Origin of the sequence: Tistlia consotensis USBA 355 (genome assembly GCF_900177295.1) — a bacterium.
GTDB classification, from domain to species: Bacteria; Pseudomonadota; Alphaproteobacteria; order Kiloniellales; family DSM-21159; genus Tistlia; species Tistlia consotensis.
Window position 1 is genome coordinate 55591 of the sequence record NZ_FWZX01000024.1, and the last position, 55647, is coordinate 111237.

Genomic DNA, 55647 nt, shown 5'->3' on the forward strand with positions numbered 1-55647 from the left:
CGGCTGGATCGCCGGTCGCCTCGCCCAGCTGCCGCCGCGCGTGCCCTTCGCCGACGGCGCAGTCCTGCCGATCCTCGGCGCCGACCACCAGATCCGCCATGCGCCCTGGGCGCGGGCCGCGGTCTGGCAGGACGGCGGCCTGCTCTGGGTATCGGGCGCCGCCGAGCACCTGCCGCGGCGCGTCACCGACTGGCTGAAGTCCGAGGCGCGTCGCCAGGTGGCGCGCCGTGCGCGGGAGAAGGCGGCCGGGCTGCCGGCGCTCGCCGAGACCCGCCGGATCCGGCAGCTCGGCCGGATCGCGGTGCGCGAGACCACCAGCCGCTGGGGCAGCTGCACGGCACGCGGCGACCTCTCGTTCTGCTGGCGCCTGGTGCTGGCGCCCGAGGCCGTGCTCGACTACGTCGTCGCCCACGAGGTCGCACATCTGGCGCATCTCGACCACTCGCCCGCCTTCTGGCGGCTGTGCCGGCAGCTGACCGGCGAGGCCGACCGCTCCCGCGACTGGCTGCGCCACCACGGCATGCGGCTGCAGCGGTTCGGCTGAGGCGCCGCCGGTCTTCCGGAAGACACGGGGTTGCACTGCCCGGGTGGGTTTGCGCGCCTAAAGGGTAGTACCAGAAATTTTGTAATACTACCACACTTGGCAGTCGCGATGGCGTAACAATAGCGCGTCGGTCGGGTTACGTCTTCGGAGGAATCCCCTTGTCCGCTGTCGCTATCGAAACCTGGCGCCACGCCTTCCAGGAAGAGCTGCCGCTATACCAGCTTTCTGATTATCCGCTGCTCGACGCCTGCTATCGTCACTGGCGGGACAGCTGTCCGGAGAACGGCCTTCCGGCGCGCCTCGACCCGGTCGAGCTGCCGCGCCCGATCCTGTCCGGCGTGCTGCTGTTCGACCTCGAGCGCGCGCCGCTCCAGCTCCGCGTCCGCCTCGCCGGCACGGCGGTCTGCGACAAGCACGGCGGCGAGCTGCGCGGCAGGACGCCGGAGGAGTTCCTGGAGCCGGACGATGCCTGTCTGCTGCACGAGACCGCGCTGGCGATCGCCCGCAGCCGGCGGCCGAGCCTGGTGAAGCGCTCCTACGTGGCGATCGGCGAGTGGCTCTGGAACTACACCCGGCTGATCCTGCCCCTTGCGCGCAAGGACGGCGTCACGGTCGACTCCTTCTTCCTCGCCGTCGACCCGAGCACGCTGCGCCGCAACCCCTGACCCGCCGCACCGGAGTCGGTCTCTCCGGGAGCGACGGCCGCCAGGCCCTCGCCAGGACGCTGCCGGCAGCTTGCCGGCGATCGCAGCACGAGCCGACCGGACCGTCGATGCCCCCCCTGACACGCTGGCGCGCCAGCCGACACGAAGAGCTGCCGCTCGACCGGCTGGCCGGCTTTCCGCTTCTCGAGGCCTGCTACCGGGTCTGGCTCGACGCCTCCGGCGGGGCCGCCCTGCCGAAGCGGCTCGATCCGCTGGATCTGCCGCGCGAGGCCCTGCCGACGGTCATGCTGCTCGATCTCGAAGGCCAGCCGGCGCCAGGCCGCCTGAGGGTGCGGCTGGCCGGCACCGAGGTCTGCACGAAGCACGGCGGCGAGCTGAAGGGCAGGGCCACCCACGACTTCTTCGAGGCCGAGGACGCGGCCGTGGTGGTCGGGTCTGCGCTGCAGGTCGCCCGCTCGCGCGAGCCGAGCCTGGCCCGCCGCGCCTATGTCTCGCTGAACGGCCGGATGTGGGGCTACACGCGGCTGATCGTGCCGCTGTCGCGCGGCGGCGAGGTGGTCGACTCCTTCTTCAAGGTCGCCGATCCGCGGACCCTGGGCCGTCTCGACGACTGATTCCGCGCCCGGCGCGGCAGACTGTCCCTTTCCCCCGCGCCTCGATGGCCTAGAGTGGCCCGCCAAGTGGCCCGCCAGCCGCCCCGCGGCGGCGAACCGACCCGCGCGCTCAGAGAGGACGCCCGCCCGCCAGCCGATGAGCAGGACCAAGACCGCCCTCAGGCCCGAGGCCACGACGCTGGTGCGCCGCTTCCTGCCGATCCGCCCGGCTCGCCCGGCTGGGCACGTGCGGCTGCGCACGCTGATCTTCATCCGCTGGGTCGCGATCCTCGGGCAGCTCGCCGCCCTGGTCGTCGTCACCGGCGGCCTCAAGTTCGATCTGCCGCTGATCGAGGCCGCCGGGGTCATCGCCGTCGCCGGACTGGTCAACCTGTCGGTCGGCCTGATGCAGCGCGGCACGGTCTGGCTGCGCGACCCGGCGGCGACCGCCTCGCTGGGCTTCGACCTGGTGCAGCTGCTGGCCCTGCTGGCGCTGACCGGCGGACTCGACAACCCCTTCGCGATCCTGGTGCTGGCGCCGGTCGTGGTCTCCGCGGCGACGCTGTCGCGGCGCAGCACCCTGCTGCTCTCGAGCATCGCGGTCGTCGGCATCACGCTGCTCGGCCTCTGGCACCTGCCGCTGCCGTGGGAGGAGGCCGGCCTGGACCTGCCGCCGGTCTACCTGCTCGGCGTCTGGGCCGCGCTGGCCCTGTCCGTCGTCTTCACCGCGGCCTACGTCTCGTCGCTGGCCAGCGAGTCGCGACGCATGGCCGACGCCCTGGCGGCGACCCAGCTGGCCCTGGAGCGCGAGCAGCGCCTGGCCGCCCTCGGCGGCCTGGCGGCGGCGGCGGCGCACGAGCTCGGCAGCCCGCTCGCCACGATCGCGGTGGTCGCCCGCGAGCTGGAGCACGAGATCCCGCCCGACCTGCCGGAGGACAGCCCGGTGCGCCAGGACCTGGCGCTGCTGCGCGGCGAGACCGAGCGCTGCCGCCAGATCCTGGCCGAGCTGGGCGAGCGCCCGGAGGGCGATCGCGACAGCGACGGCGACGGCGAGGACACGCCGTTCCACCGCCTGCCGCTGGCGGCCCTGGTCGAGATCGCCGCAGCCCCCTTCGAGGGCGAGGGCAAGGCCCTGGACATCGTCTATGCGCCGGGCCTGCAGCCGGCCGACCAGCCGACTCTGGTGCGCCGTGCGGACCTGGTGCACGGCCTCGGCAGCCTGCTGCAGAACGCCCTGCAGTTCGCCACGTCCCGCGTCGAGGTCGAGCTGGCCTGGGACGACGAGACGATCGAGGTCTCGATCCGCGACGACGGGCCCGGCTTCGCGCCGCAGATCCTGAGCGATCTCGGCGACCCCTACGTCTCGACCGGGCGCGCCGACGCGCGCGGCGGACGCGACCAGCGCGGCAAGGACCACATGGGCCTGGGCGTGTTCATCGCCCAGACCCTGCTGGCCCGCAGCGGCGCCTCCCTGACCTTCGCCAATCGTCCCTCTGGTGGCGCGGAGGTTGCTATTTCCTGGCAGAGGGACCATGTCGTTGCCACAAAGGCAGGATGGCTATGACGACACTGCAAATGGACTCCCAAACCCGAATCACCCCCCAGGACGAGCGGCGGCTGCTGGTCGTCGACGACGACGAGCGGTTCTGCTCGCGGCTCGCGCGTGCCATGGAGCAGCGCGGCTTCGCGGTGGAGCAGGCGACCTCGGTCGCCGACGCCGTGGCCGCGGCGAGACGCGACCCGCCCGAGTACGCGGTCGTCGACCTGCGGCTGCAGGACGGCAGCGGCCTGGACGTGGTCCAGGCGCTGCGCGAGGCGGACGAGAACACCCGCATCGTGATCCTGACCGGCTACGGCAACATCGCGACGGCGGTCGCCGCCGTGAAGGTCGGTGCGACCGACTATCTGCCCAAGCCGGCCGACGCCGACCAGATCGCCGCCGCGCTGACCGTCGAGGACGGCGACCTGCCGCCGCCGCCGGAGAATCCCATGTCGGCCGACCGGGTCCGCTGGGAGCACATCCAGCGGGTCTACGAGCAGTGCGACCGCAACGTCTCGGAGACCGCCCGGCGCCTGCGCATGCACCGCCGCACGCTGCAGCGCATCCTGGCGAAGTACGCGCCGCGCGACTGAGCCGCCCCTGCGACCCGAAGCGGCGCCGCGGAGCGGATCCGCGGGGCCGCTGCGGGGCGCTGGACCCGGCGCGCCGTTGCGGCATACTGCGCCCGCGATGACCGCGACTGCGCTTAAGCTCTCCGAGCGTTACCGACTGTCGGCCGGCGGCCTGCCGCCGGACGCCGGCGTCGCCCTGTCGGCCGAGCTGCCGGACGCTGTCGCGGCGCTGATCTCCGCCTGCCTGCCCGGCTGGTCGCTGGCCGCCGAGCGTCCCGCTCCGGACGCCCCCGACCTCGCCGTATCCGCCGTGCCGGGCGGCTTCGAGGTCCGCCACGACCTGCTGCCCGGCGGCTGCTTCGAGGCCGGCTCGCCGCTGGAGGCCGCCAACGCGGTCGCCGGCGCCGCGACCGGTGCCTGGATCCGGGCCCAGCCCGGCTGGGTGCAGCTGCATGCCGCCGGCGTCGAGCTGGCCGGCCGCCTGACCCTGCTGCTCGGCGCCAGCGGCGCCGGCAAGTCGACCCTGGCTCTCGAGTTCGCCGCGGCCGGTCGGCGCCTGTTCGGCGACGACCGGCTGGCCGTCGTGCTGCCGCCCGCCGGGACCGCGGACCGCGCGCCCGAGGCCGTTGCCCTCGGGGTCGGCCCCAAGCTGCGCCGGCCCCTGCCCGCCGCCGCCTCCGCGGCGCTCCGCCGGCTCGCCGAGGCGCATACCGCCCGGGCCAGCGAGACGGTCGCCCTGGTCGCGCTGCCGGCGGCGCTGCTCGCGCGCCCCGGCGAGCGGCTCCCGGTCGCCCGCCTCGTGCTGCTGGAGCGCAGGGGCGGCGAGGGCGGCGAGGTGCCGCCCGGCCTGGCGCCGGCCGAGGCCCCGGCCGTGCTGCGCGCCCTGCTGCCGAACGCCCTGGCGCCCTGCCTCGGGCCGGTCGAGCTGCTGGCCTGGGCGCAGCGCCTGGTCGGCCTGCTGCCCTGCCTGCGGCTCGGCTACCGCGAGGGCAGCGAGGCGATGGCCCTGCTCGAGGACGCGCCGTGAGCGGCCTCAGGCGCAATCCGGCGGTGACCACCACCGAGATCGAGGGCGAGTTCTTCCTGGTCGAGCCGGCGAGCGGCGAGATCTTCTACCTGGACGCCGTGACCAGCGGCATCTGGCGACTGGTCGAGCAGCCCTGCGACGAGGCGGAGATCCTGTCGACCCTCGCGGCGGCCTTCCCGGAGACCGCCGCCGAGCGGCTGCGGGGCGACGTCGGCCGGCTGCTCGCCGAGATGCGCCAGGCGCGCCTGCTGCTGCCGGCCTGAGCATCGTCTCCTGCCGGGCGGCGGCGCGGCCTCTCAATGCTCGCGCAGCGCCTCGGAGGCGGTCTGGCGCAGGCGGTCGGTCAGGAACGCGAAGATCGTGCGCCGGCCGATCTTGAAGTCGACCTGGGTCTGCATGCCGGGCAGCACCCGCAGCGGCCGGCCGCCGGGGCCGGTCAGCGAGGTCGTGCGGGTTCGGACCTCGACCTCGTAGTAGAGGGCGCCGCTCTTCTGGTCGGCCATCGCGTCGGCCGAGATCCGCTCGACCTCGCCCTTCAGCAGGCCGTACTTGATGTAGTTGTAGGTCTCGACCTTGACCTGGGCCGGCATGCCGACCTGGATGAAGCCGATGTCGGCGTTGCGCACCTTGGCCTCGACGATCAGGCTGTCGCCGACCGGCACGACCTTCAGGATCGGCTGGTTCGCGCCGACGGACTGGCCGGCGCTGGTCACCGCCAGGTCCTGGACGACGCCGTCGACCGGCGCGCGCAGCACCAAGTTGCGCAGCGCCGTCGACTGCTGGGCCAGCCGGGTCTTGGCCTTCTCGCGGTCCGACATGGCCGTGGCCAGCTCGTCGAGCACCTTGCTCTGCCAGTCGCGCCGCTGCGAATCGAGGTTGTTCTCGGCCTCCTTCAGCGCCGCCCTGGCGGTCGCGAGGTCGCTCTCGGCCTGGGCCCGCTGGCCGTCCGCCTCGACGACCTGGCGCTGGATCGACTGATAGCGGATTGCCGGGAAGTAGCCCTTGTCGACCAGCGCCTTGATGGACTTGGCCTGGTCGCGCAGGATCGCCAGGCTCTGCGTCAGCGGGCCGATCCGCTGTTCCTGGCCGGCGACCGCCTGCTGGCGCTGGGCGACCACCTCGCGGGCCGTGGCGAGCTTCGATTCGATGGCGTTGCGCCGCGCGTTGAACAGGTTGATCTGGGCCTGCACCGCCTCCGGCCGGCGATCGATCAGGGCCTGCGGGAACTGCAGCTCGCCGTCGGTGGCCTCGGCCTCGAGGCGCAGCGTCTGGGCGTCGAGGTCGTCGAGGTTGGTCTGCAGCTGGCCGACCTCCTGGCGGGTCAGCTCCGGGTCGAGCTCGACCAGCGGGGCGCCCTGGTTCACCAGGTCGCCGTCGCGCACGTAGAGCTTGCTGATCCGGCCGCCGACCGGGTGGTTGATGACCTTGACCTCGCCGAACGGCCGGACCACGCCCTGGCCGGTCGCGACCTGGTCGACCTTGGCGACCGAGATGTAGGCCAGGAACAGCAGGAACAGCCCGGACAGGACGAACAGCAGGATGCGGGCGACCGGCGAGTGCTCGCGCTCGACCACCGCCTGGGCGTCGGGCAGGAAGTCGACGTAGCGCGCACGCAGGCCCTTCTCGCTCCAGAGCGCCGGCAGCCGCTGCCCGCGCGGCTTCGCCGGCAGCTGGCTGTCCCGCCGCACCGGCAGACCGAACGTCGGCTCCTTGCGCTCCGGATCGCTCATCCGCCCGTCAGTCCCCCGCGCTTCTCAAGCCGTCGTGTCGGCATCGGCCGCTTCGGCCATGCGCGCCCTGGCGAAGGCGATGACCTCGGCGGGCGGGCCGACCCGTTCGATCCGGCCGTTCATCAGCAGCGCCACCCGGTCGGCGATGGCAAAGGGACTGAGCCGGTGCGAGATCAGCACCACCGTCCGGCCCTTGGAGGCCCGCTGCAGGTGCCGCAGCAGCCGTTCCTCGGCGACCGGGTCCAGGTCGCTGGTCGCCTCGTCCAGGATCAGCACGCGCGGGTTCCGGATCAAGGCCCGGGCGATGCACAGCAGCTGGCGCTGGCCGGCCGAGAGGCCGGAACCGCGCTCGCCGAGCGGCGTCTCGTAGGCACGCGGCAGGCGCTGGATGAAGTCGTGGGCTCCGACGAACTTGCAGACCGCGACGACCCGCTCGGGGTCCTTGATGTCGGAGCCGAACAGCACGTTCTCGCGGATCGTCCCGGCGAACAGCTGCGTCTCCTGCGGCACGACGCCGAGCTGGTGGCGCAGGCTGGCCGCGCTGATGTGCGCCAGGTCGTGGCCGTCGTAGAGCACGCGGCCCTGGGTCGGCTGGTAGAGGCCCTGGAGCAGGCGCACCAGGGTCGTCTTGCCGGAGCCGGAGGGCCCGATGATGCCGAGCACGGTGCCCTGGGGCACCGTCAGGTCGAGGTCGCGCAGGACCGGCGGCTGGCCCGGCTCGAAGCCGTAGGCCAGGCCCTCGACGACGATCCGTCCGGCCAGGCGCGGCGCCGCCGCGCTGTCGGTCGGCGTCCGCTCGCCCGGCTCGCTCATGATCGAGTCGATCCGCTCGAAGGCGGCCCGCACCTCCTGCAGCTGGATCCAGGCGACGACGATCATGCGCAGCGGCGCGAGGGTCCGCGTCGCCAGGATGTTGCCGGCGATCAGCGCGCCGATCGTCGTCTCGCCGGCGATCACCAGCTGCGCGCCGACGTAGAGGATGGTCAGCTGGGTCAGCATCTGCAGGCCCTGCCCGCAGGCCGCGACGACGTTGTTCAGGTTGCTCGCCCGGAAGCTGGTCCAGGCCGACAGCGCCAGGCGCTGCTCCCAGCGCCGCTCGATCTCCGGCTCCAGGCCCAGCGCCTTGATCGAGAGGGCGTTCTGCATGGTCTCGACCAGATGCGAGGACTTCGCCGCCTGGGCCCGGAACGACTGCTCGACCAGGGTCCGCTGGCGGCGGTGGAACAGCAGCGACAGGCCGATGAACAGCGGCATCGCGGCCAGGGTGATGCAGGCCAGCACCGGGTGGATGAAGAACAGGGCGGCCAGGAACACGACGACGAAGGTCATGTCGACCAGGGTCATCGGCATCTGGCCGGTGAAGAAGCTGCGGATCGTGTCGAGCTGGCGGACCCGCTCGGCGATCAGGCCGCTCGGCGTCTGCTCGAAGTGGCGGAACGGCAGGTTCATCAGGTGGTGCATCACCTCGCCGCCGATCAGTGCGTCCAGCCGGCCACCGGTGTGGCTCGAGATGTAGCCCCGCACGATGCGCAGCACGACATCGAAGCCGTAGACCACGACCATGCCGAGGGCCAGGACGTTCAGGGTCGAGAGCGACTGCTGGCCGATCACCTTGTTGTAGAGCGTCATGGTGAACAGCGGCGTCGCCAGGGCCAGCATGTTGAGCACCAGCGAGGCGAGGACCAGCTCGCCGAGCACGCCGCGCAGCCGCTTGGCCATCTTGGCGCGCCAGTCGGGTTCCTCGCGCAGCGCGCCGGCCTGGGGGCGGACCAGGACCGCCTCGGTCGCGCCCAGGCCGTGGGCCGCGACGGCCGGCGGCACGATCTCGCTCGAGTCATCGAGCGGGTTGAAGAGGGTCAGGCCGTCGGGCCCGGCCGCCTCGACCAGATGCGCGCCCGGGCTGCCGTCCTCGGCCGGCCGGCCGAGCAGCAGGTAGGGCGCCGGGATGGCGGTCAGCGCCCGGCCGTCGGGCGGCATGCCGGTCAGCGGCACGCGGCGCACGCGATAGCCGAGCCGGACGGCGGCGCGGCAGAACTGGTCCAGGGTCATGCCGCCCGGGGCGATCGGCGTCGCGGCGCGCAGCTCGCCGGCGCCGACCGGCCGACCGAAGGCCCCGGTCACGCGCATCAGGCAGGTCGCCAGCACGTCGGGGCGGAACAGCTGGACGGCGCCGGACGGGCCGGCGTCGCCCGGGTCCTTCTGTCGCGGCCCGGGACCCGGCGGCGGATCGCCCCCGCCGCTGCCCGACGCCTCCGGCTCATCGAACGCCGCGTCGCCGGCGGTTTCACTACCGCCAGTCGTGTTGCCTGGGGCAGAACGAGGGTCGGCTTCGGTCGCGCCCGATCCCGTCTGTGATGTGTCCGGCTCCAGGGAAGTGCTGCTCAAATCCGCATCCCGTCTCGCTCTGCGGCCGGCCAACGGGAGTATGTTGCTGAACGCACCAGACTCTCGTTTCTCGTCCATGGCGATTTCCGCAGACTTTGAGGTTGGCGGTGGCCGTTCACTTCTTGTCGCCTAGGGCGAGAACGTGTATAGAATCAACGAGGTTCTGTCAGGTCTTCTTTAAGGTCCGCGATGTCCGATCGACAGCTCCAAATCGCCTGAGGCGACGATTTGGAGCTGTTGCCGCTGGTGTTGCCGCAAGCTTGCTGGTAAACCGTCCGTAAATGAGTGTTAGGTTTTTGTAAACGATAGCCGGTGCATTCTCGGGGGAAGGGGTCGGCGGAACGGGTCGTCTGCTGGAGGACGAGGCTGATGGGCAGGGCATTGCGTGGTTTCCTGATGGCGAGCGCGGTCGCTCTTGCCGTGCCGTTGCTGCCCGCCCTGGCCATCGCCCAGGGCACGACGCCGACGGCGCCCGGCAACGGCCAGGCGGCGCCGGGCACCAATCCGGCCGCCAACGGCGCGCCCGGCAGCAACGACCCGCAGATCCAGGCGCTGATCCAGGAAGCGGAGCGGACGCGGCCGGTGCCGACCGAGCTGCTGAACGCCCTGGCCATGGGCAAGGGCGACGCCAAGCAGATGATCGACAACTTCCTGGCCGACGGCAATCCGCTGCCGCACACCGTCGCGGTGCGCGCCGTCGCGCTGTCGCTTGCCGTCGGCCGCGACCCGCGCCTGAAGGATTCGGACAAGCGCTTTGCGCTGAACCAGACGATCAGCGACGGCATGTCGAAGTCGCTGGGCGCGCCGCGCATCCTCAACGTCAAGGTCGACGCCGGCTTCGTGCCGCCCAAGGGCACCTTCGCCTGGGCCCTCGGCGGCCTCGAGGACCAGCCGCCCGAGGGCTTCCAGAAGCTGACCCAGTTCAGCCCCGAGGTCGGCGGCCTGGGCATGCAGAGCGTGAATAATGCCGGCGAGGGCGGCGTGGTCAAGGAGGCCATCGAGAACCTGCAGTCGGTCTCGCTCAAGGTGCCGAACGGCCAGTACCGCGTGATCCTGCTGACCGGCGAGCAGCTCGCGGCGCGGGCCGCCAGCCCGTTCGGCGAGACCTTCAAGGTCAACGGAGTCGAGTACACGCTCGGCCAGACCAGCTCGGGCGAATGGTTCGACACCGCCCACCTGCGCGGCTCCGGCGGCAACGTGGTCAGCAACGTGAGCTACGGCGCCGCCGGGCTCAGCGTCGTGGTCCAGGTCGGCAACGGCACGCTGAACCTCGAGTTCAAGGGCGGCAAGGGCAGCCTCGGCAGCGCGCTCAGCGGCATCCTCATGGAGCCGGTCGAGGTGCCCAGCCATCTCGACATGAGCGGCGTGCGCGGCCATCGCAACGAGGTTGCCCAGACGCAGGATGGCCAGGACCAGCAGGGCGGCCAGCAGGTCGCCCAGACGCAGCAGGTCTCCGAGCAGCTTCAGCAGGCCGGCCAGCAGCAGCTCCAGGCCAGCCAGCAGGCGGCGCAGTCGCTGGCGGGCGGCACCTCCCTGGCGCAGCAGCTGAGCCTGAACAACGTGGTCGAGCTGGAATTCCAGACCCAGGCGGCGATCGCCGCGGTCTCCGGGGTCAGCCCGGGCGCCGGCGGGCAGAACCAGGGCAACTCGCCGCAGGCGGCGCCGGTGCCGGCGCCGCAGATACCCACCCCGCCGCCCTCGGTCAGTCCGGCCGGCTGAGGTTGCATGGCGGGTTACGCTCCTCCGAGCCGGCTGGGCCGCGACGCCCACGGCCGCCGCGCTCCCTGGCGCCGGCGGCGTGGTGCTGCCGCATTGCTGGCGATGCTGGCCGCTCTCGGCGGCGGCGTCCTGCTGGCCGGAGTGGCCGCGCCTGCGGCGCGGGCGCAGAGCGCGAGCCAGGAGGCGGTGATGACCCGGGCGCGGCCCGACTTCGATCCGATCGGCATCGAGGTCTTCTTCGACGAGAAGAAGCCGAGCGCCCCGATCACGGTCTTCCCGAAGCTCGACCTGCACAGCGGCTACGACAGCAACGTCTTCCGCGAGAGCAGCAACGGCAAGGCCGACATGTTCTCGGACATCAGCCCGAGCCTGCGGGTCACCAACACCGAGCAGGACCTCGGCCTCGAGGCGGGCCTGAGCGCGACGGTCCGGCGCAACCTGCAGTACCAGAGCAACGACTTCGAGGACTACGACGCCTACGCGCAGGCCTCCTACTTCTTCATGGAGGATGCCAGCCTGACCGGCCAGATCGGCTATTCGCGCGCCCACGAGGACCGCAGCGATCCGAACAGCACGGGCCCCGGCGAGAACATCGTCCAGTACGACCGCTACCGGGCGATCCTCAACTCGCGCAATCGCTTCGGCGACTTCGAGGTCAACCCGCAGGCCTCGTACTACTACTACAACTACATGAGCCAGGCCGGCTCGAACCAGGACGGGCGCGACCACTGGGAAGGCGAGTTCCGGGTGCGCGGCGGCTACGAGTTCCTGCCCGGCTACACGGCCTTCGTCGAGCCGGGCTACAACATGCGGCGCTACGACCTGAAGGTCGACAGCCAGGGCGTCACGCGCGATTCCTGGGGCTGGGACCTGCACGCCGGCCTCAGCTACGACGTCAGCGCGGTGACCACGGCCGAGGTCTTCGTCGGCTACTTCCAGCAGAAGTACGAGGATCCGACCCTGGCCGACGCCGGCGGCCTGACCTTCGGCGCCAAGATGACCTGGAACCCCCTCGACGAGATGACGGTCAACGCCGACGTCAGCCGGTCGGTGCAGGAATCGACCCTGTCGGGCGTCTCCAGCACGGTCGCGACGAGCTACTCGCTGGGCGTCGACTACGAGCTGACGGACAGCGTGATGCTGACCTCGACCGCCGGCATCTCGACCAGCGCCTTCCAAGGCTCGTCGCGCAGCGACAAGTCGTACACCTTCGGTGGCGGCATGGTCTATCTGATGAACGAGTTCGCCCGGGCCCGGCTCAACGGGACCTACGAGACGCGCGATTCGAACGAGGTTGCCAACAACTACGACGATCTGGTCGTGGAAGGTACGCTGACGCTCCAGTATTGACCGGGTCCCCGGGCGGTTGCGGGCCGTCCCGGCGTGCGGGCATCGGGGCGCCGCCTGGTGGTTGAGTAGCAAGCGAGGGAAGCGAATGGGCGTTCTGCGGACGATTGCGGCGGGACTGGTCTGTGCCGCGATCCTGGCTGCCTGCGGTGGTGGCGGCGGCGGCGGCAAGGCGCTCGAGACCGCGCCCCAGGCGGTCGACATCAACCAGACCTACAAGCTGGACAGCGGCGATCGCCTGCGCATCAACGTCTTCGGCCAGCCGGACGTGTCCGGCGAGTTCGAGATCGATTCCTCAGGGGCCATCAACTATCCGCTGCTCGGGCCGGTCCAGGCCAAGGGCGAGACGGTCGAGGGCCTGACCAAGATCATTCACGACAAGCTGGACGCCAACTTCATCGCCGACCCGCGGGTCAACGTCGAGGTCGTCAACTTCCGGCCCTTCTTCATCCTCGGCGAGGTCAACCAGCCCGGCCAGTATCCCTACACCGCCGGCCTGACGGTCCGCCAGGCGGTCGCCCTGGCCGGCGGCTACACGCGCCGGGCCAGCAGCTCGGGCATCGACCTGATCCGTCAGACCGAAAAGGGGCCGGTGACCTACGACGTCAACGAAGATTCCGTGTTGCTGCCGGGCGACACGGTCGAGGTGCCGCGCCGCTTCTTCTGAGGAGCCATCGTAAAGGTGTCTAAAGGATTGTCCGCTATTCTCACAACGCCTGAAAAAGCAGGTCGCGAAGCCTGCTTTTGGGGCGATTGCGGGCGATTTTCTTGGCGCCGCACCGGCGTTGGACATAGAAGTGAAGCGGAAGAGTGCAGGTCCGGCGAGCTGAAGCACTGGCGTCTGATGATCGCGGTCGCGCTCTCGCCGGCGGCCGTGACGAGGACTCGCGGGTGGAGCGCAGGCCGGTGAGCGCGGAGCCGTACAACGTGACGCCGGAGCACGAACCGGCCAGCCGGCTGCCGCCCGCGGCGCCGGGGGGCCTGCAGCAGGCGCCGCGGCCCCAGGGCGGCGGCGGCTTCGACCTGCGCTCGCTGCTCGGCATCGTCCGGCGGCGCAAGTTCATGATCCTCGGCATCTGCCTGATCGCGAGCGCTCTTTCGCTGGTTTTCGTCAATCGCCTCACGCCGCTCTACCGGACCGGCGCGACGATCCTCATCGAAGGCAAGACGACCAACTTCACCAACCAGCCGCAGGCCGTGGAGAGCATCGCCCGCGACTACTACACGGTGCAGGCCGAGGCCGTCGTGCTGACCTCGCTGCCGCTCGCCGAGAAGGCGGTCCTGGCGCTCAAGCTGCAGACGAACCCGCTGTTCAACCGGGCCCTGTCGCCGCCGCGCAAGAGCCTGTTCGCCGACCTGAAGACGAAGCTCCAGGCGTTCCTCGCCGAGCACGGGCTGATGGAGGCGCCGACGGAGCCCGTCTTCACGCCGCCCGAGACGATTCCCGACCCGGCGGACGATCCGGCCTATCTGCGCCAGCTGGCCAACGCCTTCCGGGGCGCGCTGCGCGCCCAGCCGGACACCAACACCGGCACGATCACCCTGAGCTACGTCTCGACCGACCCGGTCTTCGCGGCGAAGGCGGTCAACACCGTCGCCTCGCTCTACGTCGACAGCCTGGAGTCCGAGCGCGCCGGCAAGCTGGGCCAGGGCATCGAGTTCTTCCAGGAGCAGGTCGCCGAGGCCGAGGACAGGGTGCGCAAGGCCCGCACCGCGCTCGAGGACTTCAACCGCGACAACAACATCCAGGAGCTCGACGGCCGCTCGCTCGACATGCGCCGCCTCGACTCGCTGGCCGGCGACCTGCGCGAAGCCGAGACCCGGATGAACCAGCTGCAGCAGGACTACGGCCAGGTCCAGCGTGCGCTGAAGGGCCCGGACCTCGTCGATTCCTCGGCTGGCCTCAGCAATCCGACGGTCAGCAACGTCCGCCTGTCGATCATCAACGCCGAACGCCAGCTGGCCGAGCTGCTGAACCAGTACCGCGAGGGCCATCCGAAGGTTCAGGCGCTGCGCGCCGAGATCGACCGCCTGCGCACCAGCCTGCGCAACCAGCTGACCGGCATCGCCAGCGACCTCGGCGGCCAGCTCGCCGTCGCCCGCCAGGACGTCGCGGGCATGAAGGAAGAGCGCAGCAAGCTCGAGGACCGGCTGCAGACCGTCTCGCGCCTGAAGGTCGCGCGCGATACCCTCCAGAACGCGCTCGACGACGCCGAGCAGCTGCTGCGCGAGCGCCGCCGCCGGCTCGACGAGGTCGCCCTGCAGCGTCAGGCGCCGACCGACAAGCAGGCCAGCGTGCTGGAGCCGGCGAACGTGCCGGGCGGACCCTTCTACCCGAACAAGAACATGATCGTCGGCGTCGCCTTCATGGCCTCGCTGATGGTCGGCTTCGGCCTGTCGCTGCTGCTCGAGTTCCTCGACTCCGGCTTCCGCAGCCTCAGCCAGGTCGAGCAGCAGACCGGCCTGCCGACGCTCGGCATGCTGCCCCTGGTCGGCGGCGGCAAGCGCGACCAGCCGCCGCATCTCCAGGCCACCGACCGACAGGGATCGCTGTTCGCGGAATCGGTGCGGACGCTGCGCACCGGCCTGATGCTGTCCAGCTCGGCGGTGGCGCCGAAGGTGATCCTGGTGACCTCCTCGGTGCCCAGCGAGGGCAAGACCTCCACCGTGCTGTCGATCGGCTGCCAGTCGACCCAGGCGGGCCGGCGCTGCATCGTCATCGACTGCGACATGCGCCATCCCAGCGTCGACGCGACGCTCGGCTACGCGCCGCACATCGGCCTCGGCGACTATCTCGCCGGCGAGGCCGAGATCGAGGACGTGATCGCGCTCGACGAGGCGACCGGCCTGCACTTCATCGGCGCCGGCACCGGCGCCGTGCGCCCGGTCGAGCTGCTGGCCTCGCCGCGCATGGAGAAGCTGCTCAACAGCCTGTGCCGGCGCTACCACATGGTCGTGCTGGACACGCCGCCGGTGCTCGCCGTCTCCGACGCGCTGCCGGTGATGCGGCTGGCCGACGCCACGCTGTTCCTGATCCGCTGGGAACGGACCAATCGCGAGACCGCCAAGGCCGCCCTCAAGCAGGTGCTGGAGACCGGCGCGCGCTTCGCCGGCATCGCCCTGACCTACGTCGATGTCCGGAAGCACGCCCAGTACGACTATGCCGACTCAGGCTACTACTACCATAAGTCCTACCGGAAATATTACCGGCCGTAGGCTGCCCCGGCGGGCGGCGCTGCGTCACCCCTGGCCGGCTCTGCTGGCGCTGGCGGTCGGCGTGCCGCTCGTCGTCGCGGCCGTGCCGCGCTTCGTCGCCGGCCTGCTGATCGACCGCCACGAGCTGGTCTTCTACGACCTGGAGCTCGGCCGCAACCTCGAGTCCTACGACCGCATGTGGTCGGCGATCGCCGGCTACGAATCGGCGCTCCGCTGGAGCGACGACGCGCAGCTGCACCAGCGTCTGGCAGGGCTCTACCTGGCGGTCGCCCGCGACCCGTCGCTGGGCCCGGCCCAGCGACGGGCCCTGCTGACCCGCTCGATCGAGCAGCAGCGCATCGCGCTCGGCCGCGCCCCCGCGGATGCGCCGTCCTGGCTGCAGCTGGCCTATGCGCTCTACGGCACCGAGGGCATCTCGCCGGCCTTCCAGCGCGCCTATCGCCGCTCGATCGAGCTCGCCCCCTACGCGCCGGCGCTGGCCGCGACCCGCGCGCTGCTCGGGCTGCGGTCCTGGCCCTGGCTCGATGCGCAGAGCCGCGCGCTCGTCCCCGACCAGGTCGCCCTGGCGGTCGAGGTCGACGCGGACAAGCTGGTCCGGCAGATGGTCACCCAGGGCGAGCGGCGACTCGCGCTGTTCCTGCTGGCCGGGCGGCCGGAGCCGCTAGCGAGCCTCGAAGCGGCGCTCGACCGGACCTGAGGCGCGCGGCAGATCGATCACCGTCGCCTGGCCGCCGTGCTGGGTGTGCCCGGCGAAGTCGACGATCGGCTCGCCGGCCACGGTGTAGGAGACGCGGCTGCTGGCCCGGTGGCGCCAGGACTGCGCCATCCCGACGCCGAGCAGCAGGCACCAGGTCATGGTGATCGCCGGGATCTGCAGGCTGAAGTCGACCAGGGAATGGACCGCGACCACGGTCGTGCCGGCCAGGGCCGCGACCGAGTAGACGATGTCCTCATGGCGCTCGAACAGGCCGGCGAGGCAGCGCCAGACCGCGATGCCGAGCGCCGTCAGCAGCAGCAGCGCCGCCGGCACGCCGGCCTCGATGGCGAGTTCCAGGTAGGAGTTGTGGGCCCGGCGCAGCGAGCCGATGCCGGTCCCGAACGAGGGGTCCCGGTAGTGCATGAAGACGTCCGGGAAGCTGCCCAGTCCGAAGCCGGCGAGCGGCCGGTCCTCGACGGCCCGGCTGCCGACCTCGAGTGCCAGCAGGCGCTGGCTGTGCTCGCTCTGCTGCGCCGAGACGCCGTCGAGCCGGCCGATCAGCAGGTCGCCGGCGCCGAGCAGCATGACGATCGCACCGCCCCAGACCAGCCCGGCGAACAGCAGGTTGCGGCCGCGCCGGTGGCCGGCCGGGCCGGATCGCGAGCCGCGCCAGGCGAAGGTCAGCACGAGCAGGCCGAACAGGGCCGACAGGGCGCCGCCCCGCGAGGTGCTGAGCAGCAGCGCGCCGCTGCAGACGATCAGCGTGAAGACCGACAGCCAGAAGCCGCCGTCCAGGTCGTCGATGAAGCGTACCAGGGCGACGCGGCGCGGCAGGCCGCGCGGCAGGCCGTCTGCCAGCTTCTCCTGCAGCAGCGCGGCGGCGACCACCAGGCCGAGCGCCGCGTAGGTCGCGAAGGAGTTGCGGTTGACGAAGGTCGAGGTCAGCGAGTCGCGGTAGACCCACTTGTCGTACCAGGCGATCGACAGGTTGCCGGCGACGTAGACGACCAGGCCGTAGGTCGCGTAGGCCGCGGTCGCGCCGACCACGCACCACAGGGCCGCGCGCGCGCGCGATGGCCGGCGGCCGAGGTAGAGCGCCAGCCAGAACACGCCGGCGTAGGTCGACAGGCGGATCAGGTAGTCGATCGCGCGGTCCGGCTGCAGCCCGATCGCGCCCTGCAGCGGCGTGCCGAGCGCCTGGCCGGCCGCGGCCCAGCTCGGTGCCTGCAGCATGACCGGCACCGGCAGCAGCGACTGCACGGCCAGCCACAGCATCACGCCGAGGAACAGCAGGGCCATCGGCAGGCTGCGCCGGCCCGCGATCGCCAGGCGGCGCCGGTCGAGCAGCATCGCCGTCGCCCAGAGCACGAGCAGCAGGCCGACGGCGATCGCCATCAGGTTCCAGCCGAGCGGCCGGTTGCTGCCGAGGGGCAGGGGCGACAGCGCGACGACGCCGAGAAGAGCCCAGAAGACCAGATGGTGCACGTGCGGCAAACCCCTGACGGAACAGGCAGTCAGATGTCAGTAGGCATTTTTGTCGATCAGGGCAACGAAGGGGGTCAGGAACAGGATCCTGAGATCGAGCCAGATCGACCAGTTCTCGATGTAGAAGAGGTCGGCCTGGACGCGCCGGCGCATCTTTTCGGGGGTCTCGGTCTCGCCGCGCAGGCCGTTGATCTGCGCCCAGCCGGTGATGCCCGGCTTCATGCGCTGCCGGGCCAGGTAGTCGGCGATCAGCTGCGAGTACTGGGTCTCGTGGGCGATCGCGTGCGGCCGCGGGCCGACCAGGGACATCTCGCCGCGCAGCACGTTGATGAGCTGCGGCAGCTCGTCGACCGAGCTGCGCCTCAGCAGGGCGCCGACCCGGGTGACCCGCGGGTCGTTCCGTCGTGCCTGGTCGACGCGGGTCTCGCTGTCGGTGCAATGGGTCATGCTGCGGAACTTCAGCAGCACGAAGACCCGGTTGTTGAGGCCGGCGCGGCGCTGCCGGAACAGGATCGGGCCCGGGCTGTCGAGCCGGATCGCGATCGCGGCGAGCAGCATCAGCGGCGACAGGAGGACCAGCAGGACCGCTGCCAGCAGGCGGTCCTCGAGCGCCTTCAGCAGCAGCTGCCAGGGCGACAGCGGCCGGCGCCAGAGATGCAGCGTCGGCACGCCGGCGATGCGGTCGAAGCCGTAGATCGGCAGCTCCAGGTCAGGCAGCTCCGGCACCAGACGGACGTCGATCGGCAGGCCGCGCACCGCGGCCATGACCTCGGCGAGCACGCCGACCTCGCTGCGCGGTGCGGCGACGACGACCTCCTCGATCTGGCGCTCGCGCAGCAGCGCCTCGAGGTCCGAAAGCTCGCCCAGCACCGCCTGCTGCTGCGGTCCCGGCCGGGTCGCGATCAGGCCGACGATGTCGTAGTCGCCGGTGTCGCGCATCTGCCGCGCCACGGTTTCGGCACGCGGCCCGGTGCCGACCACGGCCATCCGCTTCAGGGTCAGGCCCTGCGCCCGCCAGCGCGTGATCTGTCTCGAGGCCAGGGTCCGGACCGCGACCAGGCCGACGAGGCCGAACAGCGCCCAGAGGATGAACCAGACGCGCGAGTAGATCGGGGTGGTCTGGGTCAGGGCCGAGAACAGCAGCAGCGTGCCGAGCACGATGCTCCAGGCGACGGCGCTGCGTGCCACCTGCTGGACCGGCTGGCGCAGCCGCTCCGGCCGGTAGATGCCCGACATGTGCATCACGTTGAGCGTCAGGAAGCCGGCGGCGAGCAGCGCGATCAGGTAGGCCGACGGCAGGTTGGCCGGCTCGTCGAACTGCTGGCCGCGCAACAGGTAGGCGAGGTAGCCCGTCACCATGACGACGAGCACGTCGAGCAGCCGGAGCAGACCGCCGAGCAACGCTTCAGGATCGCTGAGACTGCCGGTCCTGCCCCAGGCCATCGTGTTCCTTCCACTGACAGCTATAGGTAGCCGCAGCACAGGGTCCCCGACAAGGCTCGAATTACCGGATGGGTGGTCGAGATCAAAGCTTATGCAACCACCACGCCTCCTCATTCACGGAATATACCGGCCTATAGTGGCGAATCCGGTCGGCGCGCATCACCGAGGGGCTCTGGTTGTCGAGGACGTAGGCCTCGCCGCCCAGCGAAACGACCAGGATGGCGTGCTGGACGCGCAGGTTCAGGTCGTTGACGACGACGATGCGCAGGGCGTCGTCCGGCCAGCCGAGCGCGCGCAGCGACATGAACTTGGCGATCGCATAGTCCTCGCAGTCCCCGTCCTTGTGCAGGAACTGCAGCGGCGTCGCCCAGTAGTCGTCGACCCCCCAGTTGACCGGGTCGATGATGTAGCGGTGCTCGTTCATGTAGCGGTTGACGGCGTCGAGCTGGCGCATCGGCTCGCGCCCCTTCTCGCCGTCCAGGAACTCCTGCCAGTCGGCCAGGTCGCAGCGGCTGAACAGGCCCGGCGTGCAGCTGTCGGCGACCTGGCCCTCGGCGAAGTAGCGGGACAGCATGCCCTCCCACTTCGGGAATAGCTTCAGATTGCCGTTGCGGAAGGTCTTCGATCCGAAGACGTGGTCGAGCGGCTGGTCGCCGCCGGCAGCGGCGCGCGCCGGCGCGCCGGCATCGGTGGCCAGCAGCGCGAAGGCGGCGGCGGCCAGGATCATGGCCGCGCGGCGGGCGATGCCATGCCTGCGCTTGGCCATGGCCGGGACTGCTCCTCGTCGCAAGCGGCGGACCTGCCTGTCCGCCCGTCGCGCAGTCTCGCCCGGTTCCACTTAACGCTAACTTAAGCGCGGTGGCCTAGCCTCGGAGGCCTCCGACATCCAGCCGCCGAGCATCCGGAAAAGCCTGCCATGGGCACCGTCGCGCCGACCCCCGCTCCCGAGCCCGCCGAGCCGACCCGGATCGCCGAGGCGGTCCCGCCCGAAGCCGAGGAGGTCGTCGAGGCGAGCGGCGGCGACTGGCGGCCCTGGGCGGTCGGCGCGCTGCTCGTGCTGGCGGCGGTCGCCGGGGTGCTCTGGGTGTTCCGTTTCGTCGACGGCGAGCGTCAGCAGGAGCTCCGGGTCTGGCAGGACCGCCTCGCCCTGGTCGCGGAGAGCCGCGCGGCGGCGACCGACGAGTGGCTGCAGGGCCAGCGCTCCGAGATCGCGGCGCTGGCCGACAACACCTCGCTGCGCCTGCTGCTGAGCGAGCTGGCCCTGGCCGGCGGCGACCTCCACAAGGTGACCGATGCCGACGGCCAGGTCGGCTATGCCGACAACCTGCTGGAGGCGACGGCCGAGCGCAGCGGCTACGTCGACCCGGACGCCCGTCCCAGGGTCGGCGCCAACCTGCCCTACGAGGCCCACGCCGGCATCGCCGTGCTCGACGGCAAGGGCCGGCCGGTGATCGCGACCTCCGCCTTCGACAGCGGCGACGTCGCGCGAGCGGGGGCACCGGGCGAGGTCGCCCTGTCGCTGGCCGTCGATCCCAAGTCCGGCCCGCTGCTGCAGCTCGCGGCCCCGGTCTATGCCCTGCAGAGCGATCCGGCACCCGGCCAGGAGGTCGGCTGGGTGATCGCCCAGCGGCCGGCGGACGCGCCGCTGCGCCGCCTGCTGACCCAGCCGGGCCTGCCGCCGGCCGGCATCGAGATCTGGCTGCTCCGGCGCGAGGGCGCTGCGGTCGACTATCTGGTCGAGGCCGGCGGCGGCGCCGGCGGCCTGCTCGCCGCCGACACGCCGGACCTGGCCGGCGCCGCGGCGCTCGCCCAGCCCGGCGGCTTCGGCATCCACGGCGACCGCGACGGCAAGCCGGTGCTGGCGCTCTCGCGGCGGCTCGCGCAGGCGCCGCTGACCCTGATGGTCACCGCCGACAAGGCGGCAGCGCTGGCCGAGAGCGAGGCCCGCCTCGGCCGCCTGATGGTCCTGCTGCTGCTGGCGATCGGCCTGATCGGCGCCGGCATGGCGGTGATCTGGCGCCACGGCGCCTCCCGCCGCGCGCGCTTCGCGGCACGCGCCTACCGGCAGGCCGCGCGTGCCCTGGCCGAGCAGCGCGACCTGCTGCGCCTGGTCACCGACAACCAGCCGACCGCGATCACCATCCTCGACTCCGAGGGGCGCTACCGCTTCGCCAACCGCACCGCGGGCACGCGGGCCGGCATGGCGAGCGCCGACATGCTCGGCAAGGAGATGTCGGCGGTGCGCGGCGCCGCCGCGGCGCGCCGCACCCTGGCCCTGGCCGAGCAGGCCCGCGGCAGCGGCGAGCCGGTCAGCGACACGCTGCGCATCGAGCCCGCCGGTCCCGGCGGCGACGAGACCGACCGCCAGGTCTTCGCGACCGACCACATCCCGGTGCCCCGCAACGCGACGCTCGGCGACGCGGTCCTGGTCGTGGAGCGCGACCTGACCACGGAGTTCCGCGAGCGGGCGCGCCGCGAGCGCGCCCTGGGCGACCTGGTCGAGGCGCTGGTGCGCCTCGTCGACAAGCGCGATCCCTTCGCCGCCGATCACTCCCAGCGGGTCGGCAGGCTGGCCCAGAGCCTGGCCCGCGAGATGGGCCTGTCGGAGCGCGAGCGCGAGACCGCGCGCGTCGCCGGCCTGCTGATGAACGTCGGCAAGATCGCCGTGCCGGAGACGCTGCTGACCCGCAAGGGCGAGCTGTCCGACGAGGAACGGCGGCTGGTGCGCGACTCGATGAGCGCCAGCGCCGACCTGCTGCAGGGCATCGAGCTCGACGGACCGGTCGTCGAGACGCTGCGCCAGGCGCAGGACGCCGGGCGCCCGGGCGCGGGCCAGCCGCCGCTGGCGCCGGCGCGCATCCTGGCGGTCGCCAACGCCTTCGTCGGCATGGTCAGCGACCGGGCCTGGCGCAGCCGGCTCAGCGTCGACGAGGCGATCGCCGAGATCATGGCCGGCATCGGCACGCGCTACGACCGCGGCGTCGTCGCCGCGCTGATCGGCTATCTCGACAACAAGGGCGGCCGGGCCGACTGGGACGCCGCCGCGAGCCGGCCCTCGACCGAGGCCTGAGGCGCCGGCCCGGCCGAGCCTGGACCGACGCGACGAGGAGGCCCTACCCTTCGACGATCCCGATGCCTATCTAGGGCTGAGGAGGTCTTGAGGTGGCATTGTTGGGCAGACTGCAAGGTGGCGCGGCCCGCCACGGCGAAGTGCTGGGCGCCCGCCCTTGCGTGCCGCCCGGGCTGCGTGTCTATGCGATCGGCGACATCCACGGCCGCCTCGACCTGCTCGAAGCCCTCCACGACAGCATCCGCGCCGACGCCGAGGCCCACGCCAGCGAGCGCCGCGAGCTCGTCTACCTCGGCGACTACGTCGACCGCGGCAGCGCCTCGAAGCAGGTCATCGACACGCTGATCGAGCAGCCGCTCGACGGCTTCGAGGCGGTGCATCTGATGGGCAACCACGAGTTCTTCCTGCACCGCTTCCTCGACGATCCGGAGATCGGCGACGTCTGGCTGATGAACGGCGGCGAGACCACCCTGCAGAGCTACGGCATCGAGCCCTGGGACGATCCCCCGCACGGCAGGGAGCGGCTCGACTGGCTGTCCGAGCGTTTCAACGAGGTGCTGCCGGAGTCGCACCGGCGCTTCCTCGACGACCTCAGGCTCAGCTACGAGCTCGGCGACTATCTCTTCGTGCACGCTGGCGTGCGGCCCGGCGTGCCGCTCGACCAGCAGGACCCCGACGACCTGATCTGGATCCGCGAGCCGTTCCTGCGGTCCGAGGGGGGCTTCGGCAAGCTGGTCGTCCACGGCCACACGCCGGACGTCAATCCCGTCCAGCGGAGCAACCGGATCTGCGTCGACACCGGCGCCTGCTACGGCGGTCGCCTGACCGCCCTGGTGCTGCAGGCCGATGGGCGCGACTTCCTCCAGGCTTGACCCGGCGGCCAGGGCCGCCGGCCTGGCGGTCTGGCGGCGCATCGCGACCGGCCGGGACGGGGCGCCGCTGGCGCCCGGAGCGGGGGAGCGGCTGGCCGCCTTCACCGGCGCGGCGGCGGCCGGCTGGCTGCTCGGCCCGGCCGGCGGCCTGGATGCCGGGGCGGTCGAGCGCAGCCGGCTGTTCAACCGCTTCGCCCGCGCCCGGCGCGAGGCCTGCCTGGCGACGATCCTGGCGGCCGGCATCCCGGTGGTCGCGCTGAAGGGCTTCGCCTCGGCCTTCCAGCTCTATCCCGACCCCGACCTCCGGGTGATGGGCGACCTCGACCTGCTGGTCCGCCCGGCCGAGCGGGACCGGCTGATCGCGCTGCTGGCGGCCGAGGGCTTCGCCTTCCAGGTCACGCCGACCGGCCCCTGGGGCTTCACCTCGACCTCCAGCTACCAGCCCTTCGTCTCGGCCGACGGCTCGGTCAACCTGGACATCCACGTCGCGCCCGACTGCGCGCCGGTGCCGGCGTCGCTGTCGGTCGAGGCGGTCTTCGCAGAGGCCCGCCCGCTGCCGGGCTGCCGGCTCGCCGTGCCGGGACCTTCACCGACCCACGCCTTCCTGCTGTTCGCCAGCAACGCCGCCAAGGACAAGTTCGGCCGCTGGTCGGTCAAGAAGGCGGTCGACGCCCTGCTGCTGCTGCGCCGGGAGCGCGCCGGCGAGCTGGCCGTCGACTGGCCCTGGCTCGCCGAGACGGCCCGACGGGGGCGCTACCTGAAGCCGCTCCGGGTCTTCCTGGCGCTGCTCGCCCGCTGCGGCGCCGACGTCTCGGCGCTGCCGCCCGAGCTGAGCAGGCCGCCTGCCGGCCTGGCCGGCCGCGAGCTGGAGCGGGTGGTCGACGACTGGGCGGACTTCTTCGAGCGTGGCGAGAGCTTCGGCGACTACCTGCGCCGGGAGCTGCTGCTGACCGCGGAGCCTTCGGTGATGCTGGCCAACAACTGGGCGCGCCTCAAGGGCCTGGTCCGGCCGCGCAGCGGCCTGCCCGAGGGCTACCGGGCGGGTTGACGCACCGCGCCGCGGCGCGGCCGGCAGTCGCCACTGCCCTCTTGCCTCCGGCCGTGCTATGGCCAGGGTGCACTGCGGCGAGGGAAGGCGGGGGCAGGGGCATGCTGAGACGGAAGGTTCTGGTCACCGGCGGAGCCGGGTTCCTTGGCTCGCACCTCTGCGAGCGCCTGTTGCAGGACGGCTGCGACGTGATCTGCGTCGACAACTTCTTCACCGGCCGCAAGGAGAACATCGCCCACCTGATGGGCAATCCCTACTTCGAGATGCTGCGTCACGACGTGACCTTCCCGCTCTATCTCGAGGTCGAGGAGATCTACAACCTGGCCTGCCCGGCCTCGCCGGTGCACTACCAGTTCGATCCCGTGCAGACGACCAAGACCTCGGTGCACGGCGCGATCAACATGCTGGGCCTGGCGCGCCGCACCAAGGCGAAGATCTTCCAGGCCTCGACCTCGGAGGTCTACGGCGACCCGGAGATCCATCCGCAGACCGAGGACTACCGCGGCAACGTCAATCCGATCGGGCCGCGCGCCTGCTACGACGAGGGCAAGCGCTGCGCCGAGACGCTGTTCTTCGACTATTACCGCCAGCACCGCCTCAATATCCGCGTCGCCCGGATCTTCAACACCTACGGCCCGCGCATGCATCCCAACGACGGGCGGGTGGTCTCGAACTTCATCGTCCAGGCGCTCAAGGGCGAGCCGATCACGATCTACGGCGACGGCAGCCAGACCCGCTCCTTCTGCTACGTCGACGACCTGATCGAGGCCTTCCTCAGGCTGATGGCCGCGCCCGACGAGGTCACCGGCCCGATCAACCTCGGCAATCCCGCCGAGTTCACGATCCGCGAGCTGGCCGAGAAGGTCATCGCCATGACCGGCGGTGGCTCCCAGCTGATCTTCAAGCCGCTGCCCGAGGACGATCCCAAGCAGCGCCAGCCGAACATCGCCCAGGCCCGCGACCGCCTCGGCTGGGCGCCCTCCGTGCCGCTCGACGAGGGCCTGGAGCGGACCATCGCCTATTTCCGCAGGTTGCTCGACTCCTGAGGCCCGCCGCCGCCGCGCGTCAGCGCGGGCGGTGCTGGGACGGTCGCAGCGGGCCCTGATCGCGCAGCAGCACCGGCTGGCGGCGCAGCGAGGCCAGGAAGGGGTGCTGCGGGGCGCCCTGCGGGGCTGCCGCCGACGCGGTCAGGTAGGGCAGCTTGAGCAGCAGGCCGGCGAAGACCCAGAAGTAGACGTTGACCGGGTCGAGATCGAGCGCCCAGGACTTGCCGCCGGTGACGCCGACCAGCGTCAGGAACCCCAGCATCGCCGCGGCGCCCGAGCGCGTCGGCTGGCCGGCGCACAGGCGGAAGCGGCGGAAGCAGGCGACCAGCAGGGTCGCGAACATGACCAGCATGACCATCAGGCCGGGCACGCCGAACTCGATGATCGTCTTGGCGAAGTAGTTCTCCGAGACCGGCAGCTGCACCGATTCCGGCACGACGTGGCGTGCCGGGATCGAGGCCATGCCGGTGCCGAGGCCGAGCGGATACTTGCCGGCCATGGTGAAGATATCGGCGACCGCGACGTTCTCGCCGTAGACGCCGGCGAGGTGGCTGACGCCGCTGAACAGCTTGAGCAGGTCCAGGCCGGCCATGTCGAGCACGAAGAGCGCCAGCGGCGGGGCGAACAGCAGGCCGGCCATCAGGCCGGACAGGCGGCCGTCGAGCAGCAGGATCAGCATGACCAGCAGCGGCAGGAAGACGAACATCGAGCGCGAGCCGGACAGCAGCGAGGCGGCGATCACGGTGTAGAAGCCGACCTTGCCGAGCAGGCGCCAGAAGCGCGCGGGATCGCTGAAGGCGACCGCGTAGCTCGGCACGATCATCGACAGGGTGAACCAGCCGTACTGCGCCGGGAAGGTGAAGGTCGAGTTGATCCGGTAGAAGGTGCCGCCGTAGTCGAAGCGCGCGAAGCCCTGGGTCGCCGGCTCGGCGGCGGCGCCGTAGATGGCCTTCATCGTGGTGACGTAACCGAACACGCCGCTCAGGCCCCAGCACAGCAGGCCGAAGGCGCAGGCCGGCACCCCGACCAGCAGCATGATGCGCATCAGGCGGACGTGGTCGCGGTAGTCGTCGCTGAAGCCCGCCGCCACGAACATCAGCGGGATGTACATCAGCGTCACCTTGATGCCGATGATCGCCACCGGCAGCGAGTAGAGGCCCGGATTGGCCGACTGGGCGACGACGATGAAGGCGAAGAGAGCGATCGCCAGGGTCACCGGCGGCGGCACCGGCGCCCGGTCGAGCGCGGCCCGGCCCTGCAGGAAGAAGGCGAGCATGCAGGGAATCGCGAAGAACAGATCCTTGAACAGCAGCGGGTAGGCCGCCGGGTAGAGCTGCAGCGACACCATGCCGGCGTAGGGCACGTAGACCAGCAGGCCCGTGAAGCCCCAACGCCAGCGCAGGGCGCAGAACAGCACCAGCGGCAGGGCCAGCAGGCCGGCGAGCAGGAGCAGCGGTTGCATGGCTTCGGGTGATGCCTAGGACGGAGCCAACCTAGAGCAGTTCTTCCGGCGTGGGAATCACCTGGGGCTTTTCCTGCCCCGGTTCCATGGCCCGTTTCGACGCGCGCAGGGCCCGCCGGGCTCAGCGGCCGGTCAGGTCGAGCGGCTCCGCGCCGGCGGGCAGCGCCCCGGCGAGCAGCTCGCGATAGAGCCAGCCGAGGCGGCGGGCGTGGTCTGCCCAGCCGAAGGCCTCGGCGCGCCGCCGGGCCGCCGGCCGCAGCGCGGCGAGCCCGGCGCGGTCGGCGGCCAGCGCGCGCAGGGCCGCGGCCAGCGCGTCGGGATCGCCGGACGGCACCACGCGGCCCTCGAGCCCGTCGCGCACCACCGAGCGGCAGCCCTCCGTCAGCAGGCAGGGCAGGCCGCAGGCCAGGGCCTCGAGCACGGCCATCGGGCCGCCCTCGATCGGCGAGCTCAGGACGAAGAGGTCGGCGCCGCCGAGCAGCCCGGTCAGGCGGTCGTGGCCGAGCACGCCGAGCGCCGTCACGCCCGGCGGCGCGTCCGCCAGCAGGCGCTCGGCGAGCGGATCGCCGGTCGGGCCGACCAGCAGCAGCTCGCCGTCCGGCAACGCGGCCCGGCGCCAGGCCTCGAGCAGCAGCGGCGTGCCCTTGTCGAGGCTCGGGCGTCCGACCGAGACGACGCGCAGGCCGGCCCCGCCCGCCGTTCCGGCTCCACCCGCGCCGGTCGCCGGGCGGAAGCGCTCCAGGTCGACGCCGAGCGGCAGCAGCACCATGCGTCCGCGCGGCACGCCGTGGGCGGCCAGGAATTCGACGACCTGCGGCGCCTGCACGACGATGCGGTCGGCGAGCTCGAGCTCGGCACGCATGCGCGAGGAGGGCTCGGCCGGGCGCGCCGGCTGGCCGAGCCGCTCCGCTTCGGCCGCCAGCAGCGCCTCGCGCCAGGGCGGCGCCGTGACCTCCAGCAGGGTCGCCGCACCCCGTTTCCGGGCGACCGCGAGGGAATCGCGGCAGGAATTGACCGCGCCGTGGAACAGCGCGCCGGCCGGCAGGTGCCGGGCCAGCCAGCGCGCCGCCAGGCGGTCGTGCAGCGCGTCGCCGAGCAGCGGCGAGCCCTGCAGCCGGTACGCCAGCTCCGGCAGCGGGCCCGAGACCGAGACCACGACGCGGTCGTCGAGGCCGGGCTGGCGCCGCCGCGCCAGCGTCGCGGCGAGCCCGGGCCGGCGCGCCAGCCAGCGCCAGGGCCAGCGGTCCGGCCGGTAGTAGAGGCCGGTCAGGAAGCGCGTCTCCAGCCCGGCCAGCTGGGCCGCCAGCGGCAGGCGGTAGACGAAGCCCTGGCGTGCCGGATGGCTGACGACGACCTGCGGCGCGGTCATCGCGGGATCGCTCCGGCCCGCCCGCGTCCGGCGAGGGCGGCGGCGAAGATCGCCTCGTAGCGGTCGGTCACGGCGGCGGCGGTGAACCGGGCGAGATGGCCGGGCGCCGCCGCCCGCAGGGCCTCCTGGCGAGCCGGATCGGCGAGCAGGCCGGCCAAGGTCGCGGCCAGGGCGGCGCCGTCGTTGTTCGGGAAGGTCAGGCCCGCCGATCCGATCGCCTCGGCCAGCCCGCCGGCGGCCGAGCCGACGACGACGCAGCCGCAGGCCAGCCCCTCCAGGGCAACGATGCCGAAGGGCTCGGCCCAGCGTGACGGCACGACCAGGATTCGGCAGCGGTTGAGCTGCTCGACCAGGGCCGCGTCGCGGTGGGCGCCGGCGAAGACGACGCGCCCGGCCAGGCCGAGCGCCTCGATGCGGACCCGCAGCGCCGGTTCCTCCGGCCCGCTGCCGACGACCAGGAGGCGCGGGCTGCCGGGCAGCCCGGCCAGGGCCTCGATCAGCAGGTCGCAGCCCTTGTCGGAGACCAGCCGGCCGGCGAAGCCCAGCTCGAACTCCCGCGTCGCGCCGGGCAGCGGCCGGAACAGCGAGTCGCGGTAGGGGTTGGGCACGACGACCGAGGCGACCGGCAGGTCGGCGGCGACCGGCCGGCTGATCGCGATGTTGGTGGCGTGGCGGACCGCCAGCAGCTTCAGCCACTTGGCCGGGCGTGGCGGCGCCGCCTTGGGATAGAGCTCGCCCTGGTGGGTGATGACCCAGGGCCGTCGCAGCGCCAGCAGCGGCCAGCCGTAGCGCAGGGAGATGTTGTTGTGCCAGACCAGCTCGGCCCGGCGCACCAGTGCGACCAGCTCGGCGGCGCCCGGCCGGCGCACCACCGGATAGGCGAAGCGCCGGGCGTCGTCGCAGTCCGGCCCGGGCGCCGTGCCGGTGAGCAGCGTGATCTCGTGGCCGCGCGCCGCCAGCTCGCCGGCGATCGTTTGGCTGGCGACCTCGAGGCCGCCGATCGAGGGGTGGAAGTGGAAGGAGCTGACCAGGATCCTCACGGTGCGGCTCCCTCGCCGGCGGCCGCGGGACGCGCCAGCGCGCGCGCGGCTTCCGCGACCGTCCCGACCGCGAGATCGTCGAGGCAGGGCGGCGTCTCGCCTCGCCGCTCCGGCGGCAGCAGCCGGCAGACGGAGGCGAAGCAGGGCACGCAGGGCAGGTCGGTTCTGAGCACGCGGTTGCGGCGCCCGGCGTCGCCGGCGTAGCCGAAGGCCCACCAGGCGGTCGGCCCGAACAGCCCGAGGGTCGCCTGGCCCAGGGCCGCCGCGGCGTGCAGCAGGCCGGTGTCGTTGCCGACGACGAGGGCCGCCTGCGACAGGACGGCCAGCGAGCGGCGCAGCGTCAGCTCGCCGGCGGCGAAGCGCAGCGGCGCCGACGCGAAGGCTGGTGCCAGCGTCCGCTCGGCCGGCCCGCCGAGCACCACGACCGGGCGGCCGTCCTCGGCCAGCGCCTCGGCCAGCTCGGCATAGCGGCCGGCCGGCCAGAGCTTGATCGGATCGGTGCCGCAGGGCAGCAGCACCGCCGGTCCGGCGGCCACGACCGGCGCGCTCAGCCAGGCCTCGGCCTCGGCCCGCTCGGCGTCGGTGACGCGCAGCAGCGGCGGCTCGGCCGGCAACGCCGGCTGGCCGAGGAAGCCGCGCAGCAGGTCGTGGAACAGCTCGTTGAGGTGGCGCCCGACGTTGCGGCCGGCCAGGGGATGGTCGCCGACGTAGAGCGGCACCGGGTGGCTCAGCCGGAAGCCGAAGCCGCGGCCGTTGACGTCGTGGCCGGCGCGCCAGCGCGCCGGCACGCCGCCGGCCAGCAGCAGGGTCGGCAGGTCGTTGTGCAGGAACAGCAGCAGGTCGACGCCGGGGGCCGTCGCCTCGGCCAGCTGCCGCCGGCAGGCCCGGAAGGCGGCGAGGTCGCGGCCGAAGGGCCGGGGCTCGACGACCGCCAGCCTGTCGATCGCCGGATGGTGCGCCAGCAGCGGCGCTGCCGCGGCGCCGGTGACGAAGACGATCTCCGCCTCGGGCCAGCGGCGCCGGACGCTCTGCGCCAGCCCGGTCGCGACGACGACGTCGCCGAGGCCGCCGAAGCGGACGATGGCGACGCGCCGGGGCGTCGCCTGCGGCTGCGGGCCCGGCCGGCGGACGCGCAACAGCGCCAGCAGCGCCAGCACCAGGCCGCTGAGCCGGCGCCTCACGACGCCTCTCCCCGCGGCCCGAGGCCGAGGGCGGCCCGCAGGCCGGCGACGTCGGCCTCGAAGTCCCAGGCCGAGACGCGTGCGAGGGCCTGGCGGCCCAGCGCGGCGGCCCGCTCCGGGTCGGCCAGCACCTGCTCCAGCGCGCCGCGCAGCGCGGCGATGTCGCCGACCGGGAAGACGACGCCCGTCTCGGGCCGGCCGCGGCGGGGCGAGATCAGGTCGTGGGCGGCCGCGACCTGGTCGCTGGCGATCACCGCCGTGCCGGCGTTCATCGCCTCGTTGACGACCAGGCCCCAGGGCTCGTGCTCGCTCGGCAGCACGAAGACCTCGGCCAGCTCGTAGAAGGCCGGCAGCTCGGCCTGGTTGCGGAAGCCGAGGAAGCGCACCGACCCGGCGGCGCCCGCTTCGGCGACCCGTGCCTCCAGCGTCGCGCGCAGCTCGCCGTCGCCGACGATCAGCAGCAGCGGCCGCCGCGCCGCCGCCGCCCCGCCGAGCCCGAGGAAGGCCTCCAGCAGGTCGCCGGCGCGCTTGCGCGCCATCAGCTTCGAGGCATAGAGCACGACCGGCCGGTCGGGCGGCAGCCCGAGCTCCTGCCGGAACGCGTCGCGCCGTGCCGCCGCGGCCCCGGCCAGCGCCTGGAAGCGGGCATTGTCGACCGCGTAGGGCATGTCGAAGATCCGCTCCTCGGCGACGCCGAGCGCGCGCCAGTAGGCGCGGTTCAGGCTGCCGATCGCCAGGTAGCGGTCGACCAGCGGCCTGAGGCCGGCGAAGAAGCCGGCGCGCAGCAGCCGCTTGGCGCCGCCGCGCCGGGTCGAGATCGCCGTCGCCTCGTCACGCAGCAGGGTGGTCAGGCCGAGCGCCCGGGCGGCGAGCAGCGACCAGACGTGGAACGGCCGGGCGTAGCCGTGCACCCAGAGCGCCTGGAAGCCGCCCCGCCTGAGCCGTCGCGCCAGGCCATGGCTCCAGGGCCGCAGGATGCCGAGGTCGCGGCGCTCGCCCAGGCAGGGCAGGAACTCGTGGCGATAGCCCTCGAGCAGCGGCACGTCCCACGTCACCTCGCGGCCGAAGCCGGGGTCCCGGAACGCGCCGAGCGACAGCTCGCTGGCGAAGAAGGCGGTCAGCTCGATGTCGGGCTCACAGGCGATGCGGGCCAGCAGCGGCGCCTGGTACTGGATCGGGTGGGTGACCAGGTAGGCGAGCCTCACGGCCGAGGGTGTCGCGTCGGGTGATCTCACGGCAGGCGATTTCACGGCAGGCGATCTCACGGCAGGCGATCTCACCGGGCGGCCCGGGCCTTGTCGGCGACGGCCAGCAGGTTCTGCGAGAAGACGGCCTGCCGGCCGCTGTCGCCCGTCTCGGCGGCGAGCGCGAGGCGCAGGGCGCCGCGCACCAGCCGCCAGACCAGGGCGCGCAGCGCGCTCTTCAGCCCGTGCACCGCCGGCCGGTCCTCGAAGACCGCGCTGCGCGCGAAGCCGGCGAGGCTGAGCAGCTGCGCGATCGAGCGGGGCGTGAAGGCGGTCTCGTGGGTCAGGTCGTCGTAGCGGATGCGGGCGCCGAACAGCGCCTCGGCGTTCGGCACGTGGATCACGATGCGGCCGCCCGGCGCGAGCGCCCGGGCGGCCTGCTCGAGCAGCGCCAGCCCCTGGTCGAGCGGGAAATGCTCCAGCACGTCGAACAGCACGACGAGGTCGAGCGCGCCGGGCGCCGCCGCCGCCAGGCTCTCCGCCAGGTCGCCCCGGCGGACCCCGGCGATGCCCAGCCGCTCGGCCAGGGCGACCTGCTCGGCCGAGTGGTCGACGCCGGCGAGGTTGCGGTAGCCGGCCTGCCGGGCGACCGCCAGCAGGGCGCCGGCGCCGCAGCCGAGGTCGAGGATCCGGGCCTCGCGGTCGGCCGGGAAGTGCCGGCGCACCAGGCGCTGCAGATAGGCGGCGCGCGGCCCGATCACGGCCGCGCGGTCGGCGGCGCTGCGATCGGTCCGGCCGCCGTCTGCCGAGCTGAGGTAGCTGTCGTAGACCCGACGCTTGAAGCTCTCGCTGGTCACCCGGGCCCCATTCCCGTCACCGCCTGCGCCGTCGTACCCATCGCCTACCTTTCGCAGGCGGTCCGGACGCTGCCAAGCCTAAAGCGATTCGTGGCGGGCGAGATCATCGACCAGATCGCGCACGCGCCCGGCGAAGGCCGGATAGCTGAAGACCTCCAGGCCGTCCGGCCGCTCCTTGGGACGCGCCAGCGCCGTCTCGACCGCAGCGGTGAGGCTGTCGGGATCGTCCGGGTCGGCGAGCAGGCCCAGGCGGCCGTCCGCGACCGCCTCGCGGCTGCCGTCGCGCAGGCTCGCGACCACCGGCACGCCGCAGGCCATCGCCTCCAGCAGCACGATGCCGAAGCCCTCGCCGTGACCGCACAGCACGAAGGCGTCGGCGAGGCGGTAGAGCGACGCCTTGTCGGCCTCGGCGACGAAGCCGGCGAAGACCACGGCCTCGGCGAGCCCGAGGTCTCCGGCCTTCGCCTCCAGGCGCGCGCGGTCCGGTCCGTCGCCGGCGACCAGATAGACGAGATCCGGATGGCGCAGGCGCAGGCGCGGCAGGATCGCCAGCAACTCGTCGACGCCCTTGTAGCGCTCGCCGGCGGCGAGCCGGCCGAGCGTCATGACCACGCGTTTGCCTGCCAGGCCGTAGCGGGCGGCCAGCGCGGCATCCGGCGGCCCCGGGGTGAAGCGCCCGAGGTCGATGCAGTTCGGCAGCAGCCGGCCGCGGTCGCCCGGCAGACCGCTCCAGGCCGAGAGGCGCTCGAGTGTCAGGCGGCTGACCGAGAAGACCGCGTCGAGCCGCGCGACCAGCGCGTTGCTCAGGCTGCGGCCGGTCGGCTGCCAGGCGTCGATGCCGTGGACCACGGCCGCGAGCGGAGCGCGGAAGCGCAGGCGCGCCAGCCAGGCCAGGGGCAGCAGGTGGAGATGCCCGCAGAGGATCGCATCGAAGCGCGGGCAGCAGAGCAGGCAGCGCAGCACCGCGAGCCCGAGCCGGAGCTTCGAGCCGCCGGCGACCATCTCGATGCGCGCCGGCAGCGCCGTCCCGGGCGGCAGCGGATCGCGCTGCAGCACGATCAGCCGCCCGACCGCCGGCCAGTCGGCCAGCGCGGTCAGCAGGTCCCGGTTGAACTTCGCGATGCCGCCGTTGGCGCCGAAGCTCTCGTGCAGGATGACCAGCAGGCGCATGGGGGCGATGCCGCTTTCCCGGTGATCGGCGGCGAATGAGTCGCGCCTCTAATCTTTTGAAATGTATTATATTTCTTGATCGTGATCGAGGGGTGTCGGGCGTTCCCGATCAGTGGAAGTGCGAGTGGACGAAGCGGGCCCAGCCGCGCAGGCCGCGGGCCCGGGCCAGCTTCGCGGCCTCGTCGCCGCCGGCACCGGCCAGCAGCCAGTCGCGGATCGGCACCACGAAGCCGCTCTTCGGGCGTTCGAACAGCTCGGGCGGCAGGGCCCGCGGCGCCCGGCGGGCCAGGCTGCGCTTGTCCGGCGGATCGGGCCGGGTCAGCAGCGGCGCCAGCGCCTGGAGCAGCGGCACGTCGACGAAGGGCACGCGGATCTCGACGGAATGGGCCATGCCCGCCCAGTCGGCATCGCGCAGCAGCTGGCCCTGCATGTACCAGGCGGTCTCCAGCGCACAGACCCGGTGGTGGTCGTTGTCGAGGCCGGCGACCGTGGCCTCCAGCCGCGATTCCAGGGCGAGCGCCCGCCAGCCTTCGCGGACCAGGTCCGGATCGAGGAACTCCGGCAGTTCCCAGGGCATGTAGAGTCCGCGGCGCAGCAGGTAGGCGCCGCCCCAGCTGCCGCCGTACTCCAGCAGGCCGGCCCACTTCGGCGAGGTCAGGTGGCGCAGCAGCGGGGCGCTGACCCGTCGCAGAAGACGTCCGAACGGATGCAGCGGCGCCAGCGGCCTGATCAGCCGTGCCAGGGCGGGCAGCTGCCGGAAGCTGGGATAGCCGCCGAGCAGCTCGTCGCCGCCCAGGCCGGAGAGCGCGACCTTGATGCCGGCGGTATGCGCCGCCTCGGCGACCAGGAAGGTGTTGGCGCCGTCGATCGACGGCTGGTCCATGGCGGCGAGTAGCGCCGGCAGGGTCGCGGTGAAATGGCTGTGCGGCACGACGCGGCTGCGGTGCCGGCAACCGAAGGCCGTGGCGGCGCGCTCGGCGAGCGGCCTCTCGTCCTCCGGACCGCCGGCCAGCTCCTCGAAGCCCAGCGTCACGCTGTAGAGCGCACCGCCGGCGGCCGCGGCGTGGCTGGCCAGGGTCGTCGAGTCGAGGCCGGCCGACAGGAAGACGGCGACCGGCACGTCGGCGACGAGATGGGCGCGCACCGAGTCGTCGAGTGCCGCGGAGGCCTCGATCTCCGGCTTCCGGTGGGCCGACTCGGCGAGCATCCGGCCGAGCGAGAAGAAGGCCTGCGGCGGCCGCACGCCGCCCTCGTCGACCCAGAGGCTGTGACCGGGCTCCAGGGCCTCGACGCCGCGCTGGACGGTGTGCGGGTCGGGCACGTAGCCGAGCAGGAAGAAGCCGACGGTCGCCGCCGGGTTCTCCTCCCGCGGCAGCGCGCCGCCGGCCAGCAGCGCCTTGACCTGGGAGGCGCAGCGGAAGGTGCCGCCCCGGTCCGACCAGTAGAGCGGCTTGATGCCCAGGGGATCGCGTGCCAGCAGCAGGCCGCGGCGCTCGGCATCCCACAGCGCGAAGGCGAACATGCCGCGCAACCGCGGCAGCATCGCGATGCCCTCGCGCCGGTAGAGCGCCAGCAGCACCTCGGTGTCGCTGTCCGAGCGGAAGCGCTCGCCGGCCTGTTCCAGCTCGCGGCGCAGGGCCCTGAAATTGTAGATCTCGCCGTTGAAGACGATGACGTTGCCGTTCGCCGGGTCGTGCATCGGCTGAGCGCCGGCCGCGCTGAGGTCGAGGACCGCGAGGCGACGGTGAGCGAGGGCGAGGCGCCGGTCGGGATCCTGCCACAGCCCCTCGCCGTCGGGTCCGCGCTGCACCATGGCCTCGCGGATCGCCATGGCCTCGGTCCGCTCGGCGGGTGCCGCGCGCTGGTCATGGGCGTAGATCGCGACGATGCCGCACATGCGTCCTTGGGGGGTTCGAGCCTCTGGGTTGCCGCACCGAGCCGGAGCGGTGGCGCAAGCGGTCGGTGCGAAGCTTGCCGGCAAAACTGGCGAAGGTCGAGGCCCGCGAAGCGTATCGTCTGCTGGATCATAGGGGCGAATCGTCCCGGACGAGAAAGCCGCCTGGGCGATTCCATCGGGCCGCCATCTCCTCTAGGCTCGCGGCGGCGGGAAAGTCGGCGGCGAGGCGGGCGAGGGCGGTGAAGAGCGTCGAGGACAGGTTCTATCCTGAACGGGCGGCCGGCGGCTTCAGCCATACCGACGGCACCATCGCCTTCTATGTCCGGGTCGAGGCCCTGCTGCAGCCGGAGATGACCGCGCTCGACTTCGGCGCCGGCCCCGGCCATTCGATCGCCGGCGACCAGATTCCCTGGCGCCGGCGCCTGCGCCAGCTGAAGGGCAAGTGCCGCAGGGCGATCGCCCTCGACGTCGACCCGCGGGTCCAGGACAACCCCTACTTCGACGAGTGTCACACGATCGCGCCCTCGGGGTCGCTGCCGCTGGCCGACGCCAGCGTCGACCTGGTCGTCGCCGACTGCGTCTTCGAGCATCTCGACGATCCGGCGGCGACCGCGGCCGAGCTGGAGCGCGTGCTGAAGCCGGGCGGCTGGCTCTGCGTGCGCACGCCGAACCGCTGGGGCTACATCGGCATCGGCACCAACCTGGTGCCGAACTGCTGGCACGCCCGGGTACTCGGACGGCTGCAGCCGGGCCGCCGGCCGGCGGAGGGCGTCTACCCGACGCGCTACCGCCTCAACACGCGCAGCGCCTTCCGCCGCCATTTCCCGGAAGCCCGCTGGCTGCATGCCATCCACACCATGAACAACGAGCCGGCCTACTTCGGCCGCTCGGTGCTGCTCTGGGGGCTGATGCTGCTGGTCTTCCGGCTGACGCCCGCGGCGCTCGGTGCGACCTGGTACGCCTACTTCCAGAAGCGCCCGGCCGGCGCCGCCTGAGCGGGATGCGGATCACGGTCGTCATGGGGCCCTTCCTGCCGGTGCCGCCGCTGCGCGGCGGCGCCGTCGAGAAGATGTGCTTCGCCCTGGGCCGCGACTGGGCCGACCGCGGCCATCGCGTGACCCTGGTCTCGCGGCGCTTTCCCGGCCTGCCGGACGCGGAGGAACAGGGCGGCCTCAGCCACCGGCGGGTCGCCTCGGGCGACGCCCCGGCCGGGCGCCTCGCCTTCCGCCTGGCCGAGGCGCTCTACTGCCGGCGCGTGCTCCGGGTGCTGCCGCCGGCCGAGATCCTGCTGATCAACTCGGTGATCCTGCCCCTGCTGGTGCGCAGCACCCGCTTCGGCGTGCCGATCCACTACGCCGGCCGCATGCCGAAGGGCCAGTACCGCCTCTATCCGCGGCTCGGCCTGGTCGCCGCCATGTCACGGGCGGTGGCCGCCGCGGTCGAGCGCGAGGCGCCGCAGTTCGTCGGCCGGACCGCGACGGTCGGCGGGCCGCTGACCGAGGCCTTCGCGCCGCTCGCTCCCGAGGCGCTGGACGAGCGCCCGGCACGGCTGCTCTACGTCGGCCGGCTGCATCCGGAGAAGGGCGTCCACCTGCTGATCGAGGCCTTCGTGCGCCTCGCCGACGCGACCGGGACCTGGCGGCTCGTCCTGGTCGGCCCCCACGAGGTCGCGGCGGGCGGCGGCGGCGAGGCCTATCTGCAGCGGCTGCGCGCGCTCGCCGCGCCGCTCGGCGAGCGGGTCGAGTTCGTCGGGCCGCTCTACGACGAGCCGGCGCTCCGGGCGCAGTACCGCCGGGCCTCGCTGTTCTGCTACCCCTCGCTCGCCGAGACCGGAGAGGCCCTGGGCATGGCGCCGGTCGAGGCGATGGCGATGGGCGCGGTGCCGATCGTCTCGGCCCTCGACTGCTTCTCCGACTTCCTGGAGCCGGGGCTCGACGGCTTCCGCTTCGACCATCGCGCCGCCGATCCCGTCGCCAGCCTGGCCGAGACCCTGCGGCCGCTGCTCGCCGGCGCGCGCGACCTCGCGCCCCTGCGCGTGCGTGCCCTGGCCGCCGCCGCCCGCTATTCCCTGCCCGCGGTCAGCGGGCGCTTCCTCGACCTGTTCGAGCGCGTGGCCGCGCCTCAGCGCTTCTCGTAGAGCGCCGCGAGCAGCAGGAAGCGGCTCCAGACCCAGTCGGCCAAGCCCTGCGCCGGCAGGCGCAGCGGCCGTCGGACCGCGCGCCCGGCGAGCAGGCGGTCGAGGTCGGCGGGGGCGACCAGGTGCACCGCGTCGGCGTCGACGAAGTAGCCCCGCTCGAACAGCGCCGGCTCCGCCGCGACCCAGAAGTTCGGCCGTCCGCCCAGGCGCACCTTGAGCGCCTGCAGCCAGAGGAACAGGGTCACCGTCAGGCCCTGGGCCCGCGGCCGCGCGCGCAGCGCCGGCGGGACGTAGCCGGGCATGACGTAGGCCGGGCTGAAGATCGCCAGCAGGCCGCCCGGCGCCAGCGCCGAGACGCAGGCCTCGACGACCCGGTCGGGGCGCACCAGGTGCTCGTAGACGAAGGTCGAGAAGATCAGGTCGTAGGGGCCGCCGGCCAGGCCCTCCGCCGCGTCGCCGAGCAGCACCGCCTCGCAGCGCGCGGCCAGCCAGTCGCGGTTGAGCGCGGTCACGTCCTGGGCCGTCAGCTCGATCCGCTGGCGCAGCCCGACCGCTTCCAGCCAGTCGGGAAAGCCGCTGCGCCCGGCACCGAACTCGAGGACGCGCAGTCGGCGTCGCTCGGTCATCGCCGCCTCGATGTGGGGCCGCAGCGCTTCGTAGAAGCGGCTGTGGTCGAGGGACTCGGCGAACTCGAAGTAGCCTTCGTCGGCGGCGTAGAAGGCGGCCAGCCGCGCCTCCAGCCGCCCGAGCTCCGCGGCCGGCCCGCTCCGCGCGCTGACGAGGCGCACGCCGCGGATGCTGCGCACGCCGCCCCCGCTCCCGCCCGCCTCGATGGTCGCCCCCATGGCGAGCTGTTATAAGGGATGGCGGAACAGAGACCTAGCACGGGGACCCGGCTGCCTGCCGGCGGGCCGCGCCTATCGACTCCGAGCGGCCATGCGCATCCTTCACGTCATCGCCAATCTCGACCTGCAGCTCGGCGGCCCCAGCCGCGCCTGCATCGAGATGGCGCGCGCGGTCGCCGCCGCCGGGCACGAGGTCGCGGTCTACACGACCGACTGGAGCGTCGAGGGCCGGACCGACCTGCCGAACGACCGGCCGCTGCTGCGCGACGGCGTCGCCTACCGCTACTTCCGGCACCGCTGGCACGACGGCTGGTGCTGGTCCTGGCCGCTGGCCCGGGCCCTGTGGCGCGACGCCGGCCGCTTCGACCTGGTGCACCTCCATTCGCTCTATCTGTTCCACAGCCTCGTCGCGCCGCGCGCGGCGCGCGCCGCCGGGGTGCCCTACCTGCTGCGCCCGCACGGCACCCTCGATCCGGCAGTCTGGCCGCGCCGGCGCTGGGCCAAGGCGCCGATCGAGCTGGCCTTCCAGAACCGCGACATCGAGGCGGCGGCGGCCCTGCACTACACCAGCGAGGACGAGCGCCTCCTGGCGCGGCCCTACGCCCGTGGCCGGCCGTCACTGGTCGTGCCGCTCGGCCTCGCGACCGGCGACTATGCCGAGCTGCCCGCGCCCGGCGGCTTCCGCGCCGCTCATCCCGGCGTCGGCGACCGGCCGATCCTGCTGTTCCTCGGCCGGCTCGACGCCAAGAAGGGCCTGGACCTGCTGGTGCCGGCCTTCGCGCGGCTGGTCGCCGGCGGTGCCGACCTGCAGCTGGTGCTGGCCGGGCCGGACCGCGGCGCGCGCGCCGGGGCCGAGCGCCGGGTCGCCGATCTGGGGCTGCAGGGCCGGGTCACCTTCACCGGCATGCTGCAGGGCGAGGCCAAGCGCGCGGCCCTGGCCGACGCCGCGCTCTTCGTGCTGCCGTCCTACCGCGAGAACTTCGGGCTGGCGGTGGTCGAGGCGATGGCCTCCGGCCTGGCGGTGGTGATCTCCGACCAGGTCGCGATCTGGCGCGAGGTCGAGGCGGACCGGGCCGGCTGGATCTGCCGCACCGAGGTCGACTCGCTGAGCGAGGCGCTGGCCGCGGCGCTCGCCGATCCCCAACTCCTCGCCGAGCGTGGCCGCCAGGCCCGGGCGTCGGCCCGCGCCCGCTTCGACTGGGCCACCGTCACGCCGCGGCTGTGCGACGGCTATCGGGCGGTCGTCGAGGGGACCCTGTCGCCGTGAGCCGCCCGCCATGACGCTGTCGGTCGTGATCCTGACCCTCGACGCCGAGGCGACGCTGGGCCGGACGCTGGACAGCGTCGCGGGACTCGCCGACGAGGTCTTCTGCGTCGATTCGGGCAGCCGGGACCGCACGGCCGAGATCGCGCGCGCCGCCGGCGCCACGGTGGTCGAGCACCCCTTCGAGCACTACGGCGCACAGCGCAACTGGGCGATCGACAACCTGCCGCTGACCGGCGACTGGGAGCTGCATCTCGACGCCGACGAGCGGCTGACGCCCGAGCTGGCGATCGAGATCCGCGGCCTGCTCGACGGGGCGCCAGCGGCGCTCGCCGGCTGCTACCTGCCGCGCCTGGTGCACTTCCACGGCCAGCCGCTGCGCCACGGCGGCATGTACCCGATCTGGCACCTGCGGCTGTTCCGGCGCGGCCGCGGGCGCTGCGAGGACCGGCTCTACGACCAGCACTTCTACGTCGAGGGCCCGACCGAGCGCCTGTCGGCGCCGATGATCGACGACATGCGCGGCTCCTTCGCGGTCTGGAAGGCGCGGCACCGGCGCTGGGCCAGGCTGGAGGCCGAGCAGCTGCGGCGCGGGGCGGGACCGCGGCCGGGCGTGATCGCCGGCCGCTTCGGCGGCAGCCCGGTCGAGCGCAAGCGCGCGCTGCGCCGGCTCTACGAGGGCCTGCCGCCCTTGGTCCGGCCGTTCCTGCTGTTCGCCTACCGCTTCCTGCTGCGCGGCGGCTTCCGCGACGGCTGGTGGGGCTGGCGCTTCTACTGGCACCAGACGCTCTGCTTCCGCCTGCTGATCGACTGGTATCTCGTCAAGCTGAGGTTGGAGCGCGATCCGATCAGGCCGGCTCGCCCCGGTCGGTGAATCGCGCTCTGGAATCATATGATCGGATCAGGCTCCGAGCGGACAAACAGCAGATCGGCCTGGATCGGATTGCCTGCCGGATCGCTCAGCAGGTTGAAGCGGCCGCTCAGGGCGAAGCCGCGCTCGGCCAGCCAGGCCTCGACCTCGGCGGCCAGGGCCTGGCCCTCGTAGAGCTCGACGTAGGAGCACTCGACGTAGATCCAGCCGACCGCCGGCAGCCGGCTCTCGCAGCCCCTGAGGGCGTCGAGCTCGAAGCCCTGGACGTCCATCTTCAGCAGCGCCGGTGCCGGCATCGCCTCGGCCGGCAGCAGCCGGTCCAGGGGGGCGACCCGCACCGGCCGCGTACCGGTCTCCGCGGTCGTCGGGAAGACCTCGACCTGGCGTGCGCCGATCGGCAGCAGCGAGGAGGAATCCTCCCGGGCCGAGACGTGCATCGTCAGCACCGCCTCGAGGGGACCGACCGCGGCCTCGATCATCCGCGCCTTCGGATCGTTGGCGAACAGCCTGCGGAACCGCGCCGCCGGGCCGGGCAGCGGCTCGAAGGCGACGAGCGGCGCCTGCGGGTAGAGGCGGCGCGCGAGCAGGGCGAACTGCCCCTTGTTGGCCCCGACGTCGAGCACGGAGGCCGGCGCGAGGCCGGCGAGGACCGCTTCGTGCTCGACCGTCATGGCGACGCCGTGACGGAGGCCCCGGCGCCCGGCCGGCGAGGCCAGCAGGCGCAGCAGCTTGACGAGGCGCCGGGCGATCACGACGGCCCGCCCGCCAGCAGCGCCAGGAAGCGCGGCCCGATGCGCTCGATGTCGAAGGTCCGCTCGGCATAGGCGCGGCCGTCGGCGGCCAGCCGCTCGCGCAGGGCGGGATCGCCACGCAGCCGCCGGGCCGCCGCGACGAAGCCGGCCGCGTCGCCGGGCGCGACGCAGAGGCCACCGCCGGCCGCCAGGATGGTGCGCGCCGCCAGGTTCTCGGGCGGAATCGCCGCCAGGATCGGCCGTGCCGTGCAGAGGCTGGTCAGCACCTTGGAGGGCACGGCGAACACGCCAGCCTCCGGCTCCAGGATCGCCAGCAGCACCTCGGCGCTGGCCAGCACCTCGGGCAGCCGGGCGTAGGGCTGCCAGTCGAGCAGGATCAGCCCGGCCAGACCCTCGGCGGCTTTGACCCGCTCCAGGTGGTCGCGGCCCGGTCCCTGGGAGACGACGACGATGCGGACCTCGGGATCGTCCCGGAAGGCGCGGGCCAGGTCGGCCAGCAGCTCGGGATTGTGCTTGAGGCCGAGCGTGCCAGCGTAGAGCAGCACGAAGCGGCCGTCGAGCCCCTGGCCGGCGGACCAGGCGTTGCGCCGCGCGAGCGGCGTCACCTCGGCGAGCGGCGCCCAGTTCTCGATCACCGCGATGCGTTCCGGCGCGACGCCGCGCGCCTCCAGGACCGGCCGGAAGTCCTCGGTGATCGCGACCACCGCCGCGCTGCGCCGCAGGGTCTCGGCCTCGAAGCCGCGCAGCAGCGGGGCGGCCAGGCGGCCGAGCAGCCGGCTGCGCCGGCCGAGGAAGCGGATCGCTGCGTCGGCATAGAGGTCCTGCAGCCAGTAGAGGAAGCGCAGGCCCCGGCGCCGGCAGTAGCGCTGCAGGTGGCGCTGGATCTGCGGCGAGCAGTTGCCCGACAGCACGACCTCCGGGGCGAAGCCGGCGGCGCGGGCGGCCAGGGCCCGGCCGTAGCCGCGCTCCTGCCTGAGCCGTCGCGGCAGGTCGTACTTCGCGACCGGCGTCGTGTCGCCGACCGGCTCGACCGCGAAGCCCGGCGGATCGTCGGCGCGGCGCGCGACGCCGCCCTGCGGCGTCGGGATGCCGGCGGAGTAGAGATGCAGCGTCTCGTGGCCCTGGCGGGCCAGCCAGCGGGACAGCTCGATCTGGAAGGGATGGCCGGAATAGTCGTGGACCAGTATGCGCATCGCTCCCCGAACCGCCCTCAGGCCGCCTCCGCGGCGCAGGCTCCGGCCCCGCCCCTCGTCGCCCGCTCTATAGCATGGGGTCCCGCGGCGGGCGAACCGGCCAGCTTTGCCTTGCCAAGTGGCCGCCGCATCGGGTAGCGAACGGGCCCATCGTCACGGCAGCCGGCCGGGTCTCGCCTTGTTCACCTCCACCTCCTGCTTCGACTTCGACCGCTACCTCGCCACGGAGCTGGAGGAGCACGCCAGCGTCTTCAGCGCGACCCGCGGCGTCGCCGGCGCGGCCATGGGCCGCCTGCTCGACGCCTGCGAGGCCTCGGTGCGCGACGGCGGCAAGCTGCTGTTCTTCGGCAACGGCGGCTCGGCCGGCGATGCCCAGCATCTCGCGACCGAGCTCGTCGTGCGCTACCGCAAGGACCGCCCGGCGCTGCCCGCCATCGCGCTCACGGTCGACAGCTCGGCGCTGACCGCGGTCGGCAACGACCTCGGCTTCGAGCGGCTGTTCGCGCGCCAGATCGAGGCCCTGGGCCGCAAGGGCGACGTCGCCATCGGTATCTCGACCTCCGGGCGCAGCCCCAACGTGCTGGCGGCTCTGAAGGTGGCGCGCGAGCGGGGCCTGGTCGCGGCCGGCTTCACCGGCCACGGCGGCGCCATGGCCGAGCTCGCCGATCCGCTGATCCGCGTGCCGAGCGACAACCCGGCGCGCATCCAGGAGATGCACATCATGCTGGGCCAGATCCTCTGCGGCGCCCTCGAGCGCCGGCTCGGCCTGGTCGAGGACGAGGAATGACCAGCGGTCAGGGCGTGCGGGGGCAGGCGGGAGAGCGCCTCGCCGCCGACCTGCCCGGCCTGCTCGAGTCGCTGCTGGACACGCCGGTCCTGGTCATGGGCGACGCCATGCTCGACCGCTTCGTCGAGGGGCGGGTCGAGCGGATCTCGCCCGAAGGGCCGATCCCGGTGCTGCGCATCGAGCGCGAGTCGGCGACCCTGGGTGGCGCCGGCAACGTGCTGCGCAACCTCGCGGCGCTCGGTCTGGCGCCGCACTTCCTGACCGCCGTCGGCAACGACGTCGCCGGCCGCGACATCCAGCGCCTGGCCGGCGAGATCCTGGGCGGCGGCGCGCGCCTGCTGGTCGACCCGACGATCACTACGACGATCAAGGAGCGCTTCCTGTCCGGCGGGCAGCAGCTGCTGCGCGCCGACCGCGAGGCCGACCAGCTCGCCAAGCCGGCGATCGTCGAGACCCTGCTGGAGCTGGCCGAGGGCCAGCTCGGCGAGGTCAGGGCCCTGCTGCTGTCGGACTACGGCAAGGGCATGCTGCGCCACGAGCGCCTGCCGCGCCTGATCGCGGCCGCGCGGGCCGCCGGCCTGCCGGTGGTCATCGACCCGAAGGGCCGCGACTACAGCCTCTATCGCGGCGCCTCCTTCGTCACGCCAAACCGGCGCGAGCTGCAGGAGGCGAGCGGCCTGTCGGTCGGCGAGCCGGACCAGGTCGTCACCGCCTGCCGCCGGCTGATCGCCGATCACGGCATCGACGCGGTGCTGGCGACGCTCAGCGAGCAGGGCATGATCCTGGTGCGCCGCGACGGCGACTCCGTGCACCTGCCGGCCGAGGCGCGCGAGGTCTTCGACGTCTCGGGCGCCGGCGACACGGTGCTGGCGACCTTCGGGGCGGCGCTCGCCGCCGGCGCCGCTGCCGAGACGGCGGCGCAGCTGGCCAACGTCGCCGCCGGCGTGGTGGTCGGCAAGCGCGGCACGGCGGTCGCCTATCCCGCGGAGATCCTGCGCGCGGCCCAGGCCCAGCGCCTGCGCGGCGCAGAGCTCAAGGTCGTCGACGCCCGCACCGCCGCGCAGGAGGCGGCCGACTGGCGCCGCGCCGGGCTCAAGGTCGGCTTCACCAACGGCTGCTTCGACCTGCTGCACCCGGGCCACATCCACCTGCTCGACCAGGCGCGCGACGCCTGCGACCGGCTGATCGTCGGCCTGAACAGCGACAGCTCGGTCAAGCGCCTGAAGGGCGACGGCCGGCCGATCCAGGACGAGGCGGCACGGGCCACGGTGCTGGCCTCGCTGGCCGACGTCGACCGCGTCGTCGTCTTCGCGGAGGACACGCCCCTGGAGCTGATCGAGCAGATCCGGCCCGATGTCCTGGTCAAGGGGGCCGACTACACGGTCGAGCAGGTGGTCGGCCGAGAGGTCGTCGAGAGCTACGGCGGGCGCGTCGTGCTGGCCGAGCTCAAGCAGGGACACTCGACCAGCGCGACGATCCGCAAGCTGGCCGGCTGAGCGGTCACGCCGGCCGGCCGGGGTCGGCGCCCTGTGGGTCGAGCAGCAGCTGCAGGCGCCGTGCCGCGACCTGGCCGAAGCGCAGGGTCACCGCCTTGCGACGCGCCGCCGCCAGCGGCCGGTGCTCCGCTTCGCGCAGGATCGCCGCGTCGTAGCCGTCGGCCAGGATCAGGCCCTGGTCCTCGGGCAGCACCTCGAGCGGGAAGCCGCGCGGCACGGCGAAGTAGTAGCGCTCGCAGAACGCCAGGTACTCCGGCCACTTCCCGTCGGCGCGGAAGTCGGCGAGCGAGCTCTTGATCTCGACGATGGTCAGCTCGCCGCCGGGCCCGAGGGCGATGACGTCGGCGCGCCGGCCCGAGCGCAGGACGAACTCGGTCAGCCCGACGTGGCCCAGGCGGTCGAGCAGCCGGCAGACGCCGCGCGCGACCTGCCGGGCGACCGGATCGGCGGGCTCGGGCTTGACAGTCGTCGATAACGGCATATTTACATTTCGCTTACAGGATACGGCGCTTCTGCGACATCCGCACGCGGATGTCACATCCTCCAGAGACAGCATGGTGCGATGAGCGGGCAGAGACTTCCAGAGTCCGTCACGGGCACGTCTGTGCCAGAGACGTCGGGCGGCTTGTCGCGGCGCGCCGCCCTGGCGCGCCTAGGTTTCGCGAGCGCCGTTGCTTACGTCGCGCCGGCCCTCGTGCGCATCGACCGTTCGGCCAACGCCAAGGTCCTGCCGACGCCGTGCGAGCCGCCGGGCGGTGGTGGCGGCGGCAAGAACGGCTGCCCGCCGGGTCACAACTGAGAGCCGGTCGGTGGCCGGCTGGAGCTGTTCTTGTGCCGGTGGCTGTGCTATTCGACTGAGCATAAACAGCCTGTAAACGGTCCCTGCGCGATTGTTGGTGTCCTAGGTCCGTTCCGGGAGGAGCCGATGGCAGAGGAAACGAAGCCGATGGAGAGCCGGCGAAGGGCGCTGGTGAAGCTCGGCTTGACCGCGGCGATCGCCTATTCGGCGCCGACGCTGATCCGCGTCGACCGCTCGGCCAACGCGACGGTGTTGCCGACGCCCTGCGGTCCGCCGGGCAGCAGCCATGGCAACAGCCATGGTCACGGCGGCGGCGACGACGACGACGGCGGCAGCTGGGGTGGCGGCTGCCCGCCCGGCCAGGGCGGCGGGCACAGCTGGGACGACTAGCCGGCGACGCCGGGTGACGGTGCGATGAGCGTGCGGTCCGAGGGCAGCGGGCCGGGATCGATCGGCAGGTTGGCCGGGCGTGTCGATGCGGCGCTGTTCCGGCCGGTCGACGGTGCCTCGCTCGTCTTCTTCCGCGTTGCCTTCGGCCTCATCCTGCTGGTCGAGTCGCTGCGCTTCATCGCGCACGACTGGATCCACGAGGAGTTCCTCGAGCCGGTCTTCCACTTCACCTATCGCGGCTTCGGCTGGGTTGCGCCCTGGCCGGGCGACGGGCTCTACTGGCACTTTGCCGGTCTGGCGCTGCTCGCCGCCCTGATCATGCTCGGGGCCTTCTACCGGCTCGCCTGCCTGCTGTTCCTGGTCGGCTTCGCCTACGTCTTCCTGCTCGACCAGACGCTCTACCTGAACCACTTCGTGCTGGTGATCCTGCTCGCCCTGCTGCTGTGCGTCGTGCCGGCGAACCGGGACTGGTCCCTGGACGCCGCCCTGCGGCCCGGCTTTCGCCGGCGCAGCGTGCCGGGCTGGTCGGTCTGGCTGATCCGGATGCAGTTCGAGGTGATGTACCTCTACGCCGGCATCGTGAAGGTGAACGCCGACTGGCTGCGCCTCGAGCCGATGGGCATGTGGCTGGCCCGGCGCGACTACCTGCCGGTCGTCGGGCCGCTGCTCGATACCGACTGGATGGCCGCGCTGACCTCCTACGGCAGCATCCTGCTGCATCTCGTCGGCGCCCCGCTGCTGCTGTTCCGCCGCACCCGCGGCTACGTGGTGGTCGTCTACCTGCTGTTCCACCTGTCCAATCACGTCCTGTTCCAGATCGGCATCTTTCCCTGGCTGGCGATCGCCGGGACCCTGATGTTCCTGTCGCCCGACTGGCCGCGCCGCCTCGTCGCCGGCCTCGCCGACCGCATCCGGTCGGGGCCGCTGGCGGGGCGGGAAGGCAGCCGTGGCTAGGGCCCGGCCGAGCGCCGACGACTGGCCGGCGCCGTCGCGCGCCCGCAAGCGGCTGGTCCTGGGGCTGATTGCGGCCTGGCTCGCCCTGCAGGTGCTGGTGCCGGCGCGGCACTGGCTCTATCCGGGCAATCCGAGCTGGACCGAGGAGGGGCATCGCTTCGCCTGGATGATGAAGCTGCGCGACAAGCTGGCGACCGCCGACTTCACGGTGCGCGACCCGGCGACCGGGCGGACCTGGCAGGTCGACAGCTCGCAGTTCCTGGAGCCCTGGCAGGCGCGCAAGATGGCGACCTGGCCCGACCTCGTCCGGCAGTTCGCGCACTACCTGGCCGCGGTCTGGGTCGAACGGCACGGCGTCGCCGGGGCGGAGGTCCGCGCCCGGGTCTGCGTCTCGCTCAACGGCCGCCCGCCGCAGCTCCTCGTCGACCCGACGATCGACCTGGCCGCGCAGCCGCACAGCTGGGGCCCCGACGACTGGATCCTGCCGCTCGGCGAGCCCTTCGCGCGGCCGCCGGACCGCAGGGGGCGCCATGACCTCGCCTGCTGACGGCCCCGGCCCGGTCATCCTGTTCGACGGCGTGTGCAATCTCTGCGCCGGGGTCGTGCGCTTCGTCGTCCGGCACGATCCGGCCGGTCGCTTCCGCTTCGCGCCGCTGCAGTCGGAGGCGGCCAAGCGCCTGCTCGGCGCCGCCGAGCCTGTCGGGGCGGCCGAGGGCGGCGGCGCCGGCGAGCGCCTGGAGACGATGATCCTGATCGCCGACGGCCGGGTCTACCGCAAGTCGACGGCCGCCCTGCAGACGGCGGCCCGGCTCGACGGCGTCTGGCGGCTCGCCGCGCTGCTGCTGTTGGTGCCCCGGGGCCTGCGCGATGCCGTCTACGACTGGGTCGGGCGCCGCCGCTACCGGTGGTTCGGTCGCACACAGGCCTGCTGGCTGCCCGATGGCGCGCTCGCCGCCCGCTTCCTCGATCCCGGCCAGGATGGCGGCGGCCGGAGGCCCGACTAGGAAATCCGGGGCTCGAGCGGGAAGGGCGCCGGCCCGTGCCGGGCGGCGGGCTCAGCCGCCGCCGAAGAGCGTCGCGATCTGGGCGCGCAGGCCGTCCAGGAAGCCGGCGGCGCTGCCGTCGACGGGCAGCTCGATGCCGGCCGCGGTCTTCAGCATGTAGAACAGGCCGACGAGCGGCACCGCGAGGATCAGCAGGGTCAGCAGGTAGATGAAGATGGTGGTCGAGCGCGAGACCACGCCCTCGGCGCGCAGCCGGTCGAGCTCGCGCCGCTCGTGGCCGAACAGCACGACGAGGTAGAAGCGCTTCCGGCCGATCGGCAGGGAGTGCCGGAAGTCGACCAGGTGGTTGCCCTTGTTGAGGTCGCCGAACATTTGCTTCAGCGCGGTCCGCTGCTCGGGCGTGAAGGTCGCCGCGACCTTGAGATCGATGCGCTGGAAGTACTGCGCCAGGAAGTGGTCGCCCTCGGCGAGCAGCCACGCCCGATGGGCGCGCGAGCGCAGGGAATGGACGGGCTGCTTGGCCAGGGGGCGGAGCTGGGCGGACATGGCGCGCAGTCTGCCGTGCAGGCCGTTGCTGAAGGGTTAACCCGGCGCACCCGGCCCCGCGTCGAGGGATCCGGCTCAGTGGCTGGCCGCCGCCGCGTCGCCTTCCGCGTCCCGCTCCGGCCCGGCCGCGCCGCCGGCCGCGGGCTCGGCGGGCTCGCCGCCGTCGCTCGGCTCGGCACGGGGGTCGAGCTCGAAGACCTGGGCGCTGAGCCGGGGCTCGACGGCGACGAAGGGCTCCTTCGCGTCGCTCGGCAGGGTCGCGCGGCGGCGCATCCGGTAGAGGGCGAAGCCGGCGAGCAGCAGGTGGAAGCAGGCGGTGTAGACGAACAGGCTGCCGTGGCCGAGGTGCTGCATGGCGAGCGAGCCGAGGAACGGCCCGACGACGGCGCCGGCGGCGAAGGTCAGCAGCAGGCCGCTGGAGGTCTCGACCGCGTCGGCCGGGTCGACGTAGTCGTTGGCGTGGGCGACGCAGAGCGCATACATCGACAGCGAGGTGCCCCCGAATCCCGCGGCGGCGAGATAGAGCCCGAGCGGCACCGGCCCGAAGAGGTACAGACAGATGCCGCTGGCCGCTGCGGCCAGGCAGCCGACGATGATCACCCAGCGCCGGTCGAAGCGGTCGGACAAGCGGCCGAGCGGCCACTGCAGCAGGGCCCCGCCGGCGACCGCGACCGACATGAAGAAGGCGACGCTGTCGGTCGTGCCGGTGGTCGCGGTCACGAAGGCCGGCGCCAGGGTCCAGAAGGCGCCGTTGGTGATGCCGACGATCAGGCAGCCGACGAAGCCGACCGGCGACAGGCTGTAGAGCCGCAGCAGCCTGAGGTGCACCGTGGTCGGCAGCTTCGGCGCCATCGCCGTGGTCAGGGCGATCGGCACGACCGCCAGGGTGACCAGGATCGCCACCAGGCTGAACAGCTGGAAGCCGATCGGGTGGCCGACGCCGATCAGCATCTGGCCGCAGACGATGGCGAAGAGGTTGACGACGACGTAGAGCGACAGGATCCGGCCGCGCGTCTCGTTGGTCGAGCGCTCGTTGAGCCAGCTCTCGATCACCGTATAGAGCCCGGCGAAGCAGAGGCCGGTGACGGTGCGCAGGAAGGTCCAGGGCCAGGGATGCGGGAAGATCGCGTGGACCAGCGGTACCGCGGCGGCCAGGGCGGCCAGGGCGGCGAAGGCGCGGATGTGGCCGACCCGCTTGATGATCTGCGGCCCGAGCACGCAGCCCAGGCCGAAGCCCATGAAGTAGAACGAGCCCATCAGGCCGATCGCCGGGGTCGAGAAGTGCTCGAGCTGGGCGCGTACCGGCAGCAGCGTGCCCTGCAGGCCGTTGCCCATGACCAGGATGCCGGCAGAGAGCAGAAGGGCCGCGACCGATCCCAGGATGCTTCGCACGGGGTGGAGGCCCTCTCCCGGCTCGCTCGGTCGAAAAGAATTGGCGGGCCCGTAGGGATTCGAACCCCAGACCTCTTCCTCCGGAGGGAAGCGCTCTATCCAGCTGAGCTACGGGCCCGCGACGCGGAGCGCAAAATATCGTAGCGTTCGCGCCAAACACAAGGCCGCGTTGGCGAGCCGGTGGCGTTTCGCGCTATGGTGGCGCGGACCGGCTCGTGAAAGGAGGGCGCGCGGGGTGGCGCAGGCGGCGGAGGAGATACCGAACCTGTCCGCATTGCGCGGCCTGGCCGCCCTGGCGATCTTCGCCGGTCACTACAACGGCTGGCTCGTAAACAACCTGGAATTGTCGCGCTGGACCGGCCTGGCCGACAAGTTCTACCTGGCGGTCGACCTGTTCTTCCTGATGAGCGGCCTGATCATCGCCCATGTCTACGGACCTTCGTTCGGCCGGCTCGGCGGCCGCGCCTACGGCGATTTCCTGGTCCTTCGGCTGTCGCGCCTCTATCCGCTGCACCTGCTGGTGCTCGGCGCCGTCCTGGCGATCGCGCTGATCCGGCTGCTGCTCGGCGCGGCCGAGGCGCTGCCGCCCTGGCGGGTCGCCGCAACCCTCGGCGAATACCTGACCCTGACCCATGCCTGGGGCACGCAGGCCCCCGTGCCGCTATGGAACCACCCTTCCTGGTCGATCTCGACCGAGTGGGCCGCCTACCTGGTCTTCCCCCTGCTGTTCCCGCTGCTCGGGCGCGGCGGTCGCCCGGCGCAGGCCGCCGTCGCTGCCGGCTGCCTGGCCGGCCTGGTCTGGCTCGCCGGGCTCGATCCCGTGGCGCAGCTCGACCGCTCCTACGACCTCGGCCTGCTGCGCTGCCTCTTCGGCTTCTGGCTCGGCGTGCTGCTGCAGGGCCGCTACGCGGCCTGGCGGGAGCGGCCGCTCGGCCGGCTGATCGGCGGCGACGCCGTCCTGCTCGGCCTCGGCCTGCTGCTGCTGATCCTGCTGCAGTTCCGCGCGCCGGACCTGCTGAGCTATCTGCTGCTGCCGCCCCTGGTGCTGGCCGCGGCGCTCAACCGCGGGCGCCTCGGCCGGCTGCTCGAGGCGCGGCCGCTGCGCTGGCTCGGCGAGATCTCCTACGCCCTATACATGATCCACGCCCTGCTGCTCGGCCTGTTCCTCTTCGTCGCGGTGCACCTGCTCGGCTTCCCCTTCGGCCCGGGGCAGGCCCTGCTCTGGTTCCTGCTGCTGGCCCCGGCCTGCCTCCTCTCGGCTCACCTGGTGAACCGCCAGTTCGAGCGGCCGGCGCGACTCTGGCTGCGCCGGCTGCGGCCGCGCGGCGGGACAGGCGGCCGGGGCGGCGTGGCGGTCGCCGAATGAGCCGGGTCTGGACCGCGTTCTACTGGCTGGTGCTGACGCTGCTGGCGCTGCGCTTCGCCGACCTGCACCACGGCGCCGGGCTGGAGTATCCGCCGGCGACCCTCGACCTGCTGCTCGCCGGCAAGGCGGCCTCGCCCTTCCAGTACCGCGTGCTCTCGGTCGGCGCGCTGGCCCTGCTGATCGGCCCCCTCGGGCTGCCGCGCGAGGCGGCGATCCTGCTGCTCGACTGGCTGGCGCTGCTCGCCCTGCTGGTCCTGCTCGACCGGCTGTTCCGGCACTTCGAGCTCGACCGCCGCCTCGCGCGCCTCGCCGTCGCGCTGGTCTTCCTGCCGCTGCTCAGCCTCTTCGTCGCCCTCGAGTACCTGCGCTTCTGGTATCCCTGGGACCTGGTCCAGATCGCCTTCACGGCGGCCGCCTGGCTGGCCCTGCTGCAGCGCCGGCCGTGGCTCTACGCCGCGGTCTTCCTGCTCGCCACGGTCAACCGCGAGACCTCCTTCCTCTTCGCCTTCCTGTTCCTGGCGCTCTACTGGCCGCGCTGGCCGCTGTGGCGGCTCGGCCTCGCGATCGCGCTGCAGGCCGCGGCCTGGCTGGCGATCAAGCTGGCGATCCAGGCGGCGGTCGGGCCGCTGCCCGGCGAGGGCCTGGCGGCCTTCAAGCTGCTCGACAACCTGCTCAGCCTGGTCCACCAGCCGGTCGATTCGCTGGTCCTGCTGGCGGCCTTCGGCGGCGCCTGGCTGCCGGTGCTGATCTTCTGGCGTCGCATCCCGCGTGCCGCGCTGCGCCGCTCGCTGCTCGCGGCGCCGCCTTTCCTGGCGGTGCTGCTGGTCGTCGCCAACCTCTACGAGGTGCGCGTGCTCGGCGAGCTGGTGCCGCTGGTCTGGGTGCCGGCGGCGCTGCTGGCGGCCGCCTGGCTGGGCCTCGACCCGCCCGGCCGCGACCGCCTGGGCGACCCGGCGGCGGGGTGACGAGGGGCGGCGGGGCTACTTCGCGTCGAAGCCCCTGTCGGCCAGGCCGGCGACCAGCGAGGGCGGGGGCAGCGCCGGGTGGGCGATCCAGGCGGTGATGTCGTCGTAGACGACCGGTGCCTGCAGGTCGCGCAGCAGCAGGTGCCAGCCCTTGGGATAGACGACCAGGTGGGTGTCCGGCCGCTTCGGCAGGTCGTGCCACAGCATCTCGACCGGCTTCTCCGGAATCAGCTCGTCGTGCTCGCCGTAGAGCAGCAGGACCGGCGCCTTGACCCCGGGCGCCGCCTCCAGGGCCTTGCCCATCAGGTCGACCAGGCCCTGCAGCGTGTCGACCCGCGTGTACTTGATGACCAGCGGGTCGCGGCCGAGCGCCTTCAGGGCCTCGATGTTGTCGCTCGCCTGGATGTTGTTGCCCTGGCCGGAGGGCCTGAGGCCGGGCACCAGCCGCACCGCGAGCCAGAGCGCCCAGCGCTGGTACCAGGGCTGCAGGTCGCTCGACCAGACCGCCGGCGCCGCGAGGACGACGCCGTCGATCGGCGGCGGGTCGGGGCCGCTGGCGGCCAGCAGCGCGACCGCGCCGCCCATCGATTCGCCCAACAGGTAGAGCGGCTTGCCGGGATAGCGCCGGGCCAGCAGCCGGAGCGCCGTGCGGGCGTCGTCCGCCATGCGCTCGCTGCCGGCCCAGAGGCCGCGGTTCGGCCCGGCGCCGAAGCCGCGCTGGTCGTAGGCGTAGAGTGCGATGCCGGCCTTGACGAAGGCCGGCGCGGCGTCGGTGAAGGCGGCGCTGTGGTCGTTGAAGCCGTGCAGCGCCAGCACCACCGCCTTCGGCTCGTCGGCCGCCCGCGGGTCGGCGGACGGGTCGCCGCCCAGGGTACCGCCCAGGGGGTCGCCCAGGGCGCCGCCATCGACGGCGGCACTGGCCGTCTGCCCGTCGGCGGTCAGGCCGGCGGGGGCGCCGTCCCCCTCCGCAGTCCCGGGAAGCCAGGCCCTGAGCGGCAGCTTCAGGCCGTCGGAGGCCACGAAGTCGGCGGCGGCACGCTGGTCGGTCAGGCGCTGCAGCTCGAGGTGCGGCGCCGTGGCGCCGGGGCCTGGCGGCGCCAGCCGCTCGGTGCAGGCGGCGAGCGCGGCGAGCAGCAGCGCCCCGGCCAGCAGCCTGGCGCCGGCCGCCGTTCCGCGGCGGCGCGGGCCTCCGGCGGCCCGCTTCTCGGGGAGGCTCGTTCTGCTCACGCCTCAGTGTTCGTCGTCATGGGCTCCGCGGGTCAGCTGCAGGAAGATGTCCTCGAGATCGGTCTCGACCGTCCTCAGGTCGACGATCTCCAGCCCGGCCTCCTGCGCGGCGGCGAGGATCCGGCCGACCGGGCTGGCGCTGGTGCGGTAGCGGAACACCAGGCGGTCGGGCGCCGCCAGCTCGGGCTCGAAGGCGGCCAGCGGCGCCGGCACCTCGGCGAGCGGCCGGGCGACGACCAGCTGCAGCTCCTTGTTGTCGAGCCGGCGCACCAGCGTCTCGGTCGGGTCGCAGGCGATCACCTTGCCGCGGTTGATGATCGCGATGGTGTCGCAGAGCTCCTCGGCCTCTTCCAGGTAGTGGGTGGTCAGCAGGATCGTGGTGCCCAGGCGGTTCAGCTCGCGCACCCGGCCCCAGAGCTGCTGGCGCAGCTCGATGTCGACTCCGGCGGTCGGCTCGTCGAGCACCAGGACCGGCGGGTTGTGGACCATCGCCTTGGCGACCATCAGGCGCCGGCGCATGCCGCCCGAGAGGGTCCGGGTGTAGGCTTCCGCCTTGTCGGCGAGGCCGAGGATGCCGAGGATCTCGCGGGTCCGGCGCTCGCGCGGCGGCACGCCGTAGAGGCCGGCCTGCAGCTCCAGCATCTCGTAGGGCGTGAAGAAGGGGTCGATGTTGAGCTCCTGCGGCACGACGCCGATCGAGGCGCGCGCCTGGCGGGTCGCCTTGTCGATGTCGTTGCCCCAGATCCGCACCGTGCCGCCGGTCTTGGTGACCAGGCCGGCCATGATGTTGATCATCGTCGACTTGCCGGCGCCGTTCGGGCCGAGCAGGCCGAACACGCAGCCGCGCGGAATCGTCAGGCTGACGTCGGAGAGCGCGTGCAGCGGCGCCGACTTGCCGGCGGCACGATAGGTCTTCTCGAGATGCTCGATCTCGACGGCGTTGTCGGGCAGCGAGGCATCGGCCGCGAGCGGGTCGGCGGCCGGCAGGGTGGCGGTGTCTGGCATGGCGTCCTCTAGGTAAGCCCGCCGGGCAGCCGCGACAAGCGCCGGTTTGGCGCGCGGGGACGGCGCGCGCCTTCTTCCATCCCGTCATCCTCGCGAAAGCGAGGATCCAGAGAAGAGAGCGGCCGGCGCGGACCGTCGCGAGTCCGTGCGGGCGTTTTCGTCCTCTGGATCCTCGCTTTCGCGAGGATGACGGTGAAGAGGGCGAGGATCGCCACGAAGACGCCGCCGCCTTGCCAGCCGGCGCGGCCATCATTGATCGAACTCGCGGAGCGGCTATTATCCCGGCCGATCGAACCCGCCCCGCCCGAGCCTTCCGAAGGAAGCCCCATGGCCACTGCCGCGCCCACCCCCAGCGTCCCTGCCCACGACGCCCCCGAGACCGTGACCGTGGAGCAGGAGATCGTCGCCTGCGACGGCGGCGTCGGCGCGCTCGGCCATCCGCGCGTCTTCCTCAACATGGAAGGCAAGGGCTTCGTCGACTGCCCCTACTGCGACAAGCGCTTCGTCCTGAAGGCAGGCGCCGGCGGCCGCGGGCACTGAGCCCGAGCCCTACCGGAGGACAGGGGATGCTCCGACTGGCCGCGCTGCTGGCTTCGCTCTGCCTGCTGGCAGGCTGCGTGACGACCGGCTCGCAGACCGTCAGGGCCCTGCCGCCCGGCAAGAGCCTCGCCGTCGTCTCGGGGCTCGGCGACGAGCTGGCGATGCGCGGCGACTGGCTGATCCAGACCGGCGACAACACGGCCAAGGTCGAGGTCGCCGACTGGCGGATCGACGGCCAGGTCGAGGACCAGCTCAAGTCCCTGCTGCAGGCCGGCGGCCGCTTCCGGCTGGTCGACTGCACACCCGACCGTGAGGCGCTGAACGCGATCGTGGCGCAGCGACGGACCTGGACCAGCGACTATCTGCCGCCGGTCATGCAGAGGCTGCGCGCCGACTGCGACGCCGATCTCTACCTCTTCGTCCTGCCGGCGCGGGAAGGGCTGTTCGGCGGCGGCTACGGTCCGACGGTGCGCGGCTACGGCCTCTATCGGCGCAGCTTCCTGGGCAGCGAGAGCGCCGTCGCCTACACCTTCCTCTGGCTCTACCTCTTCGACCGCAGCGGCGCCGAGCCGGTCGGCAGCGCCCTGATGCGCGAGCTCCACGCCCTCGACGACCACCGGGCGCTCGACCCGGCGCACTTCCCGCCGGAGCAGAAGGCGACGGCGCGCGCCATGATCGAGCGCCTGCTGCGCGAGCATCTGCCGGAGAACCTGCACGCCCTGGGCATGACCTGAGCGGCGCGGCTCCGGCCGGCTCGACTCCGCCGCCCCGCCGCGCCATTCTCCGGCCATGACCGACGCTCCTGAGACGACCGCCGCCGCGCAGACCGCCGGCAAGCCGCCCTACCGCCACCTCTACCTGGTCGACGGCTCCGGCTACATCTTCCGCGCCTTCTTCGCGATCCCGCCGCGCATGACCTCGCACGGCCTGCACGTCAACGCCGCCTTCGGCTTCA

53 protein-coding genes and 1 tRNA gene (2 of these 54 cut by a window edge) are annotated in these 55647 nt (G+C 72.8%); 31 read left to right on the top strand and 23 right to left on the bottom strand.

Going from position 1 to position 55647, the window contains the following annotated elements; translation table 11 throughout:
• From B9O00_RS23105 to B9O00_RS33160, 7 genes are all read left to right on the top strand, one after another.
• A protein-coding gene (locus B9O00_RS23105; RefSeq protein ID WP_085125105.1) for a M48 family metallopeptidase crosses the window boundary here: on the top strand, nt 1-544 show its 3' portion. Its footprint begins 188 nt before the window's first position; 544 of the gene's 732 nt are visible here — the last part of the coding sequence; its start codon lies off the left edge, out of view; the stop codon is at nt 542-544.
• A 158-nt stretch (nt 545-702) separates the two neighbouring features.
• Nucleotides 703-1209, top strand: a complete 507-nt coding sequence (locus tag B9O00_RS23110) for a PAS domain-containing protein (RefSeq protein WP_159460299.1) — start codon at nt 703-705, stop codon at nt 1207-1209.
• Nucleotides 1210-1316: 107 nt separating this feature from the next.
• A complete protein-coding gene (locus tag B9O00_RS23115) occupies nt 1317-1823 on the top strand; it encodes a PAS domain-containing protein (protein WP_085125107.1) in 507 nt (168 codons plus the stop codon).
• Nucleotides 1824-1959: 136 nt separating this feature from the next.
• Nucleotides 1960-3366, top strand: a complete 1407-nt coding sequence (locus B9O00_RS23120) for an ActS/PrrB/RegB family redox-sensitive histidine kinase (RefSeq protein WP_085125108.1) — start codon at nt 1960-1962, stop codon at nt 3364-3366.
• A gap of 11 nt (nt 3367-3377) precedes the next feature.
• Nucleotides 3378-3935: an ActR/PrrA/RegA family redox response regulator transcription factor gene (locus B9O00_RS23125; protein WP_085125109.1), complete on the top strand. Its 558-nt coding sequence runs from the start codon at nt 3378-3380 to the stop codon at nt 3933-3935.
• A 97-nt stretch (nt 3936-4032) separates the two neighbouring features.
• Entirely contained in the window at nt 4033-4941 is a 909-nt protein-coding gene (locus B9O00_RS23130; protein WP_159460300.1) for a hypothetical protein, read from the top strand.
• A complete protein-coding gene (locus B9O00_RS33160) occupies nt 4938-5204 on the top strand; it encodes a PqqD family protein (protein WP_159460301.1) in 267 nt (88 codons plus the stop codon). The genes B9O00_RS23130 and B9O00_RS33160 overlap by 4 nt, the downstream gene beginning before the upstream one ends.
• A gap of 33 nt (nt 5205-5237) precedes the next feature.
• Here the strand turns inward: B9O00_RS33160 and B9O00_RS23135 are convergent, their stop codons facing one another.
• Nucleotides 5238-6671: an HlyD family type I secretion periplasmic adaptor subunit gene (locus B9O00_RS23135; protein WP_085125111.1), complete on the bottom strand. Its 1434-nt coding sequence runs from the start codon at nt 6669-6671 to the stop codon at nt 5238-5240.
• 24 nt (nt 6672-6695) lie between these two features.
• Nucleotides 6696-8798, bottom strand: coding sequence for a peptidase domain-containing ABC transporter (locus B9O00_RS23140; protein WP_143596326.1), 2103 nt, complete (start codon nt 8796-8798; stop codon nt 6696-6698).
• A gap of 627 nt (nt 8799-9425) precedes the next feature.
• Here B9O00_RS23140 and B9O00_RS23145 point away from each other — a divergent pair.
• From B9O00_RS23145 to B9O00_RS23165, 5 genes are all read left to right on the top strand, one after another.
• Entirely contained in the window at nt 9426-10775 is a 1350-nt protein-coding gene (locus tag B9O00_RS23145) for a hypothetical protein (protein WP_143596327.1), read from the top strand.
• Nucleotides 10776-10877: 102 nt separating this feature from the next.
• Nucleotides 10878-12125: an outer membrane beta-barrel protein gene (locus tag B9O00_RS23150; protein WP_159460302.1), complete on the top strand. Its 1248-nt coding sequence runs from the start codon at nt 10878-10880 to the stop codon at nt 12123-12125.
• An 85-nt stretch (nt 12126-12210) separates the two neighbouring features.
• Nucleotides 12211-12789: a polysaccharide biosynthesis/export family protein gene (locus tag B9O00_RS23155; protein ID WP_085125115.1), complete on the top strand. Its 579-nt coding sequence runs from the start codon at nt 12211-12213 to the stop codon at nt 12787-12789.
• Between the two features lie 239 nt (nt 12790-13028).
• The gene (locus tag B9O00_RS23160; RefSeq protein ID WP_143596328.1) at nt 13029-15338 is read left to right on the top strand and encodes a GumC family protein; all 2310 of its coding nucleotides are present in this window, start codon (nt 13029-13031) and stop codon (nt 15336-15338) included.
• A 61-nt stretch (nt 15339-15399) separates the two neighbouring features.
• Nucleotides 15400-16035: a hypothetical protein gene (locus B9O00_RS23165; RefSeq protein ID WP_085125117.1), complete on the top strand. Its 636-nt coding sequence runs from the start codon at nt 15400-15402 to the stop codon at nt 16033-16035.
• On the opposite strand, the gene B9O00_RS23170 is transcribed toward B9O00_RS23165, so the two are convergent.
• From B9O00_RS23170 to B9O00_RS23180, 3 genes are all read right to left on the bottom strand, one after another.
• On the bottom strand, nt 16000-17520 hold the full coding sequence (locus tag B9O00_RS23170; RefSeq protein ID WP_143596329.1) for an O-antigen ligase family protein: 1521 nt from the start codon (nt 17518-17520) through the stop codon (nt 16000-16002). The genes B9O00_RS23165 and B9O00_RS23170 overlap by 36 nt on opposite strands.
• Before the next feature lie 36 nt (nt 17521-17556).
• On the bottom strand, nt 17557-18963 hold the full coding sequence (locus B9O00_RS23175; protein ID WP_159460303.1) for an undecaprenyl-phosphate glucose phosphotransferase: 1407 nt from the start codon (nt 18961-18963) through the stop codon (nt 17557-17559).
• An 82-nt stretch (nt 18964-19045) separates the two neighbouring features.
• Entirely contained in the window at nt 19046-19729 is a 684-nt protein-coding gene (locus B9O00_RS23180) for a transglutaminase-like cysteine peptidase (RefSeq protein WP_085125120.1), read from the bottom strand.
• 150 nt (nt 19730-19879) lie between these two features.
• On the opposite strand from B9O00_RS23180, the gene B9O00_RS23185 reads away from it, so the two are divergent.
• The 4 genes from B9O00_RS23185 (at nt 19880) to B9O00_RS23200 (ending at nt 24999) form a co-directional block, all read left to right on the top strand.
• Nucleotides 19880-22033: an HD domain-containing phosphohydrolase gene (locus B9O00_RS23185; protein WP_085125121.1), complete on the top strand. Its 2154-nt coding sequence runs from the start codon at nt 19880-19882 to the stop codon at nt 22031-22033.
• 101 nt (nt 22034-22134) lie between these two features.
• A complete protein-coding gene (locus B9O00_RS23190) occupies nt 22135-22905 on the top strand; it encodes a metallophosphoesterase family protein (RefSeq protein WP_235017182.1) in 771 nt (256 codons plus the stop codon).
• Complete coding sequence (locus B9O00_RS23195) at nt 22880-23953, top strand: nucleotidyltransferase family protein (RefSeq protein ID WP_085125123.1); 1074 nt, start codon at nt 22880-22882, stop codon at nt 23951-23953. The genes B9O00_RS23190 and B9O00_RS23195 overlap by 26 nt, the downstream gene beginning before the upstream one ends.
• 101 nt (nt 23954-24054) lie before the next feature.
• Nucleotides 24055-24999 carry a UDP-glucuronic acid decarboxylase family protein gene (locus B9O00_RS23200; RefSeq protein ID WP_085125124.1) on the top strand — a complete coding sequence of 315 codons (945 nt, stop codon included), beginning with the start codon at nt 24055-24057 and terminating at the stop codon, nt 24997-24999.
• Nucleotides 25000-25018: 19 nt separating this feature from the next.
• Here the strand turns inward: B9O00_RS23200 and B9O00_RS23205 are convergent, their stop codons facing one another.
• The 8 genes from B9O00_RS23205 to asnB form a co-directional block, all read right to left on the bottom strand.
• A complete protein-coding gene (locus B9O00_RS23205) occupies nt 25019-26461 on the bottom strand; it encodes an O-antigen ligase family protein (protein WP_085125125.1) in 1443 nt (480 codons plus the stop codon).
• A 121-nt stretch (nt 26462-26582) separates the two neighbouring features.
• On the bottom strand, nt 26583-27830 hold the full coding sequence (locus B9O00_RS23210; RefSeq protein WP_085125126.1) for a glycosyltransferase family 4 protein: 1248 nt from the start codon (nt 27828-27830) through the stop codon (nt 26583-26585).
• Nucleotides 27827-28870 (bottom strand): glycosyltransferase family 4 protein, encoded by a 1044-nt coding sequence (locus B9O00_RS23215; protein ID WP_085125127.1) that lies wholly within the window; start codon nt 28868-28870, stop codon nt 27827-27829. The genes B9O00_RS23210 and B9O00_RS23215 overlap by 4 nt, the downstream gene beginning before the upstream one ends.
• Complete coding sequence (locus B9O00_RS23220) at nt 28867-30051, bottom strand: glycosyltransferase family 9 protein (RefSeq protein WP_143596330.1); 1185 nt, start codon at nt 30049-30051, stop codon at nt 28867-28869. The genes B9O00_RS23215 and B9O00_RS23220 overlap by 4 nt, the downstream gene beginning before the upstream one ends.
• Nucleotides 30048-31286 carry a glycosyltransferase family 4 protein gene (locus tag B9O00_RS23225; RefSeq protein WP_085125129.1) on the bottom strand — a complete coding sequence of 413 codons (1239 nt, stop codon included), beginning with the start codon at nt 31284-31286 and terminating at the stop codon, nt 30048-30050. The genes B9O00_RS23220 and B9O00_RS23225 overlap by 4 nt, the downstream gene beginning before the upstream one ends.
• A gap of 41 nt (nt 31287-31327) precedes the next feature.
• Nucleotides 31328-32092 (bottom strand): class I SAM-dependent methyltransferase, encoded by a 765-nt coding sequence (locus B9O00_RS23230; protein WP_085125130.1) that lies wholly within the window; start codon nt 32090-32092, stop codon nt 31328-31330.
• A 78-nt stretch (nt 32093-32170) separates the two neighbouring features.
• Nucleotides 32171-33262 carry a glycosyltransferase family 4 protein gene (locus B9O00_RS23235; protein ID WP_085125131.1) on the bottom strand — a complete coding sequence of 364 codons (1092 nt, stop codon included), beginning with the start codon at nt 33260-33262 and terminating at the stop codon, nt 32171-32173.
• 109 nt (nt 33263-33371) lie between these two features.
• Complete coding sequence (gene asnB / locus B9O00_RS23240) at nt 33372-35159, bottom strand: asparagine synthase (glutamine-hydrolyzing) (protein ID WP_085125132.1); 1788 nt, start codon at nt 35157-35159, stop codon at nt 33372-33374.
• 239 nt (nt 35160-35398) lie between these two features.
• Between asnB and B9O00_RS23245 the strand changes: the two genes are divergently transcribed.
• Together B9O00_RS23245 and B9O00_RS23250 are read left to right on the top strand one after the other, a co-directional pair.
• A complete protein-coding gene (locus B9O00_RS23245; protein WP_085125133.1) occupies nt 35399-36154 on the top strand; it encodes a class I SAM-dependent methyltransferase in 756 nt (251 codons plus the stop codon).
• 5 nt (nt 36155-36159) lie between these two features.
• Nucleotides 36160-37296: a glycosyltransferase family 4 protein gene (locus B9O00_RS23250; protein WP_085125134.1), complete on the top strand. Its 1137-nt coding sequence runs from the start codon at nt 36160-36162 to the stop codon at nt 37294-37296.
• Here the strand turns inward: B9O00_RS23250 and B9O00_RS23255 are convergent.
• Nucleotides 37281-38102 carry a class I SAM-dependent methyltransferase gene (locus B9O00_RS23255; RefSeq protein ID WP_159460304.1) on the bottom strand — a complete coding sequence of 274 codons (822 nt, stop codon included), beginning with the start codon at nt 38100-38102 and terminating at the stop codon, nt 37281-37283. The two genes, B9O00_RS23250 and B9O00_RS23255, sit on opposite strands and share 16 nt — an antisense overlap.
• A gap of 130 nt (nt 38103-38232) precedes the next feature.
• Here B9O00_RS23255 and B9O00_RS23260 point away from each other — a divergent pair, with 130 nt between their 5' ends.
• Both B9O00_RS23260 and B9O00_RS23265 read left to right on the top strand, forming a co-directional pair.
• Nucleotides 38233-39408 (top strand): glycosyltransferase, encoded by a 1176-nt coding sequence (locus B9O00_RS23260; RefSeq protein ID WP_159460305.1) that lies wholly within the window; start codon nt 38233-38235, stop codon nt 39406-39408.
• Between the two features lie 10 nt (nt 39409-39418).
• On the top strand, nt 39419-40279 hold the full coding sequence (locus B9O00_RS23265; RefSeq protein WP_085125137.1) for a glycosyltransferase family 2 protein: 861 nt from the start codon (nt 39419-39421) through the stop codon (nt 40277-40279).
• A 14-nt stretch (nt 40280-40293) separates the two neighbouring features.
• Here the strand turns inward: B9O00_RS23265 and B9O00_RS23270 are convergent, their stop codons facing one another.
• Both B9O00_RS23270 and B9O00_RS23275 read right to left on the bottom strand, forming a co-directional pair.
• The gene (locus tag B9O00_RS23270; RefSeq protein WP_200808635.1) at nt 40294-41028 is read right to left on the bottom strand and encodes an FkbM family methyltransferase; all 735 of its coding nucleotides are present in this window, start codon (nt 41026-41028) and stop codon (nt 40294-40296) included.
• On the bottom strand, nt 41025-42221 hold the full coding sequence (locus B9O00_RS23275) for a glycosyltransferase (protein ID WP_085125138.1): 1197 nt from the start codon (nt 42219-42221) through the stop codon (nt 41025-41027). The genes B9O00_RS23270 and B9O00_RS23275 overlap by 4 nt, the downstream gene beginning before the upstream one ends.
• 229 nt (nt 42222-42450) lie before the next feature.
• Here B9O00_RS23275 and B9O00_RS23280 point away from each other — a divergent pair, with 229 nt between their 5' ends.
• On the top strand, nt 42451-43008 hold the full coding sequence (locus tag B9O00_RS23280) for a D-sedoheptulose 7-phosphate isomerase (RefSeq protein ID WP_437123431.1): 558 nt from the start codon (nt 42451-42453) through the stop codon (nt 43006-43008).
• A 95-nt stretch (nt 43009-43103) separates the two neighbouring features.
• Nucleotides 43104-44504 carry a D-glycero-beta-D-manno-heptose 1-phosphate adenylyltransferase gene (gene rfaE2 / locus B9O00_RS23285; protein ID WP_322111215.1) on the top strand — a complete coding sequence of 467 codons (1401 nt, stop codon included), beginning with the start codon at nt 43104-43106 and terminating at the stop codon, nt 44502-44504.
• Nucleotides 44505-44508: 4 nt separating this feature from the next.
• Here the strand turns inward: rfaE2 and B9O00_RS23290 are convergent, their stop codons facing one another.
• Nucleotides 44509-44985: an MmcB family DNA repair protein gene (locus tag B9O00_RS23290; protein WP_085125141.1), complete on the bottom strand. Its 477-nt coding sequence runs from the start codon at nt 44983-44985 to the stop codon at nt 44509-44511.
• Nucleotides 44986-45429: 444 nt separating this feature from the next.
• Here B9O00_RS23290 and B9O00_RS23295 point away from each other — a divergent pair, with 444 nt between their 5' ends.
• The 4 genes from B9O00_RS23295 to B9O00_RS23310 are packed head-to-tail and all read left to right on the top strand — an operon-like array spanning nt 45430 to nt 47651.
• Nucleotides 45430-45693, top strand: coding sequence for a hypothetical protein (locus B9O00_RS23295; protein ID WP_143596331.1), 264 nt, complete (start codon nt 45430-45432; stop codon nt 45691-45693).
• A gap of 24 nt (nt 45694-45717) precedes the next feature.
• Nucleotides 45718-46647 (top strand): HTTM domain-containing protein, encoded by a 930-nt coding sequence (locus tag B9O00_RS34060; protein ID WP_085125143.1) that lies wholly within the window; start codon nt 45718-45720, stop codon nt 46645-46647.
• Nucleotides 46640-47194 carry an HTTM domain-containing protein gene (locus B9O00_RS34065; RefSeq protein ID WP_085125144.1) on the top strand — a complete coding sequence of 185 codons (555 nt, stop codon included), beginning with the start codon at nt 46640-46642 and terminating at the stop codon, nt 47192-47194. Before B9O00_RS34060 ends, B9O00_RS34065 begins: the two co-directional genes overlap by 8 nt.
• Entirely contained in the window at nt 47178-47651 is a 474-nt protein-coding gene (locus tag B9O00_RS23310; RefSeq protein WP_085125145.1) for a thiol-disulfide oxidoreductase DCC family protein, read from the top strand. The genes B9O00_RS34065 and B9O00_RS23310 overlap by 17 nt, the downstream gene beginning before the upstream one ends.
• 51 nt (nt 47652-47702) lie before the next feature.
• On the opposite strand, the gene B9O00_RS23315 is transcribed toward B9O00_RS23310, so the two are convergent.
• The 3 genes from B9O00_RS23315 to B9O00_RS23325 form a co-directional block, all read right to left on the bottom strand.
• Nucleotides 47703-48197: a hypothetical protein gene (locus tag B9O00_RS23315; RefSeq protein WP_085125146.1), complete on the bottom strand. Its 495-nt coding sequence runs from the start codon at nt 48195-48197 to the stop codon at nt 47703-47705.
• Between the two features lie 75 nt (nt 48198-48272).
• Nucleotides 48273-49589 carry an MFS transporter gene (locus B9O00_RS23320; RefSeq protein WP_089229776.1) on the bottom strand — a complete coding sequence of 439 codons (1317 nt, stop codon included), beginning with the start codon at nt 49587-49589 and terminating at the stop codon, nt 48273-48275.
• Nucleotides 49590-49630: 41 nt separating this feature from the next.
• Nucleotides 49631-49707 (bottom strand) — tRNA-Arg (locus tag B9O00_RS23325).
• A gap of 117 nt (nt 49708-49824) precedes the next feature.
• Here B9O00_RS23325 and B9O00_RS23330 point away from each other — a divergent pair.
• Complete coding sequence (locus B9O00_RS23330; protein WP_159460306.1) at nt 49825-50955, top strand: acyltransferase family protein; 1131 nt, start codon at nt 49825-49827, stop codon at nt 50953-50955.
• Nucleotides 50952-51920, top strand: a complete 969-nt coding sequence (locus B9O00_RS23335; protein WP_085125148.1) for a hypothetical protein — start codon at nt 50952-50954, stop codon at nt 51918-51920. The genes B9O00_RS23330 and B9O00_RS23335 overlap by 4 nt, the downstream gene beginning before the upstream one ends.
• Nucleotides 51921-51935: 15 nt before the next feature.
• On the opposite strand, the gene B9O00_RS23340 is transcribed toward B9O00_RS23335, so the two are convergent.
• Genes B9O00_RS23340 through B9O00_RS32685 form a run of 3 tightly spaced genes read right to left on the bottom strand, consistent with a single transcriptional unit; the run spans nt 51936 to nt 54481 of the window.
• On the bottom strand, nt 51936-53147 hold the full coding sequence (locus B9O00_RS23340; RefSeq protein WP_085125149.1) for an alpha/beta hydrolase: 1212 nt from the start codon (nt 53145-53147) through the stop codon (nt 51936-51938).
• A 3-nt stretch (nt 53148-53150) separates the two neighbouring features.
• Entirely contained in the window at nt 53151-54152 is a 1002-nt protein-coding gene (locus B9O00_RS23345; RefSeq protein ID WP_085125150.1) for an ABC transporter ATP-binding protein, read from the bottom strand.
• A gap of 8 nt (nt 54153-54160) precedes the next feature.
• Nucleotides 54161-54481, bottom strand: coding sequence for a hypothetical protein (locus B9O00_RS32685; RefSeq protein ID WP_143596332.1), 321 nt, complete (start codon nt 54479-54481; stop codon nt 54161-54163).
• On the opposite strand from B9O00_RS32685, the gene B9O00_RS23350 reads away from it, so the two are divergent.
• The 3 genes in view from B9O00_RS23350 to polA are tightly spaced (at most 55 nt apart) and all read left to right on the top strand, a layout consistent with a single transcriptional unit that may run on beyond the window.
• Complete coding sequence (locus B9O00_RS23350; protein WP_085125151.1) at nt 54480-54692, top strand: zinc-finger domain-containing protein; 213 nt, start codon at nt 54480-54482, stop codon at nt 54690-54692. The two genes, B9O00_RS32685 and B9O00_RS23350, sit on opposite strands and share 2 nt — an antisense overlap.
• A gap of 26 nt (nt 54693-54718) precedes the next feature.
• Nucleotides 54719-55426 carry a hypothetical protein gene (locus tag B9O00_RS23355; RefSeq protein ID WP_085125152.1) on the top strand — a complete coding sequence of 236 codons (708 nt, stop codon included), beginning with the start codon at nt 54719-54721 and terminating at the stop codon, nt 55424-55426.
• Nucleotides 55427-55481: 55 nt separating this feature from the next.
• On the top strand, nt 55482-55647 hold the 5' end (the start) of the coding sequence (gene polA, locus B9O00_RS23360; protein WP_085125153.1) for a DNA polymerase I. It continues 2738 nt past the right edge of the window; only the first 166 of its 2904 coding nucleotides appear in the window; its start codon is at nt 55482-55484; the stop codon falls past the right edge of the window.

Coding starts and splice junctions, on each gene's coding strand:
- B9O00_RS23355 (WP_085125152.1), top strand. CDS start 54,719: ATGCTCCGACTGGCCGCGCTGCTGGCTTCGCTCTGCCTGCTGGCAGGC.
- B9O00_RS23155 (WP_085125115.1), top strand. CDS start 12,211: ATGGGCGTTCTGCGGACGATTGCGGCGGGACTGGTCTGTGCCGCGATC.
- B9O00_RS23345 (WP_085125150.1), bottom strand. CDS start 54,152: ATGCCAGACACCGCCACCCTGCCGGCCGCCGACCCGCTCGCGGCCGAT.
- B9O00_RS23115 (WP_085125107.1), top strand. CDS start 1,317: ATGCCCCCCCTGACACGCTGGCGCGCCAGCCGACACGAAGAGCTGCCG.
- B9O00_RS23350 (WP_085125151.1), top strand. CDS start 54,480: ATGGCCACTGCCGCGCCCACCCCCAGCGTCCCTGCCCACGACGCCCCC.
- B9O00_RS23205 (WP_085125125.1), bottom strand. CDS start 26,461: ATGCAACCGCTGCTCCTGCTCGCCGGCCTGCTGGCCCTGCCGCTGGTG.
- B9O00_RS23185 (WP_085125121.1), top strand. CDS start 19,880: ATGGGCACCGTCGCGCCGACCCCCGCTCCCGAGCCCGCCGAGCCGACC.
- B9O00_RS23250 (WP_085125134.1), top strand. CDS start 36,160: ATGCGGATCACGGTCGTCATGGGGCCCTTCCTGCCGGTGCCGCCGCTG.
- B9O00_RS23235 (WP_085125131.1), bottom strand. CDS start 33,262: ATGCGCCTGCTGGTCATCCTGCACGAGAGCTTCGGCGCCAACGGCGGC.
- B9O00_RS23210 (WP_085125126.1), bottom strand. CDS start 27,830: ATGACCGCGCCGCAGGTCGTCGTCAGCCATCCGGCACGCCAGGGCTTC.
- asnB (WP_085125132.1), bottom strand. CDS start 35,159: ATGTGCGGCATCGTCGCGATCTACGCCCATGACCAGCGCGCGGCACCC.
- B9O00_RS34060 (WP_085125143.1), top strand. CDS start 45,718: ATGAGCGTGCGGTCCGAGGGCAGCGGGCCGGGATCGATCGGCAGGTTG.
- B9O00_RS23135 (WP_085125111.1), bottom strand. CDS start 6,671: ATGAGCGATCCGGAGCGCAAGGAGCCGACGTTCGGTCTGCCGGTGCGG.
- B9O00_RS23275 (WP_085125138.1), bottom strand. CDS start 42,221: ATGCGCATACTGGTCCACGACTATTCCGGCCATCCCTTCCAGATCGAG.
- B9O00_RS23315 (WP_085125146.1), bottom strand. CDS start 48,197: ATGTCCGCCCAGCTCCGCCCCCTGGCCAAGCAGCCCGTCCATTCCCTG.
- B9O00_RS23195 (WP_085125123.1), top strand. CDS start 22,880: ATGGGCGCGACTTCCTCCAGGCTTGACCCGGCGGCCAGGGCCGCCGGC.
- B9O00_RS32685 (WP_143596332.1), bottom strand. CDS start 54,481: ATGGGGCTTCCTTCGGAAGGCTCGGGCGGGGCGGGTTCGATCGGCCGG.
- B9O00_RS23295 (WP_143596331.1), top strand. CDS start 45,430: ATGGCAGAGGAAACGAAGCCGATGGAGAGCCGGCGAAGGGCGCTGGTG.
- B9O00_RS23265 (WP_085125137.1), top strand. CDS start 39,419: ATGACGCTGTCGGTCGTGATCCTGACCCTCGACGCCGAGGCGACGCTG.
- B9O00_RS23150 (WP_159460302.1), top strand. CDS start 10,878: ATGCTGGCCGCTCTCGGCGGCGGCGTCCTGCTGGCCGGAGTGGCCGCG.
- B9O00_RS23140 (WP_143596326.1), bottom strand. CDS start 8,798: ATGCGCGTGACCGGGGCCTTCGGTCGGCCGGTCGGCGCCGGCGAGCTG.
- B9O00_RS23310 (WP_085125145.1), top strand. CDS start 47,178: ATGACCTCGCCTGCTGACGGCCCCGGCCCGGTCATCCTGTTCGACGGC.
- B9O00_RS23175 (WP_159460303.1), bottom strand. CDS start 18,963: ATGGCCTGGGGCAGGACCGGCAGTCTCAGCGATCCTGAAGCGTTGCTC.
- B9O00_RS23260 (WP_159460305.1), top strand. CDS start 38,233: ATGCGCATCCTTCACGTCATCGCCAATCTCGACCTGCAGCTCGGCGGC.
- B9O00_RS23200 (WP_085125124.1), top strand. CDS start 24,055: ATGCTGAGACGGAAGGTTCTGGTCACCGGCGGAGCCGGGTTCCTTGGC.
- B9O00_RS23290 (WP_085125141.1), bottom strand. CDS start 44,985: ATGCCGTTATCGACGACTGTCAAGCCCGAGCCCGCCGATCCGGTCGCC.
- B9O00_RS23335 (WP_085125148.1), top strand. CDS start 50,952: ATGAGCCGGGTCTGGACCGCGTTCTACTGGCTGGTGCTGACGCTGCTG.
- B9O00_RS23180 (WP_085125120.1), bottom strand. CDS start 19,729: ATGGCCAAGCGCAGGCATGGCATCGCCCGCCGCGCGGCCATGATCCTG.
- B9O00_RS23125 (WP_085125109.1), top strand. CDS start 3,378: ATGGACTCCCAAACCCGAATCACCCCCCAGGACGAGCGGCGGCTGCTG.
- B9O00_RS23145 (WP_143596327.1), top strand. CDS start 9,426: ATGGGCAGGGCATTGCGTGGTTTCCTGATGGCGAGCGCGGTCGCTCTT.
- rfaE2 (WP_322111215.1), top strand. CDS start 43,104: ATGGGCGACGCCATGCTCGACCGCTTCGTCGAGGGGCGGGTCGAGCGG.
- B9O00_RS23120 (WP_085125108.1), top strand. CDS start 1,960: ATGAGCAGGACCAAGACCGCCCTCAGGCCCGAGGCCACGACGCTGGTG.
- B9O00_RS23130 (WP_159460300.1), top strand. CDS start 4,033: ATGACCGCGACTGCGCTTAAGCTCTCCGAGCGTTACCGACTGTCGGCC.